Source organism: Thermovibrio guaymasensis (assembly GCF_003633715.1).
In the GTDB taxonomy this organism is placed as follows: Bacteria; Aquificota; Aquificia; order Desulfurobacteriales; family Desulfurobacteriaceae; genus Thermovibrio; species Thermovibrio guaymasensis.
In genome coordinates this window covers 1-54494 of the sequence record NZ_RBIE01000002.1, presented here as the reverse complement: position 1 = coordinate 54494, position 54494 = coordinate 1, and the positions used below count along the sequence as shown (strand labels likewise).

Below are 54494 nucleotides of genomic sequence, written 5' to 3'. Positions count from 1 at the left end.
TCTCTCTCTATCAGTTCCTGTGCCTTCAACTCTCTCCTCCGGATTGATGTCACAAGCGTGGGAGTTCCAAACTGCCAGTGGAGGTTCACAGTAAGGTTCTCTCTCCAGCTGTTTAATGAAACTCGTTAGTTCCTCAGTAGGTATCAGTTTCATACCTATATTGTAAGCCGAAAGGGCGTAAATTACCCCCTTACCTAAGGGTAAGTTGTTAACTGCTACACAGTCTACACCCTCTTTAGCTAATAACTCCGTTAGTTCTATACATTTTCCAAACTTCAGGTTAGCTACAGGATTCTTTATTCTCTTAATCTCTTTTAATTTCCCGTTTTCGTTCTTTAAAAAGAGTATTTCTGGACACTCTGCAAACTTACCGCAGACTCTATCCCCTTCAACGGGAACTGCAAAGAGCTTTTCCTTCTTCTCAACAGGTTCAAAGTGAATTAGTATCTTCTCTATGAAGGGGTGATCTCTCTTTACTTTTGCCTCTACTTCGTGAACTATGTTGTGGGCCTTTTCAAGGTCGTTTGTAAGGACGGAGACTTCTGCCTCTATGAACTTATAACTTCCTGAGCTCCTACCTGTGATACTTTTTACTTCGTAGACCAACGGGTGGGAAAGTATGGTTTCCTTGATTTTATCAAGGGTCTTTTTGTCTATTGAGGCATCAAGGAGGACTTTTAAGGCCTCAATCATAATTTCATAGCCTGCGTGGAATATGAAGAGGAGGATTATTACTACTGCTATCTTTTCTATAATTGGGAAGCCTAAGTAGTTTCCAACAATTCCAGCCAGAACGACTAGAGAGGAAAACATATCCGTCTTTATGTGTTCTGAATCGGCGATGAGGCTTGGGGAGTTAAGTTCTTCTCCCTTTTTTCTCTCATACCTTGAGAAGAAGTAAGTTATGACGATCGTTAAAACTACGGCTCCTACTGCTAGGGGAAGGTTCTTTACTCTGATTACCTCGTCTGAGAAGAGGGAGTCTTTTGCTATTTCATAGCCTGCAAAGAATATGGCAAAGGCACTAACTAGGGAGATTATGTTCTCAACTTTGTAGAGTCCGTAGGGAAAACCCTTTACTTTCATGTTTGCTATTACTATTCCTGCATAGACAGAAAAGGCTGCAGCAAGGTCTGCAAGGGAGTGGATGCCGTCTGCCAAGAGAACCTTTGAGCCAGACAGAATGCCTGCAGAGATTTTTAAGATAGATAGGAACAGGTTTACTAGAATTGAGTAGAGGGCTACTCTTTTTTTCTCTTTAAGTAATTCCATACTTTAAAACCCCAAGAAGTCGTCAAGCTCCTTTTTTGTTGAACTCCTATCTTCCTTCAATTTCTTCCACTCCTCAACTGCACTTATGTCTGTTCCCCCTCTCTTTGATTTTGCAAGTTTAACCTTTACCAGGGCAGGTACTGGTATCATTGTTCCCATAACTAAGGCTTCACCTACGTTAAGTGAAGGAAGCTGTTCAACGAGGTCGGAACTTAAGGATTCTGAAGCCTGTTGAACGTGTTTCTGGTCTCCAGGTTCAACTAACTTGAGAATTACCATATTGTTGGCCTGGGAGAGGGCGTTTGAGTCAAGGGCTTTAGGCCTTTGAGTTACGAGGCATAGCCCAAGTCCAAACTTTCTTCCTTCCCTTGCGATTCTTGAGATCCAGTACCTTGACTTTGTGTTGATTGTTGAAGATGCAAGTATGTGGGCCTCTTCAAGGACCGTTAAGAGGGGAAACTCAAGGCCTCCTTCCTTCTCCCTTACGTATTTCTTCCTTGCGTCAAGGATATTCCTCAGGACGTGGCTTACTACTATGTCTGCTATTTTCTCGTCAACGTGGGATAGGTCTATAACGTTAAGCCTTCCAAATTCAATCTGTTCAACTATCGTTGACTGCTGAAGGTCAAAGAGCTCTGCGTAGAGCTCCTGCATATCCTCAACTTTGTTTATTACCCCAGTTATTGACTTCCTGTCCTCCTTGTACTCTGGGTGTACTTCTGGATCTGTCCACTCCCTGAGTTTTCCAAGGAGAACTCCCCAGAACTCGTCTGCCTCGTAAATTCCGTTTCTGTAGTCCTCAACTGCTTCCTTAAAAGCCCTTCTTAAGTACCTGTCCTGGATGTATGAGCTGTCATCAACGTTTGCAAACTGTCTAAACTCGTAGTAGTTTAGCTTTAAAGGGTTTAGTGTTAACCTTATACTGTTAACAACGGAAGCACCGTCAACTTTAAGGTCAAAGTTGACGTACTCTCCGTGCATGTCAAAGACGAGAACGGTTCCACTCTTTTTTAGGAGCTCCTCAAGAATTACCGAAACCGTGTTTGACTTACCACCTCCAGTAACTGCAAGGACTGCAAGGTGTCTTGAAACAATGCTGTCTATATCTATGAATACGTCAACGTCAGGCCTCGTTAAGAGGTGTCCTAAGTGTATCTTTCTCCCGTCATCCTCTCCAAAGACTTTCCTTAGAGTCTCTGTTGAGGCTGGATATATGTAAGTCCCCGGTTCAGGAGGGACCCTTGGAATCTCCATTCTTCTATCGGGGTTTCCGAGGATTGAGAGTTTTCCCCTAAAGAAGGATGGGTTTCCGGTTAACTTCCTTAACTTCTCGGCCTCTTCCGGCTCAAGGTCTTCTGCGAAAGTCCTGTTAACCCTTTTAACCTCTTTAACGAAGGCTAGGACCCTTCCGTTTTCGTGCTCTATCTCAACGTAGTCTCCAAGCTGGACCCTCTTTGAGCTTACGAACTCTATTTCCCTAGTTGTTGGCTCCCCTATGCATATCCCAAGAGGTTCCATCTTTCCTCCTAAGTTGGAATACTTAAAATTATAAGAAGTTATACTTTGAGGAGGGTAAAGATGTCTGTTTTAGTTGAATTTGCCATGTTCCCTACGGATAAGGGAGAAAGCGTCAGTCCTTACGTTGCAAGAATTATAAAGATGATTGATGAGAGCGGAGTTCCTTACAAGTTAACTCCTATGGGAACGGTCTTTGAAACCGAAACCATGGCCGAAGCCTTAAAAATTATTGAGAAAGCTTACTCTCTTCTTGAGCCAGACTGTAACAGAGTTTACTGCGTAGCTAAGTTTGACATCAGGAAGGGTAAGAGTGGAAGGCTGGTTCAGAAGATAAAGTCTGTGGAGGAGAAGATAGGAAAGGAGGTTAGCAAGTAGGTATTGTTTGGCCTATATTATTTGGTGCGGAGCAGGACGAGGGGTCGCTGGCCTTGAGGCCAGAGGAAAGTCCGGGCTCCACAGGGCAGGGAGCCGGCGTTGAGCCGGGCAGGGGCGACCCTGCGGAAGGGCCACAGAAACGAAACCGCCACCTATAAGGTGGTAAGGGTGAAAGGGTGGTGTAAGAGACCACCGCTTCAACCCGCAAGGGTTGAAGGCACGGCAACCCCCTTCCGGAGCAAGGCTAAATAGGCTGGCGCTTGAGGGTGGCCCGCCCGATGCCAGCGGGTAAGCCGCACAGATAAATGACCCCAGAAAACAGAACCCGGCTTACGGCCTGCTCCGCAGAAATTATCCCTCAATTACTTTAACGAAGACTCTTCTCGTCCTTGGTCCATCAAACTCACAGAAGTATATGCCCTGCCAGGTTCCAAGAAGGAGCTTTCCATTTTGGACTATTACCGTCTGGTTACACCCTATTAGACTTGACTTTATGTGGGCTGCAGAGTTCCCTTCTGCGTGTTCGTAGAAGGGCTCTCTCCATGGAACTAACTTTTCAAGAGAGTTAATTATGTCTTTCCTTACCGTTGGATCTGCGTTTTCGTTAATTGTTACTCCTGCAGTTGTGTGGGGAACGTAGATAACGCATATACCGCTCTTTACCCCAGACTGTATAACTATTGATTCAACCTGTCTTGTAATGTCAATAAACTGGTTTCTACCTGTAGTTTTTAGGGTAATTTCGTAGACCAAGGCATCCTCCTCGTTTGTCCTTTTCTTAAATTTTATCAGTCTAAATCTTGCCCAAACTGGTAGTTGTCTATTAGCCTTGTATTCCCTACAAAGACCGCTAGAGCAATGGTATCCCCTTCCTTAACTTCTTTAACTGGCTTTAAAGTTTCCGAATCAACTATTTCTACGTAATCTATCTTCTTTACTAGAGGGTATGAAAAGATTAGTTTTTCAACTTCTCTCTTTATCTCTTCCGCTCTCCTTTCTCCTCTTTCAAAGAGTTCCTTTGCCAGCTTAATTCCTCTGTATAGTGCAACGGCACTTTCCCTTTCCTTAGGGGAGAGGTAGGTGTTCCTTGAGGATAGGGCCAGTCCGTCCTCTTCCCTCACTATCGGACAGCCTACTATCTCTACAGGTATGTTTAAGTCCCTGACTAATCTCTTAATGACCTGGAGTTGCTGAAAGTCCTTCTTTCCAAAGTAGGCCCTGTGAGGCCTGACTATGTTAAGTAGTTTTGTTACTACCGTTGCCACTCCCCTAAAGTGGCCCGGCCTCTTTGCTCCGCACAGTCCCTCTGTTAACCCTGTAACTTCAACGAAGGTTGAGTAGCCTGTAGGGTACATCTCCTCGGAGGAAGGGTGGAAGAGGTAGTCAACTCCTTCCCTCTCAAGGAGCCGAGAGTCCTTTTCTAGATCCCTTGGATACTTTTCAAAGTCCTCGTTCGGTCCAAACTGGGTAGGGTTAACGAATATACTCACAACGACGATGTCGTTTTCCTTCCTAGCCCTTCTAACAAGGGATAAGTGTCCTTCGTGAAGGTATCCCATTGTTGGGACAAAGCCTATTTCTCTCCCTATTTTCCTGTAACTTTCACCTATTGCCTGCATCTCTTTAACTGAGCTGATTATTCTCATTTCCTATTTCTCCCTCAGCGATTAGTTTTCCCTTTACTATTCCGGCTCCAAGCAGGACTACTGTTGCCGAGTAGTAGATCCACATTAGGAAAATTATAAGGGCGGCAAAGGAACCGTAAAGGATACTTACTTTTGAAACGTTAAGGACGAACCAGATGAAGGCCTTTTCAACCAGGATTAGTATAAAAAATATTACTCCTGAAATCTTTAATATAAAAGGAAACTCTATGCTAACCGGTAGGAGGAAATAGTAGACGAAAACTAAGGTTATGAAGAGCAGAAGGAGAACTAACAGTGAAGAAAGGAAGGAGAGCTCCGGGAACTGAGGAAGGAGTAAGGCAAGGACGTACTTGGCGATGTAAAGTAGGAACATTAAGATCCACAGGAGGAAGATAGAGAGGATTATTACTGTGTGTCTGTAAATAAAACCTGCCGGGTTTTCAACTTTGAGGATTTCAGAAAATGAACGCTCAAGGGAGAGGAAGATTCCCCTTGAAAACCACAACATGACGAGTGCTGCAGTTCCGCTTATTACTCCTGACTTATCTAGAACCTTTTCTATCTGAAGGAAAATCGGCTTTAGCGGTGATTCAAAGAGCTCCTTTGGAATTAGGTTTTTAAAGTCAACGTGAAATACCACCATTCCAAGGAAGAATAGGAAGATGAAGAGGGGGATAATTGACATTAGGGTGTAGTAGGCTATTGAGGCAGCAAAGAACTGATAGTCGCTTTCAAAGGTATCGCAGACGGCAAAGAAGAAGTAGTTTATGAAACTCTTTCTCTTTAAAAACCTTCTACAGATCATATATCTTCCCTTAATAGGACAAAGTCATCCCTGTGGATGCAGAGTTTAGAAGTAGAGAGCTCCTCTTTAGAACATCTAACTATTCCTTTACCTACAAGCTTTCCGTTTAAGCTGAAGACTTCAACTGCGTCTCCCTTTTTAAACTCACCTTCACACCTTTTTACTCCTCTTGACAGAAGGCTTTTTTCGCCCTTTACTAGGGCCTCTTCGGCTCCCTGGTCAATAAAGAGCTTCCCCTTTGGCTTCATGAGGTAGAGTATCCTGTATCCTTTTGCCTTCAACTTCTTACACGGCATTACCAGAGTTCCTAATCTCTCCCCGTTTAAGATTCTCTCAAGGACTCTTTCTTCTCTTCCTCCAGCTATTATTACTGGAATCCCTTTCTTCGCCGCCTTTGCAGCTGCTTCTATCTTAGTCGCCATTCCTCCGGTTCCAAACCTCGTCTGGGTTGAAAAGTCGCAACTTTCAAGGATTTCCCTTACGTCCTCTATTACAGGTATTAGCTTAGCGTCAGGGTTGTTTTCCGGGTTTTTATCAAATACTCCCGGACTCGTTGTTAGGATTACTAAAAGGTCTGCATCAACAAGGACAGAAACGTGGGCTGAAAGGTTGTCGTTATCACCTATCCTAATCTCTTCGGTGCTCAGGGTGTCGTTTTCGTTAACGACGGGAATTACTCCCAGCTTAAAGAGCGCGTTGAACGTATTTTTTGCATTGTGAAACCTCTCCTTTGACCGTAAGTCCTCTGCAGTGAGCAAGACCTGTCCTACCTTAAGGTTAAACCTTTTGAAGGACTCCCTGTACTCTGCCATGAGGTAGGGCTGACCTACTGCCGAGAGGGCCTGCTTTTCAGAGAGGGAGAAGGGCTTTCTCCTTAACTTGAGAGCCTTTATTCCGGCTAAGACTGCCCCGGAGCTCACCAGGACTACCTCTACTCCCTTTCCCCTCAAAGAGGCTATCTGCCGGGTTAAAGAGTCTATAAACTCCCTGTTTAATCCATCTTCCCCTGCAAGGAGCTGAGAGCCTACTTTAACTACTACCCTCTTAGCCTTCCTCAGCATTTTCCTTTTCTAACTCCTTAAGTTTGCTTGCAACGAAGTTTAAGAGCTCCTGCATACCCTCACCTGTTACGGCGGAAACTGCAAAGAAAGGATAACCTTTTTCCTCAAAGTACTTCTTCAACCTCTCCAGTTTGCTCCTATCGGTTAAAGCGTCAATCTTAGTTCCTACAACAATCTGGGGCTTCTCCTTTAGCTTAGGAGAGTAGAGTTCAAGCTCCCTATTGATTTTCTCAAAGGCCTCTTCAGGTTCCATCTCAGGGTTCGTTAAGTCAATTAAGTGGAGGAGTAGCTTAGTCCTTTCAACGTGTTTTAAGAACTCGTGTCCGAGCCCCTTACCTTTATGGGCTCCCTCTATCAGCCCAGGAATGTCTGCGACTACGAAGGAGAAGTCTCCAACCTTCGTTACACCTAAAATGGGCCTTAAGGTTGTAAAGGGGTAGTCTGCAATCTCTGGTTTTGCCTTTGAGATTCTGCTTAGGAAAGTTGACTTTCCGGCGTTGGGGAAGCCTACGAGTCCAACGTCTGCTAGAAGTTTCAGCTCAAGTTCAATCCACCTTTCCTCTCCGGGCTCTCCAGGTTCGGCAAAGTCGGGAGCTCTCCTAGTGGGAGTTGCAAAGGCTGCATTTCCCCTACCTCCTCTACCTCCCCTTGCAACAATTAACTTCTGACCGTGTTGCGTTAGGTCTCCCAGGATTTCTCCCGTTTCTGCATCCTTAACAACTGTCCCTACGGGAACCTTAATTTCAAGGTCTTTCCCGCTCCTTCCGCTTCTTTTGTTTCCCTCTCCGTGCCTTCCCCTCTCAGCCCTGTAGTGGCGTTTGTACTTAAAATCAAGGAGGGTATGGACGTTCCTATCGGCAACAAGAATAACGTCTCCTCCTTTACCTCCGTCGCCTCCGGAGGGTCCACCTTTTGGAACGAACTTCTCCCTCCTGAAGGCTACGCAACCGTTACCTCCGTGGCCTCCTTGTACGTAAATTTTTGCTCTATCTATAAACTTTGCCATAATTTCCTCCCAATACTGTTTGCAGACTTAAAATAGTTTTTTAACCTTATCCTTTCAACGGAGGAGGATGTGAAGAAAATTTTAGTTTTCTTACTTCTCATTCCTTTCCTTCTCATAGGAGGGTGTTTTGAGGAAAGTAAAACTGGTGAAAGTTCGGAAGTTAAGGTATTAACTGAACTTGGATACAAGGGGCTTGAATTTTACGAGAGGGTAGGGGGCCACACGATACGCCGCCACGTTGGAAAGGACTACAGTTGGCTGGTAAACAGGCTGAGGGAAGAGCCTAGGTTAAGGGCGGCAAGTTCCTTTTACGATTTGGCCACTGCTGAAAGGTGTGTTAGAAGGGCTATTTACTTTAACAGGGATAAGATTGTGTCCTGGTTGAAAAGTCCACACTCTCCTGACAAGCTGGTTTTGACTTACAGTTGCTCTGAACCTGTAGGAATTAAGGTAGAGAGAGTGACTAGGAATAAATTCAGAAAGATTACTTCCCATAGAGTTAGGGTTATATTAAAGAAGGATGATTCTTACGGCTTTATAGTTCTAACTGCATATCCTTCGTAGGGAGGATGAGGTGGACTACGAGAAGGAGAGGGTTTTTGAGGAGAAGTACCCTTACCTCTATTCGCTCCTAGCAGCCTTTGCTTACGGTGTAGAGGAGGGGAAATCTGACTGGGATATAGTAAGAGAAGAGGTTACAGAGTGCGAAAAGGCTGAAGAACTTATAAGGGAAATAGAAGATTTCTTAAAGAACAATCCTGCAAACTTTGAGCACGTTGTGGGTGACGTTGCAAACTATTACTTTGACGACACCAACGATTTTCTCAGGTGGATGGGGCAGGTTAAGAGGTACATCCTGTCTATAAAAGGGAAGCTCTGTGGATAGGAATAAGCTTGACCTATCTACTTTTTTAAAGGAAAAGTGCAAGTTCTATCAGTTTAAGGACGGCTTTAGGTTTGGAACTGATACCTTTCTCCTTGCAGATTTTGTTAGGGTTAAGGGGGAAGAGAGGTTAGTTGACCTTGGAACAGGGTGTGGGGTTATACCTATCCTCCTTCTCCTTAAATACCCCAACCTTACTGCTGTAGGTATTGACGTCCTTGAGGAAAACGTTTACCTCTCAAAGAGGAACGCTGAAGTTAACGGAGTTTCAGATAGGTTTGAGGCCGTTCACCTTAACGTTAGAGACGTTAAGAAGCTCTTCCGTTCAGGTGAGTTTGACGTTGCAGTCTCAAATCCGCCCTTTGTAGAGGTTGGAAGGGGAAGTCTATCAAAAGGAGGCCATAGGGCAGTTGCAAGGCAGGAGCTCTTTGCAACTCTTGAGGACTTCATTAAGGCTGCCTCTTACCTACTTAAAAATAAGGGAAGGTTTTACCTTCTTTTGCCTACAGTTCGGTTTGTTGATGGACTTTGTCTCTGCAGGAAGTACTCCCTTGAACCTAAGAGGCTTCGCTTCATCTATCCTGAAGAAGGTAGGGAGGCCAACCTCTTTCTTCTAGAGTGTTTAAAGGGAGGAGGTAAAGGGATTACCGTTGGACCTCCCTTGATCGTTTATAAAGACGCAGTTAAGAGGGTTTACACTGAAGAGGTTGAAAGGAAGTATTCCTCTTTCCTTTAGGTTTCCTAAATTTAAAGTAAGAGCTTTAATTTTTAACATCTTTGGAGAGGGGGAAGTATGAGTAGTTATCAGAGCAAAGAGGTTGGAAAGACAAAGGCTATTTTAATATCCCTTGCCAACGGAGATAAGATTGTAGGGGTGAATGCTGGGGATATAAAAACTTACGGAGAGCTAGGAAGCGTGAAGGTTTTAGACTATGCATTTTTGATATCTCTTGATCCTTTGAGATTCCTTGCATTCCTTGATACTATTGAGATTTACTATTCAAATTTAGTTTTTATATCAATGCTTGATGAGGAAAATCCTATATATAGAAAGTATATAGAGGAAGTGAAGAGCTTGAGGTATAAGAGCCTATCGGAGAAAACGATTAGCTCTTTCAGTTCTTTTAAGAGCTAGAAAAGCTCTTTGGGTTAAAGATTGAATAGAGTTCCCAATCCCTTCCCTTCTTCCTTACTTCTGCGACTGCTCCCTTTTTAAACGCAAGCTTTGCAGGTGATATACAGGTAATTGAGTTTAAAAAGAGCGAAATGTCCGGCTCGTGGCCTATTAAGGCTAAATTTCCCCTGTTTTCCTTTATTACAGATAGGTAATCATCAGGTTCGGCATCAGGCTTTAGCCTTTCGTCAACCTTAACTTTTACATTCAAGAGCTCTGATATGATTTCGGCGGTTTTTAGGGCCCTTTCACATGGAGAGGAGATGACTTTAACTTTCTTTGGGAAGATCGGTTTAAGCCATTTAATAAAGGCCTTAAACTCTTCAATACCCTCTCTGGTTAAGGGCCTTTTGCAGTCATCACCCTTCCACTCTTCCCTCTTTAAAGCCTTAGCGTGTCTTACAATGAATACTCTCTTACCCATCTTTCAAAGTACTCCTGTGAGTTAAAGTCCCTCTTCTTTGGCCTTGTGTACGTACCGTCTGGCTGAAGGATTCTGGCCTTTGCAGTATCCTTTAACTGGATTTCCAGAATTTCCTTAAGCTTCTCTTTCAACTTTGGTTCCTCAATAGGAGTAAGGGTTTCAACCCTCCTGTGGAAGTTCCTGGGCATCCAGTCTGCACTGCTTATGTAGACTTCATCTTGGCCCTGGAAGAAGAATATCCTTGCATGTTCAAGGTATTTCCCGACGATACTTATAACCTTTATGTTTTCACTTATTCCTTCAATTCCGGGCCTTAAACAGCATATTCCCCTGACTAAGAGTTCTACCTTTACTCCCCTCTGAGAGGCCCTGTAGAGGGCCTGAATTACTTCAGGGTCAACTAGGGAGTTCATCTTTGCAACTATCCTCTCCCTCTCATTTTCAATCAAGGATAGGACTTTCTCCTTCAGGTTAACGGGGGATATGTAGAGCTTTTTAAGCTCTGGAGGGTGGAAGTAGCCTGTTATAACGTTGAATATCCTTGAAACGTCCCTTCCGATTGTCTCATCGCTCGTTAGGTAGCTGACGTCCGAGTAAACCTTCGCCGTTTCAACGTTGTAGTTGCCGGTTCCTATGTGAACGTAGCGCTTTATCTTTCCCTCTTCCTTCCTCACTATCATTAGGAGTTTTCCGTGGGTTTTAAGGCCGGGAACTCCGTAAACTACGTGTACACCGTCCTCTTCAAGTTTCCTTGCCCAAACTATGTTGCTCTCCTCGTCAAAGCGGGCCTTTAGCTCAACTACTGCAGTTACCTCTTTGCCCTTTTGGGCTGCCTTACTTAAGGCTTCAACGATCGGGGAGTTCCTTCCAACCCTGTATAGGGTCTGTTTTATTGCAAGGACGTTAGGGTCTTCTGCAGCTTCTTCTATGAGCTCAACTATTGGGTCAAAGGACTCGTAAGGGTGGAAGAGAATTGAACTGCTGTTCTTCAGTGCCGTGAATACTTCAACTTCAAACTGAGGAGGGTAGTACGGGACGTAAGGGGTAAACTTAAGGTCTGGCCTATCTACCTGTTTATAAAGGCTCCAGAGGTCCGATAGCTTGAGGGGAATTCTCATCCTGTAAATGTCATCTTCGCCCAACTCAAGTTCATCTTTTAAGAGGGAGATAGTTAGCTCTGAACCACCGTTTATTTCAAGTCTAACCGGCTCTCCAAATTTCCTGTTCCTAAGCCCCTTCTCTATTGCCTCTAGTAGGTCGTCAGCCTCGTCTTCCTGGATTACTATGTCTGCATCTCTTGTTACTTTAAAGGTGGCGTAACTCCTTATCTCCTGTTGGGGGAAGAGCTCTTTAAGGTGGTTAACGATTACCTCCTCAAGGTAGACGAACTTTCCCTCTTCAAGCTCAACGAAGCGAGGGAGAACTTTTGGTATTGGAACGAGGCCAAAGCGGAGCTCCTCCCCTATCATTTCAACTATTATGTTGAAGGAGAGGGATGGAAGGTGAGGAAAGGGATGGGTTAAGTCAACTGCAAGAGGAGTTAAAACGGGGAAGATAAACTCTTTAAAGTACTTATCTGCCTTCTTCTTTAACCTGGATGGGAGCTCCCTATAAGTGTAGATGTGAATACCTTCTTTCTTTAAGAGGGTTAAGAGTTCCTTGTAGGTTTTTTCAGTTTCCTTTAGGAGCTCCCTCGTCTTCCTTGAAATTTTCTTCAGCTGCTCTTTTGGAGTTAAACCGTCAAAGGAAGGTTTGTTTATTCCTGCGGAGACCATTTTCTTAAGGCCTGCAACTCTTATCATGAAGAACTCGTCAAGGTTTGTAAAGAAAATTGCTATGAACTTTAACCTCTCTAGTAGAGGGTTCGTTTTGTCCTGAGCTTCCTCTAAGACCCTCCTGTTAAACTCAAGCCAGGAGAGCTCCCTATTTATGTAAAGTTTCGGGGACTTTAAATCTACCTTTGGCTTTCCTTCTCCCATTCCTTTAGCACTCCCCCTTTAGAACTACCGTCTCGTAGACGAGTCCTTCCCTTAAACCGTACTTTGAAATTATCAGTTCCTTACACTTAAAGATATCCATTAGCTCAAGAGCAACAATTGAGGCAACCGCAACGGTTTGGGCCCTCTTTATTGAAACTCCGAAGGCTTTGGATATCTCTTCAGGGCTCATCTTAGTTAACCTTCCTGTAATTTCTTTGAGCTGTTTCTTTTTTATCCTCTTTTTCCCCGAAATTTTCTTAAGGGCCCTTATACTTCCCCCTACACCTACCAACTTGTCGCTCTCGTAAATTGAAAAGTCGTAAGGGTTAACGTAGTGGCGTACTTTCCACCTTATCCTGATAGGATCTTCAACTCTCCCTTCCCTTACAGCCTCTTTAAACTCAAGGGTTCCTAAGGGGTAGCTCTTACAGAAGTTAGGCTTACCCCCTTTAATTTCGCAGATCTCTAAACTTCCACCTCCGATGTCAAACAAAAGCCCTTCCTTCAGCTTTACGTCAAGGAGAGCTCCTAGAGCAGAGTAGTAGGCCTCTTCCTCCCCAGATAGAACTTTCACTTTAAAAAGGTCTTCAATTGCCTCAAGAACTTCCTTCCTGTTCTCTATGACCCTAAGGGTGTAAGTACCAACGGCTATGGTGCAGTCGGGTTTTACCTCCTTAAGGCTCTCCCTGAAACTCTCAAGGACGAGCCTTAACTTCTCTACTCCTTCCTTCTTTAGTCTCTTCCCTTCTACGAAGTTTAGAAGCCTTAAGTATATTGACTCTGAGTAGATTTTCTTAATTTTCTCACCCTTAACCTGGTAGACAAACAGTTTTACAGTGTTTGAGCCTATATCAACTACTGCAACCTTTTTCAAAGTTCAACTCCTAAGTGCTTTTAAGGCTACCTCCTGAAGAGGCTGGAGTAGAGGCGGTGGAGTTGTTGGTGGAAAGGCTGAGTTAAGGAGACTTGCAATCTCAACTGCCCTCTTCCTCTCCTCAATTAACCTGTTTACGACCTCAACGAGTGCCCAAACGCTCCTGCTCTTTCCTTTAAACTCCCCTCCTACCAGCTCGCCCTTGTCGTTAAAGAAGAGCTTAACGGTTAAGGGATTACACCCAGGGAATGACCCCGGATAAGCATCTGTAGAAATTACTTTGTTCCCTTTAAACTCTCCTTTAGTGTAACCTGAGAAACCAAAGAACTCTCCGCCAACTTCGGTTATTCCCGATGGAACTATTCCCCTATCCTTAACTTGGGGGCCTAAAAGGTTTATAGCAGCAATTCTTCCGTCTCTTGCCGAGACTGAGGCGAGCATTCCTGGGATTTTCTTCCCGTCAATGGAGCACAGGTGGGATATGCAGTTTCCAGCAGCTAAAACGTTATCTGCAGATGTCCTTAGGAAATGGTCAACCTCTATAAAGCCACGGTTGTCTACCTTTATTCCTCCATCAACTGCAAGTTTTGTATTTGGAATAAACCCTATGAAGGTTAAAACCAGGTCTGTTTTAATGCTTCCCTCTTTAGTGATGACCTCCTCTACTCTCTCCTTTCCTTTAAACCCTTCCACCTTTTGGTTCTTTAGAACCTTTACTCCCTGTTTCCTGAGTTTTTCCTCTATCTCCCTCTCAGTTTCCTCTGAAAAGACTCCAGAAGCAATGTGATTTGATGCCTCAATTACAAAAATATCCTTTCCTTTAAAGTTTTGGCTTATTTGGTCTGCAAAACCCAGTGAGATAAAACCAGCCCCAATAAGTGTAATTTTCTCTGCCCGTTCAACCTCTTCCTTTATCCTTCTAACTCCCTGCGTCGTTGTGTCTATGTAGTAGATACCTTTTAGGTCGCAGCCGGGTACGTTTAACCTCCTTGGTAGCCAGCCGGTTGATAGGATGAGCTTTTCGTACCTTATCCTCTTTTTTGGAGTAAAGATGGTGCCGGAGCTAGGCTCAACAGCTGTTACCCTATCAATTAGAAGCTTGCCGAACTCCCTAACCTTTTCAAGGGGATATACGTTCTTCTCTAAAGGGACCTTTCCACCGATTACGTAGGGAATTGAACAGGGAATTTGCAGGTCTTCCCTGTCGTTTATCAGTAAAAGTTCCTTTTCGGGGTAGAGCCCCCTTACTGTTTTTGCAGCGTTAAACCCTGCAGGTCCTCCTCCAACGATTACTACATCGTAAAACTCCATCTCCTCCTCCTCAGATAGGTTATTCCTGCCCTATAAACTCAAGGCACTTTTCTACTTCCCACTTACTTCCCAAAATCACCGGGACTCTCTGGTGGAGCTCCTTAGGAACGACTTCTAAAATCGGTTTCTCTCCGGTTGAGGCCATTCCACCGGCTTGTTCAATTAAGAAGGCCATTGGGTTTGCCTCGTAAAGGAGCCTAAGTTTACCGCTGGTGTTCTTCTTATCTGCAGGGTAAATGAAGATTCCACCTTTAAATAGGGTTCTGTGGACGTCAGCAACCATTGAACCGACGTACCTTAGCGTGTACTTCTCCTCTTTTAGTGAATCTACGAACCTCCTCAAACCTTCATTTGTCCACTTGTTCCTGTTGGCCTCGTTTATTGAGTAGATCTTTCCTTTCTCAGGCATCTTTACTTCTGGGTGGGAGAGTAGGTAATTGCCGCTTTCTGGATCGAGTGTAAAGGCAACGACTCCCCTTCCTAGGCTCATTACGAGCATAGTTGACGGTCCGTAAATTACGTAGCCTGCAGCAACCTGCTCTCTACCAGGTTTCATAATACTGTCCTTCTGTATTGAGAAGATTGTTCCGATGCTTACGTTAACGTCAATGTTTGAGGAACCGTCAAGGGGGTCAAAGGCTACTGCGTAACCCTTCTCAGAAACTATGAGGCAGTCCTCTACCTCTTCCGATGTTATCTGGCATGCTTTGCCGCAGTTCTTTAAGCTCTCAATCAGGATTTCGTTTGCAAGTTCATCAAGCTTTTGGACTTCCTCTCCCTGAACGTTAACCTTTCCGGCACTTCCAAGTACTCCGAGGAGTCCTGCTTTCCTTACTTTTCCTGCAATTTCCTTTGTAGCGGTGGCTATCTCGTTTAATAGGAGTATGAGTTCATCGTCCAGCCACTCCATCTCTTCCTTCTTCTGAAACAGGTAAACTGAAAGTGGAACGGCCATCTTTTCCTCCCCGCTCTAGTTTTCTGTTATTTTACAGCCTCTCTCCTTCGTCCTTAGCATTCCGCATGCTGCCGATATGTCTTGGCCCCTTGATTCCCTAATGAAGGCTGCTATGTTCCTGTCCCACAGAACTTTCTGAAACTCTTCAATTTTTTCCCTCGGTGTTGGCTCAAAGGGAGCTCCAGGGTAAGGGTTGAAGGGTATCAGGTTTACCTTAACTGGTAGGCCTTTGACCATCTTTGCAAGCCTTTTTGCGTCTTCCAGAGAATCGTTAACGTCTTTCAGCATAACGTACTCAATCATTATTCTCCTGTTGTTATCTGCAGGGTATTTCCTTAGAACTTCCATTATCCTGCTAATCGGGTATTTTCTGTTGACGGGAACCAGGTAGTTCCTTACCTCATCGGTCGTTGCGTGTAGGGAGATTGCAAGTTTTACTCTGTTCATCTCCTTTGCCATTCTTTCAATCCCCGGAACTATTCCAACGGTTGAAATAGTTAACTTCCTGGTTGATAAGTCCAGCATATCTCTGTTGGTCATGATTTCAACGGCTTTCTTAACGTTATCAAAGCTTAAAAGGGGCTCTCCCATTCCCATAAAAACGACGTTTGAAATCCTCCTCTCCTCTCCTACGTCCCTCTGGACTGCTATGTACTGTTCAACGATTTCCGATGGAGTAAGGTTCCTGGTGAACCCGTCCTTTGCAGTTAAGCAGAACTTACATCCGATGGGGCACCCGACCTGTGTGGAAACGCAAATGGTGTTCCATCCCCTTTCCGGAATGAATACGCTCTCTATTCTGTTTCCATCTCTTAGCTCAAATAGGTACTTTCTCGTTCCGTCTGAGGATTCCTCTACTTTGACTAGTTTAAGGGGGTGGAGTTCAGCTTTTTCCGAAAGGAGCTTCCTTACCTCCTTTGATAGGTTGGTCATCTGTTCAAATGAGGAAACTCTCTTTTTGTAGAGCCACTGGGCTATCTGCTTTGCCCTGTAGCTTTCAAGCCCCAGTTCCTTTACAAAGTCCTTTAGTTCTTCCATAGTCAAACTCTTTATATCAACTTTCTCCATCTCTTCTCCTCTTAATAGTTCTGTAGATTCCGTAAAGGGTTGAACCGATAAAGACAACCGTTATGAGGACAGAAAGGCCAAGGCTTAACTTACTCATCAATTTCCTCAGCCTCGTCTATGAGCATTACTGGAATGTCGTCAACTATCGGGTATGCCAGCTTACACTTATGGCATATGAGCTTTTGCTCCTTCTCTCTGTACTCCAGGTCTCCCTTACACTTTGGGCATGCAAGGACTTTTAGGAGCTCTTCAGGAATCATAATTACCTCCAAAGATGGCTTGACACACTAAAACATAGGGCATATCTTTCTTAATCGCAACGCGGAGGGGTGGCCGAGTCTGGCTGAAGGCGGGTGACTTGAAATCACCTGAGGGCCTAACCAGCCCTCCGGGGGTTCAAATCCCTCCCCCTCCGCCACTAATGGGCCCGTAGCTCAGCTGGTAGAGCAACGGACTTTTAATCCGTAGGTCGGAGGTTCGAATCCTCCCGGGCTCACCACTTTATTTTTTTGGAGAGGTGGCCGAGCTGGCTGAAGGCGCCCGCCTGCTAAGCGGGTGTACGGGTTAAAGCCCGTACCGCGGGTTCGAATCCCGCCCTCTCCGCCATCAAGCCTTAATCGTCCATTGCGGGCGCCAATTCCCTTAAAAATGAAAAGCCCCGCTTAAGCGGGGCTTTTTTATTTGCGTTTCTTACCTTAAGTTCCCATCTCCCAAGAGTTCAGATACTCTACCTGTTCGGGGGTCAACTGGTCTATCTCTATTCCCATAGATTTGAGCTTAAGTTCTGCAACGCTTCTATCTATGTGTTCCGGAACGGTGTAGACGTTTGGTTCTAGGTTCTTCCCTTCTTTGACCAAATACTCTGCACTTAGGGCCTGGTTGGCAAAGCTCATATCCATAACTGAAGCCGGATGTCCCTCAGCTGCTGCCAAGTTGACGAGCCTACCTTCGGCAAGCAGGTAAATTCTCCTTCCGTCATCTAAAGTGTACTCGTCAACGAATGGCCTTATTCTCTCCTTCTTAATGGCCAACTTCTCAAGTGCCGGTATGTCAATCTCAACATTGAAGTGCCCTGAATTGCAGACTATTGCTCCGTCCTTCATTACTTTAAAGTGTTCTTCCCTTATTACGTGGATATTACCGGTAACTGTACAGAAGAAGTCTCCAATCTTTGCAGCCTCAAGCATGGTCATTACCCTAAATCCGTCCATCTTTGCTTCAATGGCCTTAATCGGGTCAACCTCAGTGACGATTACGTCAGCTCCCATTCCTTTAACCCTCATTGCAACGCCCTTACCACACCAACCGTAACCTGCCACAACGAAGGTAGAACCTGCAATGAGCCTGTTTGTCGCCCTTAAAATTCCATCTATCGTTGACTGTCCGGTTCCATACCTGTTGTCAAAGAGGTGTTTCGTTAAGGCCTCATTTACGGCTATTACTGGGTAGGTGAGAGCTCCGTCCTTTGCCATCGCCCTCAACCTGATTACGCCGGTTGTTGTCTCCTCGGTTCCTCCAATTACTTCAGGTATAAGCTCTCTGTGTTTCATGTGGAGTGTAGATATTAAATCTGCACCGTCGTCCATCGTTATGTTAGGTCTCCTCTTTAAGACCTCCTCAATGTGTATGTAGTAAGTTTCCTCATCCTCTCCCTTTATGGCAAAAACTGGAATGTTGTAGTGCTTAACTAGGGCCGCTGCTACGTCATCCTGAGTTGATAGGGGGTTTGAGGCGCAGAGGTAAACTTCAGCTCCCCCTTCCTTTAAGGTTCTCATTAGGTTGGCGGTTTCCGTTGTAACGTGGAGGCAAGCTCCGATTCTTATTCCTTTGAGGGGCTTCTCCTCCATAAACCTCTTCCTTATCTCCTTCCTGAGAACCGGCATGTCCATTTCGGCCCATTCTATCCTCTTCTTACCCTCATCTGCAAGGTTTAAGTCCTTAACGTGGAACTCCATCTTTCCTCCTTAGCTCTTTAAGAGTCTTTTTACCTTTTCGTAAATTTCCGGAAGCCTATCAATTAAGGCTTGAATTTTCCTCCATTCCCTGTAGGGCCTTGCTGGAAATCCTGCGTAAGTTCCCGGCTCTTTTAGGCTCTTTGTAATCCCTGACTTGGCGCCTACGGTTATGTTATCCCCAACTTCAATGTGGCCGGCAACTCCGACTTTCCCTGCAAGGGTAACGAAGTTCCCTATCTTCGTACTTCCGGAAATTCCAACTTGGGAGACTATGAAACAGTATTTTCCTATCTTTACGTTGTGGCCTATTTGAACTAGATTATCTATTTTCGTTCCTTCACCTATTAAGGTCTCCCCTATCGTTCCCCTGTCTATCGTCGTGTTGGCGCCTATTTCAACGAAGTCCTCAATAACTACCCTTCCCCTTTGAGGAACTTTGTATATTTTCATCTCCTTTTTGCTGAAGGCGTATCCGAAACCGTCTGAGCCGATTACGGTTCCAGAGTGAACCCTCACTCCCCTTCCTATTACCGTTCCGTCGTAGATTGAAACGTTGGGAAAGATAACCGTTCCCTTACCTATTTGACAGTTGTTACCTACGTAAACGCCGGGAAATATGAAGCAGTTGTCCCCTATGGTCGTGTTTTCCCCTATAAAGGCAAAATCCCCTACGTAGCAGTTATTACCTATATTAGCTGTTTTGGAAATTGAAGCTTTAGGTGAGATCTGAGGTTCAGGCAGCTTTTCCGGGTAAAAGAGGGCTAGGAGCTTTGCAAAGACGACGTAGGGCTCTTCGCAGATAAGCTGAGGTATCTTTATCTCCTTAATTTCGCTACCGGTTAGAACTGCAGAGGCCTTTGTTCCTTTGAGGAACTTTTTATACCTGGGGTTTGTTAAGAAGGTAATCTGGCCGGGACCAGCCCTGTGAATTTCTGCAACTCCCGTTATCTCAGTTTCTCCGTTTCCAACTAATCTGCACCCGAACTTCTCGGCAAGCTCTCTTAACTTCATTTTCCTGCCTGCTGGTCGTAGAGTTTAATTATCTTCTCTGTAAGATCGTACTTAGGGTCAGCAGCAATTATTCCTGCCTCTCTGGCCTCTATTATCATCGGTATCCTGTGATCCTTCTGGTAGTTCTTTATTACCTTAACCGCCTCGTTAATAATTTCGTAGGTGTACTTCTTCTCAAGGTTTGCTATCTCTATCTGGGCATCCTGTTGAAACCTTCGGAGCTCCCTTATCTTCTGCTGAAGCTCTGTCTCTTTCTGCTCTTTTGCCTCTTTGCTGAGGACAGGAGAGGAGAGGTCTTTCTTTATCTTCTCAATTTCTTTCTGGAGGGACTCTATCTTCCTCCTTGCCTTTGCTATTTTAGCCTCAAGGAGACTCTTTGCCTGTTTGCCCTTTGCAGACTCGTTAACTATCCTCTGCATATCAACGTAGTAAACTACAAACTGCTGGTTTTGAGCCTTTGAAGTTTTAGCCACTGCTGGGTTAAGAGTTCCAAATGCTAAAGTCGCTATAAGGCCTACAGTAAATAGTTTCTTCATATTAGAACCTCCTTAGAAGTAACTTCCCATTCCAAAGTGCCACTGGGAAGAGCTCTCTCCACTTTTCCTATCTAACTTCCAGCCTATATCAAGCCTGATCGGTCCCATTGGAGTTAAGACCCTTATACCAAGTCCTGCAGATTTCCTCATGTCTCCAAGTTTGTACTTATCCCACCAACCTCCTCCTACGTCAACGAATGAGATTAGCCTTAGCATCCTCGTTACGTCGTATCCGAGTTCAAAGTTAAAGATGAGTTCCCTGTTGGCACCTTCGGGGTCGCCGTCTTTGTCCTTTGGACCGGCTTCACCCCACTTAAATCCCCTCACGCTCGTGTCCCCTCCAACGTAGAACCTGTAGTCAATTGGGAGCCTTGAGGTATCTCCAAAGGCCTCTGCATAACCTACTTTAGCGTGGACCGATGCTATGAAGGGCAGCTCCAAATCTATTGGTAAATCGTTAAAGTTGAAGTAGTAGGCGTACTCACCGATTACCTTGTAGAAGTTCTTATCTCCGAAGAGGTAATCCCCTGCAACTTGAGTTGTTAACTTTATGTAGTCCCCTTTATGGGGAAGGAACCTGTTATCCCTTAAGTCCCTTGAAACGAAGGCGGTTGCAAGGCCTATCGTTTCGCTTCCCTCTTCCTCTTTAATTATGTTTGGAGCGTCTTCATCAATGTCTGTAATCTTGTCCTTCTCTATCGTGTAGCCTACTCCGGCCTTCCAGTCTTCCCAGAATCTTCTGCTAACCAGTGCTGAAAAGCCCGTTTTCTTACTTGTGTACGTAAAGTACTCGTACCTTGTGTTGTAAAGCCCTATGGAAAGGGTTTGAGGTTTGTCAAGCCACCACTTGTGGTTGTAAGAAAAGGAGAAGTCAAATACCTTTGAGCCCGCCTGAAGGTTTATTGAGCCTGAATCTCCTGTTCCGAAAAGGTTGCCCTTTGATAGTCCTACCATTGCCACAAGTCTTGAAACGGAGCTGTAGCCTGCTCCTACTGAGAACATTCCTGTAAGCCTTTCCTTAACGTTAACGTTTACGTCTACCTTATTCGTTCCCTCAACTACCTTTGGCTTTACGTCAACGTTCTCAAAGTAACCTGTGTTAAACAGCCTCCTTATTGAACGCTCAAGCCTTATCGTGTTGAATATTCCAGTTTCGTAAAGGTCTAGTTCTCTCCTTATTGTCCTGTCCCTTGTTGAGACGTTCCCTTTAATGTTTATCCACCTTACGTAAGCCCTTTCTCCCTCGTAGATGTGGAAGGTAACGTCTGCCGTGTAGGTTTCAGGGTGGACTTTAACTTCAGGAACTACGTTTGCAAAGATAAAGCCGAGCTCCCCGTACTTCCTAATTATTTTTCTTACTAGTTTGTCCACGGCTTCCCTGTTAAACCTCTTTCCGGGCCTTACCTTCTTACTGAGCTTAAGGAGGTCCTTCCTTGAAAAGAGCCTATTCCCTTCAAACTCTACCTTTCCAAACTTGTAGGGCTTTCCTTCCTTAACTATCTGGTAGATAACCTTGTAACATCCCTTTCCAACCTTAACTACCTGAGGTTCTCCAACCTCTACGTCAAGGTAACCTTCCTTGTAGTAGAGCTCCCTTATTCTCTTTACGTCTTCTTCCAGATTGGACTGGGAAAGTGGAGCGTTGAACCTGAGTCTTAGTATTGATTTAGGCTTTGTTACTAGAACGTTTTCAATTTCACCTGAACTTATCTCCCTATTTCCCTTTACCTCAATTGAGCAGACGTTTGCCTTCTGACCTTCAGATATTACAAAGGTTGCAACTGCTTTTGTCGGTGAAACCCTCTCTATTGTGTAGTAAACCTCTGTTCCCGGATATCCCTTTTTGAGGTAGATTTCCTCTATTTTCTGCTTTAACTGGTCTAGGTATTTGTAGTCTAAGGGTTTTTGAAGTTTTGTCTCTTCTCCCTCTTCGCTGATAAGTCCAAGTTCCTCTTTGAGCTTCTTTGAGCTTATTGCCTTGTTTCCTTTAAAGACAATGTCTGTAATTACCGGTTTTTCCTTTACGAAGTACCTGAGGATTACCCCTCTTTTGCCCTCTTTAACGTCAACGGAGATATTTTCAAAGTATCCCAGCTTAAATAGGTTTTTAATATCTTTTGCCACCTGTTTGGGTGAGAACTTCTTTCCCGGCTTTTCAGATATGTAGTAGAGGATAGTTTCCTTTGGGACGGCTTCGTTTCCTATTACTATTACTTTTTCAACGACTTTCCCTTTAAACTCTTCCTGTGCAGGAGCTCCCTGTGATAGTATCCCCAGAACTAAGACTATTAAAAGAGCAATTCTTCTCATACTGCCCCCAGGCTACTTACTTGGCGGTAATAATATCACAGCTCCCTTTTTGGTAGGTAAACTCTAAAACAGGTTCCCTCGTTTTCCTTACTCTCAACTTCAACGCTTCCTTCCATCCTGTCCACTGCTAGCTTAACTATTGATAGGCCGAGTCCCGTCCCTCCAGACTTCCTTGAGCGGGAGCGTTCAACCCTGTAAAACCTCTCAAATATGAAGGGTATGTGCGATTTTGGAATTCCGTATCCGGTGTCGCAGACGTAGACTTCATTTTCGTTTTTGTGTTCCCTAAAGCCAATTACTACCTTCCCTCCCTTCCTGTTGTACTTTATGGCATTGTCTATTAAGTTCTTTAAAACGGCGTAGAGCATCTTCCTATCGGCAAAAAGCTTTGCCCCTTCTGGTATTTTAAATTCAACTTTTATCTCTTTCTTCAAGATAAAATCGGACAGCCCTTTAAGGATTTCCCTTACCAGCGGGAGGAGTTCTACTTCCTCAAACTTTACCTTTACGTTTATACTTTCAAGCTGAGAAAGGGTTATGAGGTCCTCTATTAACTGTTCCATGTAGTTAATCCTCTCAAGGGCCCTATTTATGAAGTTCATAGCCCTTTGGTTTTCACTGCACTCGTTCTCTATGGTTTCTAAGGAGAGTTTTAACGCTGCTAGAGGAGTCTTTAGCTCATGGGAAACGTTAGCTATGAAGTCCTTTTTTAGGTTTTCATATTTCTTCATAGGGGTAAGGTCAATGAGGAGTAAGACTTTTTCATCCATGTCTGAACCGAAAATTACCTGAACGTACTTATCCTTTATCTTCCTTTCCTGCCATACCCTGTATTTTTCGTTGAAGGCTTCGTTTATTAGTGATACAACGTCAAAGTTCTTTATTGCCTGGTAGAAGAACTTTCCGTTAGCGTTTTTATCAATATCAAGGAGCTCCCTTGCAAACCTATTTGTAAAGAGGATCCTTCCATAAGGGTCCATTACTACAATACCCTCCCTTATTAATGAAAGGGCCCTTGAGAGGAGCTTTAGTCGGTCTTCCTTCTTCCCCTTTTCCTTCTTCCTTTCCTTCCTGAGCTCTCTTAAGAGCCTAGCAGACCTTTCCTTCTCTTTTAGGGCAATGTATCCAAAAATCAATAGTAAAGTAAGGAGGAATAGGATTAACCCGGCGTATATACCTTCCAAAGGCTCTCCTTTGAAAATGTTTTTTAGAAAGTTTATCATTAAGCCAAAAATCGCAGGGAGGAACTATGGCCGTCAGGGTTGCAATTAACGGTTTTGGAAGGATTGGAAGGAGCTTCTTTAGAATTGCCCACAGCCGTTCCGATGTGGAAGTAGTTGCAATTAATGACCTTACCGATGCTAAAACCCTTGCCCACCTTTTAAAGTACGATTCAGTTCACGGTAAGTTTGATGCTGAGGTTTACGCTGAAGAGGACAGCATTGTCATTAACGGTAAGTCAATAAAGGTTTTCTCAGATCCTAACCCTGAGGAGCTCCCCTGGAAAGACCTTGAGGTTGACGTTGTCCTTGAAGCTACCGGAAGGTTTAGGGACAGGGAAGGAGCCGGCAAGCACTTAAAGGCTGGTGCTAAGAAGGTAGTTATCTCTGCTCCTGCAAAGGAACCTGACATTACAATTGTTATGGGAGTAAACCATAAGGACTACAACCCTGAGAAGCACAACATAATTTCAAACGCCTCCTGTACTACAAACTGCCTTGCCCCTGTTGCAAAGGTTCTCCTTGAGAACTTTGGGATAGAGTCCGGTTTCCTAACGACTGTTCACTCCTACACTATGGATCAGAGGCTCCTTGATGCTCCCCATAAGGACTTAAGGCGTGCAAGGGCTGCTGCTGTAAACATGGTTCCAACTACAACCGGAGCTGCTAAGGCTGTCGGTCTTGTTATACCTGAGCTTGCAGGTAAGTTTAACGGAATCTCAATAAGGGTTCCAACTCCCGACGTTTCACTCATTGACTTTGTCTGTGTTGTTAAGAAAGAGGTAACTCCCGAGGAGGTAAACGGAGCCCTTAAAGCGGCTGCTGAGGGAGAGTTAAAGGGGATTCTTGAGTACTGTGAAGAGCCTTTAGTCTCAATTGACTTTATGGGTAACCCCCACTCAAGTATCGTAGATGCTCTTTCTACCGACGTTATTAACGGTAATTTGGTTAAAGTTATTGCTTGGTACGACAATGAGTGGGGTTACTCCTGCAGGCTCGTTGACTTAATTGAGTACATAGCTAAATGTGGTCTTTAACCTTCTTTACCTCCTCCCCGGCTGCGGGGAGGATTTCCTTCTTAAACTCCTGGAAATTCTTTATCAGGTAGGCCTTTGCAATCTGCCAGTTTTTCCTCCAGTGTTTCTCAACCTTCCCGTCAAGAACTTTCAAGGTTTTGTCAATAATTGGAACTGATAGCCCTCCCAATGAACTCTTTTTAATTAAGTAGCTATCTGGAGAAACTATTGCAACTGCGAATACGACAATTGAGGCTAAAAGAATTCCCCTAAAGATTCCGAAGAAAAAACCTAGCAGGCTGTTGAGTCTTCCAAATGGACTGTCCTTCGTTCTTCTCTCAATGAGGAAAGCTACGTACTTGGCTACTGCGAAGAATATTAGGTAGATGAAGAAGCCTGTTAGAACCATAGTTTTGGAGTCTGGTTTGTTTACTAGGAAATTTGCCACTATCGGTGCAAGCTTGTAGGAGAGTACAAGGCTGGCTGCGATACCTATTAGTGAGACTACCTCTTCAACGAAACCTTTGTTGAATCCCCTTATTAAGTTCCATCCCAGGATTACTATTATCAAGGCATCAAGGACGTTCATCGTTGTCAACTCTTTCCACCTCCAGGCTTATATCTACCCACTTAGCACCTGTTATTACCTTGCTGGTTGAGACAAAATCTATCGGTAAGTCCTTAACTAGTTTTAGCTTCTCCTCGTTAATGCCGCCTGAGAGCTCTACTTTAAGTGAAGGTTTCCTCTCCTTTAACTTCCTCGCTGCTTCTTCAACCTTACCTATTTCCCAGTTGTCAAGCATTACGATATCAATAAGATCAATAACTGCTAGGGCCTGATTTAACTGTTCCTCACTTTCAACCTCTACTTCAACTTTCATCGTTACGGGAATTGACTTCCTTATTTCAACGACCGCCCTTTCAAGGCTTCCGTAGGCCTTTATGTGATTATCCTTCACCATCACTGCATCAAAAAGGCCGAACCTGTGGTTCAAGACTCCTCCTACCTTCGTTGCGTACTTTTCAAGTACCCTCAGTCCGGGAGTTGTTTTCCTCGTATCAAGTAGTTTTACCCTACTGCCTTTGAGGATTTCTACCATTTCTCTAGTCTTTGTTGAAATTCCGCTTAGCCTTTGAAGAAGGTTTAGGGCGGTCCTTTCAGCAGATAAGAGGGCGCACCCATCAGCCTCTACTTCTCCGATTACCCCTTTTTTAACCCTTTCCCCATCCTTAAACTTCCACCTGAAGGCTGCCTCAGTATCAAGTGTTCTAATTACTTCTTCAAATAGGAAGGTTCCGCAGAGTATAAACTCTTCTTTTGCAACTATTGTTCCCCTTAATTTCTTTCCCTTTAGGTTTAGAGAGCTCCAGTCACCGGTTATTCCCAGATCCTCCTTCAGAAAGTTTAAAATTGTCTCCCTGAGTACTAAAGTATTCATAAAACCTCCGGAGGAAGAGTATTGCTCAGCGTTCCTAACCTTATAACTCTTGTAAGGGTTTTCTTGATACCGGTTTTCATTATGGCCTCTTTCTACCACAATTTCAAGTTGGCCTTTGCCGTTTTCGTTATGGCAGCTTTAAGCGATGCCCTTGATGGTTTCCTAGCAAGGCGTTTAAACCAAATAACAAAACTGGGGGTAATCCTTGACCCTGTTGCGGATAAGGCCCTTATAGACTCAGGGTTTTTCTTACTTTCCTACTTTGATAGGGCAATTCCCGTGTGGTTGAGCATTACTGTTATCAGTAGGGACGTTCTATTACTTTTTGGAGGGTGGTTACTCTCAGCTTTTGGAAGGCTTGACAGAATAAGGCCTAACTTCTTAGGTAAGCTAACTGCATTTTTTCAATTCTTTACCCTCTTTCTGGTTCTCTTTAACTTGAACTTTAAGTTCATTCCAAGGTACATTTTTGAAGTCCTGTTTGTTTTGACCGGGTTCTTTACCGTTGTATCGGCTGTTATCTACACTTTTAGGGGGATTAGGGAGCTTAGCAGTGAGTAAGTACTTTGCAGAAATTTACCTGTTCCTTACTATCGCTATTTTGATATTGACCCTCTTTATACTTAAGCCTGCTCTACTTCCCTTCTTTATTGCAATGGCCCTCTCTTACGTCTCCTGGCCGGTTTACCTCTTCTTTAAGAGGAATACAAAGGGTAGGAAAACTATTTCTGCAATTTTAACTATTTTAACCCTTTTCTTAATCCTCTTTATTGCTATCTTTGTGATTTTGCCTACAGTGATTACTCAGGTTCAAAGCTTTATAGACTACCTTCCTACTCTCGGGAAAAAGCTTGATTACTTCTTCTACAAGTATTTTGGTCAACATTTTTCCAAGAAACTGCACTTTAACTCGGAAACCCTTCAGTTAGTAATAAAGGAGGTTTATCAGAGGCTGGGAAACCTTCCCATAGGTAACTTAGTTTCAAGGTTCTTTTCAGGTGTTTTTTCGGTAATTTCCATCGTAATTAACGTAGTTTTAATTCCGTTTTTAACCTATTACTTCTTAACTAATGCCGATAAGCTCGTGAGACTCTACATTGTTCTTGCCCCTAAGAAAATACAGTGTGAGCTTAAGGAGCTCCTTCAAAAGGTTCACGATTCCCTATCTAGCTACCTTATTGGTCAACTTGCCGTAGCTGTTTTTGTAGGTTTTTACATAGCCTTTGGCCTCTACCTGGTTGGGATAAAGTATGCCTTTTTAATCGGTTTTATCGCAGGAGCCCTCAACATGATACCCTACGTTGGCTTCTTCTCTGGCCTCATTCCCTCCCTTCTCTTAGCTATCTTTGACAACGGAACCTTGGGAGCAGTTATAGGAGTTGTGATAGTTTTCCTAACAGAGGCAGGCCTTGAGAACTTAATCTACCCAGTTATAATGAGTAGAACTACAGGAGTTAACCCCCTCTTAATCCTCTTTTCACTTTTCGTCGGCGGTTACTTGGGAGGCTTTCTCGGAATTGTTATTTCCGTTCCCCTTGCCGTTACTTTGGTTCCAATCTTTGAGAGTTTCCTTACGAAGAAGGAGAGCGGCGTTGCTTGTGGGGATAACGGGTAATATAGGTTCCGGAAAGTCAACTCTATCTAAGTTTATATCTCTGAGAGGCTATCCCGTTTACAGTGCAGACGATTTTGGGAAAGAGGTTTTGAAGAAGGGGGGAAAGGCATACCCTTTAGTCGTTAAAGCCTTTGGGAGTGAAATCTTAAAGAACAACGGGGAAATTGATACGAGGAAGCTTGGAAGTATCGTTTTTTCAGACCAAAAAAAGCTAAAGCTCCTAACTTCAATTACCCACCCACTTATAAAAGAGAGAATTCTAAGAGTTAAGGAAGAGTTTTCCGGCAAGTTGGCCTTTGTAGAAGCAGCAGTAATGGTTGAGTATGGCTGGACTTACCTTTTTGATAAGGTTGTTTTAGTTTTTGCCTATAAAGGCCAGAGGCTCTTAAGGGCTGCAAGGAGGTTTGGACTAAAAGAGGCTTTGAGGAGAGATTCTCTTCAACTTCCTTACTCAGAAAAGTTAAAATACTCCAACTTCTTTATATGTAACACTAGAGATCTCCTTCACCTGAAGGAGCAGGTAGATTACCTTTTGGCTGAACTGGAGGAAAGTTGCTTAGGATAGCATTTATAGGTGACATCGTCGGAAGGCCGGGCAGGAGGGCCCTTCAAATTTGGCTTGAGGAGAGAAAAGGGGAGTTTGACCTGGTTATAGCCAACGGTGAGAACGCTGCCGGGGGATTCGGCCTTACTGAGAAGACAGTTAGGGCTCTTTTAAGTTTCGGCGTAAACGTGATAACCGGCGGAAATCACACGTTTGATAAAAAAGATGTCTTTCAATTTATAGACGACTTTCCAATTCTAAGGCCTGCAAATTACCCTCCTGGAACTCCCGGTAAGGGCTATATGACTCTTGAGGTTAAGGGAGTAAAGGTTTTAGTTGTCAATTTAATGGGAAGGGTCTTTATGGAGTGTCTTGATAACCCCTTTAGGGTTTTTGACTCTATCCTTGAGGAGGAAAAGGCTGATTTAGTTATAGTTGACTTTCACGGGGAGGCCTCTTCTGAGAAACAGGCTTTCGGTTTCTACGTTGATGGAAGAGCTACTGCAGTTTTCGGAACCCATACCCACGTTCAGACTGCAGACCTAAGGCTACTGCCAAAAGGAACCCTCTACATGACAGATGCAGGTATGACTGGAGCGGTTAACACAGTTATCGGTATGGAGTCTCAGGAAGGGATAGAGAGGTTTATAAAGCAGCTTCCGGTTAGGTTTAAAGTTCCCGAGAAGGCCCCCCTAATTCAGGTCTGCGGAGTCACGTTTGAAGTTGATGAGGAGCTTGAGGTTAGGAACTACGAAAGAGTTTACCAAGTTTACGAGAGGAGAGGAGATGGCAGTTATACTAGACGGGAGAGTTCTCTCTGAGAAGATTAGAGGGGAGTTAAAGGAAGAGGTAGAGTACTTAAAGGAGAAGTTTGGAAGGGCGCCTACCCTTGCGGTGGTTTTAGTTGGAAACGACCCTGCAAGTGAGATTTACGTGAGGAATAAGATAAAGGCCTGCCAGAAGGTAGGGATAAACTCTCTTGACAAGAAACTACCAGAAACGATTACTCAAGAGGAGTTAAACAGGGTTGTAAAGGAGCTTAACGATAACAAAGATGTAGATGGAATAATAGTTCAGCTTCCCCTTCCTAAACACCTATCCTGTAGAGAGGTTATAAACTACATCTCTCCCGAGAAGGACGTTGACGGTTTTCATCCCCTTAACGCAGGTAAGTGTATGCTTGGTCTCTACGATGAGGGTTTAATGCCCTGCACTCCTGCAGGGGTTATGAAGTTCTTTGAGGAGTACGGTATAGAGCTCCAAGGAAAGAACGCTGTGATGGTGGGTCACAGTAATATTGTCGGAAAGCCCCTTGCAAATATGCTCCTAAACGCAAACGCTACAGTCTCCGTCTGCCACGTATACACCCAGGACTTAGCATTCTACACTAAAAAGGCAGATATCCTCTGTGTTGCTACCGGAGTTCCACACTTAATTAAAGCAGAGATGGTCAAAGATGGAGCAGTCGTTATTGATATTGGAATCAGCAGGTTAAATGGTAAGATAGTGGGAGATGTAGATTTTGAAGCTGTGAAGGAGAAGGCTTCGGCAATTACTCCCGTTCCTGGTGGAGTTGGGCCGATGACTATAACAATGCTCCTTTACAACACTGTAAAAGCATTTAAGATGAGGCACGGTATTTGAAGGTTATCCCTTACATTGAGAGTGAAGGCTGTATAGGTTGCGGAATTTGTGTTGAGGTTTGTCCGAACGGCGTTTTTGTTATGAGCTCAGATAAGGCCGTCGTTATGTACCCTGAGCTCTGTAACGGGTGTGGAATCTGCGTTGAGAACTGTCCCGTTGACGTAATAACGTTAAAGTGGACAGACCTCTGATTGAAGTCCTTTGTTATTATTTCTCTAACGAAAAACTATTAATGAGGTGAGGTTTGTACTTTCTGCTAAAGTCCCTCTACATTTACTCGGTTTCTCTTTGGGTTGGAGGCCTCTTTTTCTTTACAGTTATTGGAGCTCCAATGGCCTTTAAAGTCCTTCCGAAGGAGGAAGCCGGTAAGTACACAGGGGCAGTTTTCCCAAAGTACTTCGGTGTTGGCTACATTTTTGGCCTGACTGCTTTACTCTCTTTCTACGTCCTTACTAAAGGTTCACTAAATGCCATAAGTTGGCTCAACCTTTCTCTGCTTCTCTTAATGAACCTCTTAAACTTCTTAAATGGTCTTTTAATAGTTCCAAAGGCTTCCCTTTTAAAGGTTGAGTACTACAGGACTAAAGACAAGAGTTACTACGATAATTTCCTTAAACTCCACGGACTATCAATGGCCCTTAACGGCCTTACGCTGGTTTTGGGGCTTATGGTAGTTGGCATAACCGGACTTTACTTGACCTTTTAGAGGTTTATCATGACTTTTAAGCAGAACCTGTACTCTATTATCGTTGCTGTAATAGTTGTGGGAGTTTCCCTCTTTGCCCTTCAGAACTTTCAGGACGTTGACGTATCAGTTCCCTTCGTAGGAGTCTTTCATACTAAGCTCTTCGTCGTTATAGTTTTCTCCTTCGTTTCAGGCTTTCTAACGGCAGGGTTTTTGTCCCTAATACTCAAAATCTTCTCAATCCCTTCAAACCTTAAAAGGAGAGGACAGAGTGAGGATAGACCAGTTTCTCAAGTTAAGCAGGGTGGTAAAGAGGAGGAGCTTAGCAAAGGAGATGTGCGACAAGGGAATGGTAAAGGTTAATGGAAAGAGCGTTAAGGCCTCAAGGGAGATTTCAGTCGGCGATGAAGTTGAAATAGATACGTTGACCAGATACTTTAAGTTTAAAGTCGTTGAAATCCCTCAGGGGAAGAACGTTTCAAAGAAAAAAGCAAAAGAGCTCATACAGGTTCTAGAGGATAGGAAGAAGGATATCAGAGAGATAATAGACCTCATTTAGGAGCTCTGGGATGAAAACTTTCTACGAGAAGGTCTATGAAAATATCAAAGAGAATCCCGAAAAGGAAATCTTAATTGGAAAGAGGGGCGGTAAGTATTACCCCATAACTTACAGTGATTTTAAGAAACAGGTAATTTCCCTTCAGGAGGCTTTAAAGGACCTTTCAAAGGAGGATAGGGCTGTTATCTTCATGGAGAACAGGCCAGAGTGGATTTCCTCCTTCTACGCCGTTATTTTCAAGGGGGGAATTGCCGTTCCGGTTGACTACCTCCTTTCAAGTGAGGAGCTCTTTAACATCTTTAAGGATTCACAACCCCGTTACGTTATAACGAGTAGTCAGAACGAAGGAAAGGTAAGGGAAGCGGTTAAAGATATAGGTTACCACGTAAAGGTTATAAACGTAGATAAAGATTTGAGACCTCCCACAAACTCTCTTGAGTTTGTAGACAGGAATGAGGAAGACGTGCTGGTTATTCTCTACACTTCCGGTACTACCGGAAACCCTAAGGGAGTTATGTTGACCTTAGGTAACCTTGACCATAACGTTAAGGCCGTTGAAAAATTGGGTTTCCTTAACGACAAGGATAGATTCATAGCGATTTTGCCCTTCCATCACACCTATCCTCTAATGACTACAGTTTTACTTCCCCTTTCACTTAAGCTTCCGGTAGTTTTCATTGAAAAGCTTACTCCAGCGGAAATTCTCTCTACGATGAACGAGCAGAGAATTACAATAATGATAGGTGTTCCAAAGCTATACCAGGTAATTCACCACAACATAATGGCGGAAATAAAAAGACTTCCTTCCCTAAAGAGGAAAGCTGTAGAGGGAGCTCTAAAGCTCTTTAGGAAAGTAGGAGCGCAGCCTCTTAAAAGGAAGTTCTTTAAGCAAGTTCACGATAGGATAGGAAAACACCTTAGGTTTATGATTAGTGGAGGAGCAAAACTGAGTGAAGAGGTCTGGAGGGATTTTGAGGCTATGGGATTTAACGTACTTGAAGGTTACGGTTTAACGGAGACTTCTCCACTTATCTCTGTTAACAGGCCTGATAAGAAGAAGATAGGTTCTGCTGGAGTACCGGTTGATGGGGTTGAAGTGAAGGTTACCGAAAGTGGCGAGATTGCCGTTAAAGGTCCAAACGTTATGAAAGGTTACTACAACAAGCCGGAGGAGACTAGGAGAGTCATAAGGGATGGGTGGTTTTATACCGGTGACCTTGGCTATGTAGATGAAGATGGATTTATCCACATTACCGGAAGGGCTAAGGATGTGATAGTCCTGGAGAGCGGAAAGAACGTTTACCCTGAAGACATTGAGCTTGAGATTTTAAAGAGTCCCTACATACTTGAAGTTGGAGTTTTCTGTGAGGAAGGGAAGATTAGAGCTCTGGTTCGCCCCGACTTTGAACTCCTAGTTCAAGAGGGTATTGATAACGTTAGGGAGTTTATAAGGGAGGAGATACTGAGAGCTACTAAGCACCTTCAGCCCTACAAGAGGGTTAAGGAGTTTAAGGTCGTTGATAGGGAGCTACCCAGGACCAGAATAGGGAAGCTTAAGAGGTTCTTGTTGCCTCAAGTTTGGAGAGAGTTCTAGGAGTGAGGAATGGGTTTAAAGTTTGCAAAGATTCAGGGAACGGGAAACGACTTCATAATTATTAATAACCTATCAGGAGCTTTTAACGAATTCCTTAACGGAGTTAAGGAGGAAGCAGTAGTTAGGGTCCTCTGTTCAAGGAGAACCGGTGTAGGGGCTGACGGGCTGATACTGATTGAAGGTTCAGAAGTTGCCGACTTTAAGTGGCGCTTCTTCAACTCTGACGGTAGCCGTGCTGAGATGTGTGGAAATGGAATGAGGTGTGTTGCCCGTTATGCCTTTGAGGAGGGGCTTGCCCCTTCAAGGATGGCTGTTGAGACCGATGTAGGAATAGTTGAGGCTGAAGTTAAGGGAAGGAACGTAAAGGTTAGGCTTACTTCCCCCACAGATTTTAAATTGGGGCTAGAAGTTAACGGTTTAACTGTTCACTTTGTAAACACGGGAGTTCCCCACGCTGTTGTCTTTGTTGATAGGGTAGGTCAGGTAGACGTTAACAGAGTCGGAAGGGAACTTCGGTTTAGTCCTCTCTTTGCTCCTTCAGGGGCTAACGTTAACTTCGTTGAAGTTAGAATGGATAGGATTATCGTTAGGACGTACGAGAGGGGAGTTGAGTCTGAGACTTTGGCCTGTGGAACTGGAGCTGTTGCGTCTGCATTAATCTCTGCTAAAGTTTTCTCACTTCCCTCCCCTGTTGAGGTTGAGGTTAGGAGCGGTGAGAGGTTGAAGGTTTACTTTGACTCTCAGATGAGGGAAGTTTACCTTGAAGGCCCTACTCTCTGGGTTTACGATGGGGAACTCCGGAAGGAGATACTAAATGATGCAGTTAAGGAAAGCGATAGAGTTTCTTAACCTTTTAGGTTACGATGAAGTTAGGATAGGGGAGGTTAGCTTGGCTCAAAAAGGAAAGGATGCTTTAAGTTTACTGAAGGAGCTTGAGGAAGAGGCTAAAGAGTGTTGCAGGTGTAGACTGTGTAAGACAAGAACTAACGTTGTATTTGGGGAAGGTGATCCTCAGACGAATTTAATGTTCGTAGGTGAAGCTCCAGGTGAACAGGAAGACCTTCAGGGTAGACCTTTTGTAGGTAGGGCCGGCCAGCTCCTAACAAAGTTCCTAAACCTCTACGGCGTTAGTAGGGATAAGGTATACATAACTAACGTTGTTAAGTGCAGGCCCCCGAACAACAGGAATCCTGCCCCTGATGAGATAGAGGCCTGTTACCCTTTCCTTGAAAAGCAGATAGAACTGATAGCCCCTGAAGTAATTCTCTGCCTCGGGGCCTTTGCTGCAAGGACGATCTTAAACTTACCTGAAAAGACCCCAATTTCAAGGATAAGGGGAAAGAAGCATAGAGTTAAGTTTGGGGAAAGGGAAATCGTAGTTATTCCTACGTTTCACCCGGCCTACCTATTGAGGAATAGGAGAGGAGAGCCTGAGTTCCAGAAAGACCTTGAAAATGCTCTGAGGATTGCAGGTTTTATTAAATGAGGAAACTGAAGGAGAGAATAGAGGAAGTTTATAGAAGGCTCCTTAAGCTCTACCCCAATCCGCACAAACCAAACAGAACTCCTTTGGAGCAGGCAGTATTTACCGTTTTAAGTCAAAATACTACCGATAAGAACGCAAACAGGTGCGTTGAGAGGTTAAGGGAGTTAACGGGTGGGGATTTCCTTAAAATTCCTTCTCTTCCGAAGGAGGAAGTAGTTAACGCAATTCGCCCCTGCGGAATGTTTAATCAGAAGTATAAGGCCCTAGTAGAGTTCCTCAAGGACTGGCCGGAAGTTGAAAGGAAGTTAAAGGAGCTCTCTCCCGAGGAAGGAGTTAAGTTGTTAACCTCTTTTCCGTACATAGGCCCTAAAACGGCAAGGGTAATTCTAACCTTCGGTTTTGGGAAAAACGCCTTTCCGATAGATACCCACTGTAAGCGAGTCCTTAAAAGGCTCGGTCTGTTTCCAGCCGATTGGAGCCTAGAGGATATTTCCCGTTTCATGGAGGAAAACTTTACTGCAGAGTTTAACAGGGTTTTCCACTACAACTTAATCAGGTTGGGAAGGGAGATATGCAGGGCCAGAAAGCCCCGCTGTGATATCTGCCCTTTAGGGGATTTATGCTCTTACTACTCTAACCTTTCTCAACCTTAACTAAGTGGTGGCCGAGGCCACTTTCCCTTTTGTCTAACCCGAAAGCGTACGCCATCAGTTCTGGTAGGAATGAGGATGGAACCATTGGAGGTTTTTCCAGGTTTAACTGGTATATATCAAAGGATTTAAAACATAAAGGACATGGGGTAACGACTATATCTGCACCTGTCTCCTTTACGCTTCCTAGAATCTTACTGAGCTTCTTTAAGGTCATGCTTTTATCTGTGAAGAAGGAGTGATAACCGCAACAGGCGTCTTTATGCTCATACTCATCAATGACTTCTGCTCCCAGAGCTCTTAAGATTTCCTGTAGAGAGGAAGGGTTGTCGCTGTTATCTATTGCAATTTCCTTAGGGTAGAGAACGTGGCATCCGTAGTAGGCAGCAACTTTCCAGTCCTTTAAAGGCCTCTTAACTGCTTTCTTTATCCTTTCATACCCTACTACGTCCCTAAAGAAGTCAAGGAGGTGATAAATCTTGTTAGTTCCTCTATACTCCAGACCTTCTTCCTTTAAAAGTTCATTTATCTCCTTCCTAAGTTCCCTATCCTCGTCAAGGGCCCTCTTTGCCTTTGCAATTACCATGTAACAGGTGTTGCAGGAGATTAACATATCAAGGCCTTTCGCCTCTGCAAGGGCAATGTTCCTCGCATTTATTGCGTAAGAGAGCTTCCTGTTTTCTTCATCTATTGTATTCCCGCCGCAGCAGGTAGTTTCTTCAAGGAGCTCCAGCTCAACGTCTAGCTTTTTAAAGGTCTCTTTCATAGTGTCAAACATGTGGGCGTCCTGCCCCTGAAAGCAGCACCCCTGATAAAAACCAATTTTAACCATTATTTACCTCCAATTAGACCTTTCAGTTTCCCGATGAGCCCCTTTGCTTTATCCTCCCTTTCATGAACTCTGTCAACGATTGTGCATATGTCTGCCTTAAAGATGTCGCTAACCATTTTGTCAATCTTCCTTACGTGGGAAAAGTCAAGGTCAAGGGCTTTATCCTCTTTAGAGAGGATTTCAAGGTAAATATCCCTGAACTTCATAAGTCCCTTTGTTGGCTTAGGAACTTCCCAGACCTCAACTCCCATCTCCTGAAAGGCTTTAGTTAACTTATCTTTTGCTTCTTTATTCCCGTAAACTTCCTCTGGAAGGTAGAGTCTATTGATTTGTCCTGTGGCGTAGATCCAGTCTACGTAGTGCTTGAGCTTCTTAGCACCAGGCTTGTCTGTGAAACCTTTCTTAATAGCCTGACCTCTTAAGTTCTGTATGTCCTCAGCAGGCTTAACCCCTTTAGGGCATACGTAGAGGCACTTCTGGCACTGAACACAGCTCCATAGACCTCCTGAGATTGAGTACCTGATCCTCCTTTCCTTAGCAGTTTCTATATCCCTTCTATCAACCTGGAACCTGTAAGCTCTTGAAAAAGCAAATGGACCTCTGTACCTTGAGTTATCCTCAACTGCTTCACAGGCCGAATAGCAGGAGAAGCAGAGCATACAGTTTATCTGATCTTTGTAGGCCTTCATCTCCTCGGGGTAGATGATGCTTTCGTGCATAGGGTCTGTTGGAACTACCCTTGGGTCTGGAACCAGCCAAGGAATTAGAGTTTTCATCTTCTCAACGGGCTTGTCTATGTCAACAACTAGGTCCTTTATTACGTTCATGTGTTTTAAAGGATCAATCCTTAAGGGCTTTCCTTTCCAGGTTTCAACTAACTCCTTCATGGACGTTTTGCAGGCAAGCTTTACTTTACCGTTAACTCTCATTGAACAGGAACCGCAGACTTCACTCCTACAGAAGGCCCTGAATGAAAGGGTCGGGTCAATGTTGTCTTTTATGTACAACAGGGCATTAAGGAGAGTGCCTTCTACTGGGACTTCGTACTCCTTGTAGTAGGGAGAGCTGTCTTTCTCTGGGTCATATCTGAACACTTGTAACTTAACAGTTTCCATCTCTTACTGTCCTCCTTAGTACTTCCTCTCCTCTGGAGGAAACTTTGTAATTACTACAGGCTTCCAGGAGAGCTTATAACTTCCGTCCTCTTCAAGATTAACTACAGAATGCTTTAAAAAGTTCTTATCGTCCCTCTTGGGATAGTCTTTCCTTGCGTGGGAGCCTCTACTTTCCCTCCTTTCAATTGCAGGAATGGCAATTGCAGGGGCAAGGTCAACGAGGTTTAAGAACTCTAATGTTGAAATTAAATCTGTGTTGAACTTTTTGCTCGTATCGTAAACTTTCACCTCTTTTGCTCTCTCTTTTATTTCGTACAGTTTTTCAAGGCCTTCTTTCATGGAGCTCTCTTCCCTAAAGACCCCAAAGTGCTTCATCATTGTTTCTCCAAGCTCTCTTCTGAGCTGGGGTACTTTTTCCTTTCCGCTTGCCTCCATAAGTTCTAGGATTCTCTTCTCGTCTTCCTTTAGCTTTGCTACCGATGGGTTAGTTTCTGGAGCATCGTCGGCATACTTAACCGCTTCAAGGGCGGTTAACCTTCCGTAAACTAGTATGTCAAGTAAGGAGTTACCTCCGAGCCTGTTTGCACCGTGAACAGAGATACACGCACACTCACCAGCTGCATAAAGTCCCTTTATTGGAGTCCTTCCCAGTTTATCAGTATCAATTCCACCCATTGAGTAGTGGGCCGTTGGAGCAATTGGAATTGGCTCTTTAACCGGATCAACACCTTCGTAGAGGATTGCGTGTTCCCTAGTTTGAGGAAGTCTCTCTTTAATTCTCTCCTCTCCAAGGTGTGTAAGGTCTAAGCAGATGTAGTCACCATTTGGCCCACAACCTCTGCCTTCATCAATTTCAGTCTGAATTGCCCTTGCAACAATATCCCTGGGGGCGAGCTCCATCTTCTCAGGAGCGTACCTCTTCATAAACCTTTCACCATCCTTGTTCCTTAAGTATCCACCTTCTCCCCTTGCGCCTTCAGTAACGAGTATTCCCGTTTTTGCAAGACCTGTTGGGTGGAACTGAATGAACTCCATATCCTTTAAGGGAAGGCCTGCCCTTAAAGCGGCTGCCGTTCCATCTCCTGTGTTTCCAAGGGCGTTTGAGGTCCTGTTCCAGTAAACTCTTGCGTGACCTCCGGTAGCTAGGATTACAGCTTTTGTCTTAATTAGGTGAACTCCTCCATTCCTAATGTCCCAGGCGGTTATACCTTCTACCCTTTCTCCGTTATGAATAATGGAGAGGAGGAACCATTCGTTTAAGAAAGTTACGTTGTTCTTTAAACACTGTTCGTATAGAGTTTGAAGGATATAAAATCCCGTTTTATCTGCAGCGTAACAGGTTCTTGGAAAGGATGCCCCTCCAAAGGGCCTCTGAGCGATCCTTCCGTCTGGCCTTCTTGAGAAAGGAACTCCCCTGTGGGCTATATCGTAGATTACAGCAGCTCCCATTTTACACATTATGTCAACTGCATCCTGATCTGCTAAGAAATCACTTCCCTTTACCGTATCGTAGGCGTGGGCCTCGGGACTGTCTCCTACAGAGTGGGTTAAAACAGCGTTTATTCCTCCCTCTGCAGCGCCTGTGTGGGAGCGAGTCGGATATACCTTAGTCATAACTGCAACTTTTAAAATCGTATTTTCTGCCGCCCAGAGGGCAGCGTAGAGGCCGGCTCCTCCACCTCCAACGATTACTATATCGTAATCAAGCATAAAAAACCTCCAGAAGATAGTTTTATTCGCATTTTATTAATGACCTGGGATATCAAAAATTTTACAAAAATTTTACATCTAATTGAAGGAATTTTTTTAACCTTTTGAATTCAAGGATTTGCGAATTTAATACAATTTTCATAGTTGACTAAATCTAAACAATAAAAGTAGGTTTGGAGGAGGAATGCTGACTTACGACATAGTAATTGTAGGAGCAGGAGGTGGTGGGCTCTATGCTGCCCTTGAAACTAGCCGTTGCAAAGGGTTAAGGGTTGCCGTTTTAACGAAAGTTTATCCAACCCGTTCCCATACAGGAGCAGCCCAAGGAGGAATAAATGCAGCTTTAGGGAACGTAGCTCCAGATAGTCCTGAAAAGCACGCCTACGATACGGTAAAGGGAAGTGATTTCTTAGCAGATCAGGATGCTGTTGAACTCATGTGTGAGATGGCTCCGAAAGTAATCAGAGAGATGGAACACATGGGACTTCCCTTTTCAAGGTTGTCTGACGGGAGGATTGCCCAAAGGCCTTTTGGCGGAGCTTCCTTTCCCAGAACCTGTTATGCTGCAGATAAGACCGGTCACGTTATGCTACAAACACTTTACGAACAGTGTATTAGGTTTGGAGTTGAATTTTTAAACGAGTGGTTTGCCCTCTCTCTCGTTCATAACGGTGAGAGGATAGCTGGTTTAACTGCAGTAAACCTTAGAACTGGAAGTATTGTTGGAATAAGGGCTAGAGCAGTAATACTTGCCACCGGCGGCCATGCAAGGATTTACTGGAAGAGAACTTCAAACGCCCTTGGAAATACGGGGGACGGTCCGGCTATGGCTTTGAGGGCCGGAGTTCCTCTTAAGGACATGGAGTTTGTTCAGTTCCACCCTACTGGACTTAGGAGGACCGGGATACTCGTCACTGAAGGTGCAAGGGGAGAGGGTGGATACCTGATAAACGCAAAAGGTGAAAGGTTTATGGAAAGGTACGCTCCTGAAAAGATGGAGCTTGCCCCGAGAGATTTAGTTTCAAGGGCAATTGAGACTGAGATAATGGAGGGAAGGGGATTTGAAGATGAAGAGGGTAATAAGTTCGTTTACCTTGATTTGAGGCACCTTGGAAGGAAGAAGATTTTAGAGAGGCTCCCTCAAATTAGAGAGCTTGCTATTGATTTTGAAGGGGTTGACCCAATTGAGGAGCCTATACCAGTAAGGCCTACTGCCCACTACTCAATGGGTGGAATTGATACTGACAAATTTGGAAGGACCTCTATTAAAGGGCTTTATGCAGTTGGTGAGTGTGGATGCGTTTCTGTTCACGGCGCAAACAGGCTCGGAGGTAACTCCCTACTTGATATAGTTGTCTTTGGAAAGATAGCTGGAAAAGATGCGGTTGAATCAATTGAAGGCCTTGATTTTGTAAGTTTCCCCGAAAGTAAAGTGAAGGATGAAGGAGAGAGAATAAAGGCCCTCTTTAACTCTGATGGTTCTGAGAAGCTCTCTCAGCTTAGAAATGAGCTAAGCGATGTAATGAGTGAAGGGGTTGGAATCTTTAGGAGTGAAGAGGGTATAAGGAGAGCTCTAAACAAGGTAAGGGAGATTAAAGAGAGGGCTAAGAAACTGAAGGTTTACGATACGGAGCTTACGTTTAATACTAACCTTCAGCAGACTTTGGAGTTCTTGAACATGATTGAGGTTGCTGAGACTATAGCCCTTGGTGCCCTTGAGAGGAAGGAGAGTAGAGGGGCTCACTCAAGAACCGATTACCCTAAAAGGGATGATGAGAAGTTCCTTAAACACTCAATAATAAGGAAGGGTGACGATGGAGAGCTCCGAGTTTCCTGGAAGCCTGTAGTGATTACAAAGTTCCCACCAGAGGAGAGGAAGTACTAAGGAGGAGAAATGGAAAGGAGGGAAGTTACTTTTAGGATAAAGAGGTTTAACCCTAAAAAGGACGTAAGGCCGTACTACCAGGAGTATAAGTTAACGGTTCCCAGGGGAATGACTATCCTTGAGGCCCTTCAGTTTATAAAAGATGAAATTGACCCTACTTTAGCCTTTAGGGCTTTCTGTAGGAGCGCAATTTGTGGTTCTTGCGCCATTAAGGTGAACGGTTTCCCAAAGCTTGCCTGTAAAACTCAAGTGTTTACTGAGCTTGATAAGTTTAAAACCAGCCTTTTGACCCTTGAACCCCTTGATAACATGGAAGTAATCAGGGATTTAATCGTTGACTGGGACGGTGCCTTTGAGAGGATGAAAGAGTTAAAGCCTTACCTGATTCCAGACCCTAAGGTTGTTCCCGATACACTTGATGAGGAGACGAGAGTCTACCCAGAAGAGCTTAAGAAGTACGACAAGTTTACTGACTGTATTCTTTGTACCAGCTGTTACTCAATTTGCACTGCCACACAGATAGACGAGGGCTATGGAGGACCTTTCCAGCTAGCAAGGCTTTACAGGTTTGCAGTTGATAAGAGGGACGGTCTAAAGGAGGAGAGAGCAAAGATCGGCTATGCTTACGATATGTGGAACTGTGTAAGATGTGAAAAGTGTGCCGACGTCTGTCCGAAGCACGTTGGTCCCGTTGACGCTATTATGCGTTTAAGGGGAATTTCAATAGACATCGGCTTGAAAGATAACCCAGGAGCTCGCCACGTCCTTGCCTTCTACAAATCTCTCATGGAAAGTGGCCTTTTAAACGAAGTTCTCCTTCCTTTAAGGGCTAAAGGGATTAAAGGAGTTCTTGAGAACTTACCTGTTGGAATAAAGATGATCTTAAAGGGTAAGGCTCACAGCCCGATTATGAAGCCGATTAGCGAGCACGAGAGCCTAATTAAGTTGATGAAAGCGGCTATGGAGGTTGAATAATGGAGATGGTTGCCTTTTATCCCGGATGTGCGGCAAAGGGGGCTTCAAAGGAGCTCTACGAGTCAACGGTTGCAGTTTCTGAGGAACTTGGAATTCCTCTTGTAGAGCTCCCCCAGTTCAGCTGTTGTGGTGCTGGAGTCCTTGAGGAGGTGAAGGATATCCTTGATATAGTGGTGAACGCAAGGAACCTCGCTCTTGCAGAGAGAGAGGGATTTAAAACGATAGTTACGGTCTGTAGTACTTGTCTTTTAGTCTTAAAGAGGACAAAGTACCACCTTGATAACGATGATGATTTAAAGGAGAAGGTAAATAACCTACTTGAGAAGGAAGGTCTTGAGTATAAAGGGGAAGTTGACGTTAAGCACTTCCACTGGTTCCTTCTTGACGAGTTTGGAGAGGACGAGCTGAGGAGGAGGGTTAAAAAACCTCTTCAGAGCCTTAAAGTTTATCCCTACTACGGATGTCACACAGTTAGACCTTACGAGATCCTAGGCTATGAGCCTTCTGAGAATCCCCAGTCGCTGGAGAGGTTAATAAGGGCTGTTGGGGCTCAGCCGGTTTCGGGAGAGAGGAGGTTAGAGTGCTGCGGTTTCCACGCCTTCTGGCCAAACCCAAACGGTTCTATGATTTTAACAGGGCTTAACCTTAAAGATGCAAAGCTTTGCGGTGCAGACTGTATAGTTACTCCCTGTCCCTTGTGTCACATGAACCTTGATGCAAATCAGGGAAGGGCCCTTAAAGAGGTTGGAGAGAGCTTTTCAATTCCCGTTCTTCACGTTCCTCAGCTTTTGGGCCTTGCACTTGGAATAGAACCAAAGAGGCTAGGGCTTCACAGGAACATCGTTCCTGTTAACTGTTAAGTGGAAGTTTCCTCTCAACCTGTTTAATGAGGGAGAGGTCAACCTCTCCCTCTATAACTGCAGTTCCGTCCTTACACTCTGAAATTACCCTTCCCCATGGGTCTACAATCTTGGAACTTCCTGCCATCTGGCCACTACCGTTTGCCCCTATGAAGAAGCGTTGGAACTCTATAGCCCTTGCCTTTATTAAAGTCTCCCAGTGGTCTCTCCTTGCCCTTCCCCACTGGGCTGGAACTGTAAAGACTTCTCCTCCCTGTTCTTTTAACCTCTTTATTATCTCGTAGAACCTTAATTCAAAACAGATTACAGGAGCTAAAACCCCAACTGAAGTTTCTACAACCTTTACACTTTCAAAGCTTCCGGCAGAAAAGTGTTTTCCCTCTCCTCCCGGAAGGAAGAGCTTAACTTTTGGCCTTGAAAGGACTTCCCTTCCTCTATCAAAGACCTTAACTGTGTTGAAAATCTTGCCGTTAATCTTCTCAAATCCTGTTATTACAATAGTTAGTGAAAGGCCTTCTGAGAAGGATAGGAGCTCCAAGAATACTTTCTCAGAGAACTTAACTGCTTCTTCCTTCTCCTGATAACAGAAGCCGGTTACTGCAACTTCCGGAACTACCACCAAGGAGTTTGGTGAACAGAGGTTTAGAAGAGTTAAGAGAGTAGAGTAATTCTTACTGAATGAGCAGGGCTGACTTTCAAACTGAAGGACGTAAGCCTTGAACCTCAAAGTTTCTCCTCCAGTAACTTCCTTCCACCCTTCTTTTCCCACACGATTTCGCAGTAGGTTTTCCTTCCGGAGTTTACCTTGTAGTGGTAGTACCTCATAGGTTCCTTCTGGTAGTAGCGGTGGTGGTACTCCTCTGCCGGATAGAAGTTCTTAAAGGGTTCGACTTTAACAGATACCGGTTCTTCAAATAGAGAACTTTCGCTAAGTACTCTTAGAGCCTTTTCCGATAATCTCCTTTGTTCTTCATCATGGTAAAAGATTACGGGCCTATACTGGCTCCCTCTGTCTGCAAACTGACCTTTTGAATCTGTTGGGTCAATGTTGGTTAAGTAGGTAATTAGGAGTTCCCTAAAGGAGACTCTTTCAGGGTCGTAAAATAGCTGGACTGCTTCAACGTGACCGGTTTTTCCACTGCAGACTTCCTCATAAGTTGGGTTTTCAACATCTCCCCCAGCGTAGCCGGGAGTTACTTTAATAACCCCTTCAACCTTACTGAAGGCCTCTTCAAGGCACCAGAAACATCCTCCTCCGAAAGTTGCAACTTTAACTTCCATTTTCAATAACCCTCATTTTCATAGCAGCTTCTCTAGCCTTTCTCCTTGCCTCTTCAACTGTCTCAGCCCTTGCTACGGCTACTCCCATTCTCCTCTTTGGCCTTGTTGTTGGCTTTCCAAAGATCCTTACCCAAACGTTTGGTTCCTTAAGGGCCTCTTCCAGTCCCTCGTAAAGGGGGGCTACTCCGTTCTCTTTGGCGTGGAAGCAGTAGGACGCTCCAGGTGAGAGGAGTTCTATATGGATCGGAAGTCCCAGAATTGCCCTCAGGTGAATTTCAAACTCGCTCATATTCTGGCTTGCCATTGTGACCATTCCCGTATCGTGAGGTCTCGGTGAAACTTCGCTGAACCAAACTGTATCTCCCTTAACGAAGAACTCACATCCAAAGATTCCATAACCTCCAAGGGCATCTGTTACTGCCTTTGCCATTTCCTTAGCCTTTTCCAAGGCTACCTCACTCATAGGTTGAGGTTGCCAGCTCTCGTGGTAGTCCCCTTCAACCTGGAAGTGGCCTATCGGCGGGCAGAAAAGAGTTCCTTGGTTCTTAGTCCTGACGGTTAGTAGCGTTATCTCAAAGTCAAAGTTTATAAACTCCTCAACTATTAGGGCATTCCCTTTCCCTCTGGCGTTTTCCTTTGCGTACTTAAAGGCATGTTCTAGCTGGCTTTCATCCTTCACTACGCTCTGTCCTTTACCTGAGGAGCTCATGACCGGCTTAACAACCACCGGGTATCCTAACTCCTTAACTGCCTGCTTAAACTCATCAAAGCTCTCGGCAAACCTGTAGGCTGAGGTCTTAAGGCCTAGCTCTTCGGCAGCGAGCCTCCTTATTCCTATCCTGTCCATTGTGTACTTTACTGCCTTTCCACTTGGAACGACCGTAAAGCCCTCCTTCTCAAGTTCAAGGAGTGTATCGGTATCAATGGCCTCAATTTCGGGAACTATAAAGTCCGGCTTTTCCCTATAAACTATGTTCTTTATCTGCCTTCCATCTCTCATGTCTACTACGTAGTACCTATGGGCAACCTGCTGTGCAGGTGCAAACTGGTATGAGTCAACTGCCACCACTTCAATTCCCAGCCTCATGGCCTCTATAACGAACTCTTTTCCGAGTTCTCCGCTACCGAGAAGGAGTACCTTTGTGGCGTTTTGGGAAAGGGGAGTTCCTATTCTCATCTTTCCTCCTCTTTAGTTTTTTCTACTTAGTGTTACATTCAAGTTTATATGAAGCCTTTAGTTCAATTCTCTCAGGGCTTCTCTTTGGCTGAGGAGCAGGTGTAGTAGGCGTCCTTACCAACTTATACGTAGAGAAGGAAGGGCTATACTTTGGAGAGAATGAAACTTCCTTTAAAGTACACTTCTCTTTTAGTATTTTCCCAAATCTGTTACTTTGGAAGAGGATTTCCTTTAGGGCTTTACTCTTAAGCTTTTGAAGGGTCCTTTCCCTCTTTTCCCACGAAACTTCCCACTTTGTGCTGTTAACTGTGTACTTGAAGCTTGAAATCCCTTGGGCTTCTTCAAGGGCCTTAAATATCTTTCCCTGCTCTTTGGGACTCTTAAGGTGGAACGTATAGACGCAGCTACCTCTAAAACCTAAGTCAACGTACCTCTTTTCCTGTGGATCCCACTCCCTAACCGGCCAGAGGGAGAAGTTTCCTCCTGTGTACTCAAGTTCAGTCCTCCTTAAGTAGTCATCTGCCGTTTGAAGGGCTTTTAGAACTTCCTCCTCCCGGTTGCCCCGGGCCTTTACAGTTATTGAGATTTTGTAGCTGTCCGGTTGAGTCCACTCCCAGACCGTAATAGAGTCTGAGATTGTTGTTCCGTAGGAGGTTCCTACGAGTATGAAGGTTAATAAGGTTGCTAGCCACATCATAACCTAATCTCCTGTAAGCTTTTCCTAATTATAGAAAAGAGATAACGTAGGCTAAAAGCGGGAAGTAGAGGAGGAAGAGGAGAGTAGATATAAAGATTATTGATGCAGCAAGCTTTGAATTTGTTTTAAACTCCTCACAGAGAACGTAGTTGAGGACTGCTGAGGGAAGGGAGGACTGGACTACTAAGACCTTCTTTAAAAGGGGAGGGCTCTTAAAGAGTAAGACTGCAATTAGTGCCCCTAAGGTTCCTCCTATGAACCTAACGGCTGAGGCCAAGAAGGCCTCTTTAACCTGGTCTACCGAAACTCTTGAGAGGGAAATCCCTATTGATACGAGCATCAGGGGCATAGTTGAATCACCTGTTAGCTTAAGAACCTTCTCTATTCCTGGCGGGAGCTCCACTTCCTTTAGTAGAAAGGCAAGGAGAACTGCGTAGATGAGGGGTATTTTAAAGATTGCAACTAGCCCCTCTTTAATTTCGTTTCCCTTTAAGATTAAAATCCCGAAGGTAAAGTGGTAGACTGCCATAACTACCATGAACGAAATTGCGTAGGGAAGAGCTCCCTCACCGAACATCAGGTAAATCAGAGGAATTCCTAAGTATCCAGCGTTCATTACAGTTGCTGAGATCTCAAATGCCGGCTCTTTCGCCTTCAAAACTGCCTTTTCGGTTAAAACTGAAAGTAGGTAGGAGAAGGCAAAGACAAAGAGTGCCGTTAGTGATATATGAATGAAGTTCTCCGGTGTTATCTCAACTTTCCTAAATGACGAAAATATTAGGGAAGGGGCAAACAGGTATAGAACGATGAATGAGATTGTATTTGTCTCAAGTTCAGTTTTTAACTTACCAAAGAGATAACCTGTTCCGATTAGCAGGTATAGGGGAAGTACTACGTTTATTAGGAGCTGTTCCACTACAGCCTTTCCCCTTTTACCCTTTCACTTTCCCTTCTCTGAGTTAGACCAAGGGAGTCAAGGTATTCTAAGAGGGGAATGGCAAACTTCCTGCTAACTCCCAAGTAATCTTTAAACTCTCCAACAGAGAGGGTCTCTTTCTTTGAAAAGTGTCTCTTCAGAATCTCCCTTATCCTGTTAAAGCTCTCAGGGGAGATTAGCAGTTCTCCTATTCTATGGTAGCCTTTCCTTCTAACGAGGTAAGAGGCTATTGTGTTAACTTTTTCCTCGCCTGTTCCAACCAATTTCCCTATCTCTTTAACCGATGGTGGAGTAAATTCGCCTTTACAGATTAGAGCTTCAACTTTTGGAACGAGTTCCTTGTAAACTCCTTCCTCCCGTGGCTCAAATCCCCTTATCCTTAGGAATCCTTGGTTTTCCTCTATTTTAGATTCTTTCAGGAGCTCCCTCACTGCCATTTCTATGAGCTCTTTGCTCTCCTTCAGTTTACTCTTTATCTCCTGAAGAGTTAATCCTTCAGCTATTGGAGTCTCACTGTGGGTTCTGTCTAGGAGCTCCAAAACCCTTTTCTTTATCTCTTCTAACTTTTCCCTAGTGTAGATTTCCTGACCCGCTTTAACTACAAGACCTTCACTTAGTAGAGTCTCAACGGTCTTATCAGCTTCTTCTGGTTTTAAGTTTAGTAGCTGTATTAGTTCTTTTGTCGTAATTGGTTCCTTTAACCTTAAATGGGCAAGGACTCTTTCCTTCAAACTACCACCAATTATTTTCTCTAGCTTCTCTTTAAATTCCTCCCTTAACCTCCTTCTAAACTTCCTGTGGGGGAGGGGGTCTAAGATTTTCCCTCCTCCAATCACGGTTGCTGGAGAGTAGTTCCTAATTACAAACCTATCCCCGTAAACGGGAACAACTTCGTCCTTCAACCTTATTTGGGCTAGAGCCTTCTCTCCAGGTAGGAGTTCGTCCTTGTCTATTAAAAAGAGCTCTCCTTCCGATTCACTCGTAAGGTGGTGGAAGTGAAGCTTAAATCCAGAAGTTACTATGACCTCTGCGTCCTTAGAGAGTTCCACTAGAACGTCAACCATATTTGTAGGTTTAAGATATCCGGGAGTTGCTATTAAGTCTCCCCTTGTAATCTCCTCTTTCTTAACGTCCGATAAGTTGAGGGCCGTTCTCTGGCCGGCCACTGCTTCCTCTACTTTCTCCCCGTGAACCTGAATTCCCCTTACCTTTACCCTTTTCCCTGGTGGAAGGATCTCAACTTCATCTCCCACTTTAACCTTTCCAGATAGGAGGGTTCCGGTTATAACCGTTCCAAAGCCCTTTACCGTAAAGGAGCGGTCAACTGGAAGCCTTAAAATTCCTCCACTCTCTTTAGGTTCGGTTTCAATGGCAATTCTATCAAGCTCTTTAATTAGTTCATCTATTCCCTCTCCAGTCTTTGAGGAAACGGTAACTATTGGAGCTCCCTCTAAGAAAGTTCCCCTAGAAAACTCCTTAACTTCTTCCTTTACAAGTTCAAGCCAATCCTCATCAACCAGGTCCTTTTTCGTTAAAACAACTATCCCTTTTTTCGTTCCTAAGCTTTGGCACACTGTTAAGTGTTCCTTTGTCTGGGGCATAATTCCTTCGTCTGCCGCAACTATGAAGAGGACTACGTCAAGGCCGTGGGCACCTGCAAGCATGTTCTTTATGAACTTCTCGTGTCCTGGAACGTCAACTATTCCGGCTGAAACTCCAGAGGGGAGCTGAAGGTGGGCAAACCCCAAGTCAATAGTCATTCCCCTTCTCTTCTCCTCTTCCCACCTGTCCGTGTCAATTCCGGTTAGAGCTCTAATTAAGCTGGTTTTCCCGTGGTCTATGTGTCCGGCAGTTCCAACTACGAGGAATTTCTTACTTTGCATAGTCAACGGCCCTCGTTTCCCTTATGACTGTAACTTTAATCTGTCCTGGGTACTGAACCTCTTCTTCAATCTTCTTTGAAATTTGGTGGGCGAGGAATGCAGCCTCCTCGTCTGTTATCTTGTCTGGTTCAACCATTATCCTAATCTCTCTACCTGCCTGAATTGCAAAGGCCTTCATAACTCCGGGGAACGATTCAGCGATACTCTCTAGCTTCTCAATCCTCTTAATGTAGGCCTCTAAACTTTCCCTCCTTGCTCCAGGCCTTGCTGCAGATAGGGCGTCGGCAGTGGCTGCGCATATTGACTCAATGCAGGTAAACTCAACCTCTCCGTGGTGGGCAGCAGCAGCGTTTACCACAGCCTCAGGCTCTCCGTACTTCTTAAGTATGTCTGCACCGATTATTGCGTGGGATCCCTCAACTTCGTGGCTTACGGCCTTTCCTATATCGTGGAAGAGTCCTGCCCTCTTTGCAAGCTGAACGTCTGCGCCAATTTCGGCAGCTATCATTCCAGAAAGGTAGGCTACCTCCTTTACGTGCTGTAGGACGTTCTGGCCGTAGCTAGTCCTGAACTTAAGTTTACCGAGGAGTTTCTTTAGCTCTGGGTGAACGTTATCTATTCCAAGTTCAAACAGGACCTCCTCTGCTGCATTGAGGATTTCCTGTTCAATTTCCCCCTTAACCTTTTCAACTACCTCCTCTATCCTTGCAGGGTGAATCCTTCCATCAGCCACGAGCCTTTCAAGTGCTATCCTTGCAATTTCCCTCCTTACAGGATCAAAGCTTGAGATAGTTACAGCTTCGGGGGTGTCGTCAATGATGAGGTCAACTCCTGTGGCAAGCTCAAAGGCCCTTATGTTCCTTCCTTCTCTACCTATAATTCTTCCCTTCATCTCGTTGTTTGGAAGGTCAACTACTGAAACTGTTGTTTCGGCTACGATATCGGTTGATAACCTCTGGATTGCAGTTGCAAGTATCTTTTTTGCCCTTCTATCAACTGTAGACTCAAATTCCTCTTCAATTCTCTTATACCTTACTGCAAGGTCTCTCCTTATTTCGTCTTCCATCCTTCTCATGAGCTCTTCCTGGGCTTCTTCCCTTGTCATTCCGGATATCTCTTCAAGTTTCTTCAGTTCTTCCTCAATTAGCTGGTTAACTTTCATCTCCTTTTCAAGGAGCTCTGCTTCAAGCTTTTCTACCTCTGTTCTCTTCTCCTCAAGCTCTGCCTCTAATTTATCAAGGAAGTCTGCTCGCCTATCAAGGTTCTCCTCTCTCTTGTCAAGGGTCGTTTCCCTCTTATCTAAGTACTCTTCCCTCCTTAGGAGCCTTTTCTCAAGCTCACTTAACTCCTTCCTCTTTTCTCTGAGCTCTTCCTCTACCTTCTCCTTTTCCTTTAAGACTTCCTCTTTTGCCTCAAGGAGAGCTTTTTTCTTCATATCCTCGTACTTTTCCCTTGCCTCTTCTAGAAGCTTTTGAGCCTTTTCCTTTATCTCCTGAGCGTCCCTCTCGGCCCTTTTGATTAGCTCCTCTGCTTCCCTTTCAGCCTTTTCTAAGACTTTCTTTTCAATGTCCTCTTTTATTGCCTGTCCTTTTTTAGTTCCTACAACGTAGCCTCCTGCTAGGCCTGTTAGAACGGCAAATATCGCAACTAAGATTGTTTCCATTCTTTCCTCCTTACAGTTGTTTTGTCTGTAACTATAACGTCAACTGGTATGTCAAAGGGTTCTTTAGGTACTTCCTCTGTAAGTTGGAAGTCAAAGCAAACTCCAATTTTGGACTTTACCGGGAATTTTTCAAGTAACCTGTCGTAGTAGCCTCCTCCAAAGCCTATTCTGTAGCCCTTTTTATCAAAGGCGATTCCTGGAACGAAAACTACTTCAACTTCCCTCAAAATGAAATCCGGTCTGTATGGAGGTTCTTTTATTCCAAACCTTCCCGGTAGGAGTTCTGAGAGCGATTTGACTCTTAAGGGGGTAATCTCCCTTCCTATCACTTTGGGAAAGGCCACAGTTTTACCTTCCCGAATTAGCTTTTCAGCAAGGGGGGTGATGTCGGGCTCGTTTTTTATGGGGTGGTAAAAGAGGAAAGAGGAGGCTTTTAGTTCCTTGACTAACCTTTCCAGCTCCTGAACTATTTTCTGGCTTTTCCTTTTGACTTCGTCGGGTGTTAGGAGAAGCCTTTTCTCTTTTAGCTTCTGTCTTATTATCTCTTTTTTAGACACATTGATAACCCCTAAGTTTTCTAGGGGCTTCAAGGAAGATTGTTAGGGGGCAAGCTTCTTACCGGTGGTAACAAGCAGTTTTGCTCCCTCTTCAAGCCTCTTTATCTCTTCTCCGAGTTCCCTGATTTGACCTTTCAGCGATTCGTTCTCATCGAGTAAGTAGAAGCAGGCAACAATCAGGGCTTTGTCAAACGTAACCCTGCTGTTGCCTGCCTTTATTTTCTCTATCATAACCTCAAGGCGCTGGGCGAGGCTCTTTACGTAATCTGGGTCTTTATCCGTCTTTATCGTAAATTTCCTGCCGGAAATTATTACTTCAACAGTATTTGGTAAGCTCACAATCTTCCTCTTAGCCCCTTAGTTTAGCTCCTACTTTTTCAAGCTCCTCAATTATAGCATCTAGAACCCTGTTAACCTCTTCGTCTGAAAGGGTTCTGTCTGGAGCTCTGAAGGTTAAAGAAAAGGCTACGCTCTTTTTACCCTCAGGAACTCCCTTTCCTTTGTAGACGTCAAAGAGTTCCACTTTGTAAAGGTACTTAGCGGCTCTCTCTATTACACCTTCAATTTGTGCAACGGGGACGTCTTCGTCAACTATTACTGCAATGTCCCTCATGACCGGAGGGAACTTTGGAATTTGCTTAAACTCTATTCTCTCTTCTTTTGCCATTTCAAGTAGCTTTCCAAGTTCAACTTCTGCTACGTAAATATCCTGTTTTACATCAAACCTTTCAAGGACATCTGGGTGGAGTTTCCCTAAAAATCCGACGGTTTCTCCTTTTACTTTAACTCTTGCACTCTGTCCCGGGTGTAGGTAATCTTTCTCCTCTTCCCTTTCAAACTCTCCTTTTAGTCTTAAGAAGGAGAGTACTTCCTCAATAACTCCCTTAAGGTCGTAAAAGTCTACCTCTCTCTTGGAGAATAGCCCCTCGGGAACCTCTCCCGTCATTACAATTCCGAGCTTTAAGATCTCCTTTGGAAGTTCTCCCTCCGTTGGCTCAAAGACCTTTGCGGCTTCAAATAGGAATACGTCTTTCTCGTTCCTGTTTATGTTGTTTACTGCGTTTTGAACCAGGCTTGGGAAGATGAAGTTTCTCATGTAGACCCACTCTTCAGAGAGCGGGTTCTTAATCTTTACGAGGGAGCCGGTTTGTAGGTTGAACTTACTGTATAAACTTTCTCCAATGAAGGAGTAGTTGATTGCTTCAGTTAACCCCAGGTCACTTAAAAGCTCTTTAACCCTTTCTACTCTAAATGGTTCAAAGTTCTTCTTTACTTCAGAGTGCATTAGGGGGTAGGAGCTAACAACGTTTTTCATCCCAAAGATTCTTACAACCTCTTCTATGAGGTCTATTTCCCTTCCTACGTCGTACTTCCTCCAGGAGGGGACTTTAACTACTACGTATTCCCTCTCCTTTTTAACTGTAAATCCAAGGCCCGTAAGTATGTCGTATGCCTTCCTTGAAGGGATGTTTACTCCAAGGAGCTTTGTTGCCCTTTCAGGGTTAAAGACGATTACCTTTGGAGTGTAAGGCTTAGGGTAGAAAGAGACCTTCCCCTTTGCAACCTCTCCGCCTGTTAACTTCTGGATTAGGTGGAGAGCTCTCTTTCCTGCAAATTCACAGGATTCAATGTCTGCTCCCCTTTCAAACCTGTAGGAAGCGTCAGTTGAAATTCCGAGCCTCTTGGAAGTCCTCCTTACAGTCATAGGTTCAAAGTGGGCACTCTCTAAAAAGAGTTCCTCTGTTGAGAAATCAGTTCCGCTCTCCTCTCCTCCTATTATCCCAGCAATGGCTACTGGCCTTTCAGAGTCTGCTATTACGAGGTCCTCTTCTGAGAGCTCCCTTTCAACTCCGTCTAAAGTCCTTATTTTCTCTCCTTTCCTAGCTCTTCTTACTACAACTTCCCTTCCAGCTAGCTTCCTAAGGTCAAATGCGTGGAGGGGTTGTCCCAGTTCGTACATAACGTAGTTTGTTACGTCAACTACCGCATTTATCGGCCTTAAACCTACAAGGTAGAGCCTAACTTTGAGCCAAAGGGGACTTTCCCTGTTTTCTATTCCTTTAACGACAAATCCTTCATACCTTGGGCAGGCTGCTCCGTCAAGGACTTTAAGGCTTACCTCCTCCTGAGCCTCAAAGTCCCCTTCCTTGTAGGAAGTTTCAGGGAGAGTTATCTGCCTTCCTAAAACTGCTCTAAGTTCCCTTGCTATCCCTAAAACCGATAGAGCATCTGGCCTGTTTGTTGTTATCTCATACTCAATTATCCAGTCGTCAAGGTTAAGGACTTCCTTTATATCCCTTCCAATTGGTGTATCATCTGGGAGTATCATTATTCCGCTTGCAGATTCAGTAAGTCCCAGCTCCTCCTCTGAACAGAGCATACCGTTTGAAACAGCTCCCCTCAGCTTACTCTTTTTAATTCTTACTCCTATTGGAAGCTTAGCTCCGTGAAGGGCAACAGGGACAACTGCTCCTTCAAATACGTTATCAGCTCCCGTAACTATCTGTAAAACAGTTTCTCCAACGTCAACCTGGCAGATCTTTAACCTGTCAGCGTTTGGGTGTTTTGATATTTCAATGATCTTTCCAGTTACAACCTTTTCAAGGTTTTCTCCAGCGTAGCGGACAGAGTCAACCTCTATACCGACGTCGGTTAGTATATCTGCAACTTCCTGAGCGCTTAAGTCGCTAACGTCTATAAACTCGTTAAGCCACCTGTATGTAATCTTCATCTTTACTCACCCCTGAACTGTCTTAAAAATCTAACGTCGTTTTCAAAGAAGAGCCTTAAATCGTCAATACCGTACTTGAGCATGGCAATTCTCTCAACTCCCATTCCAAAGGCAAAGCCCTGGTAAACCTCAGGGTTTATACCAACTGCCTTGAAGACTGCTGGGTCTACCATTCCACAACCTAATATCTCAAGCCAACCAGTTCCTTTACAGACCTTACAGCCCTTTCCTCCACATATTACGCATCCGATGTCAACTTCTGCGCTGGGTTCGGTAAAGGGGAAGTAGGACGGTCTAAATCGGACTTTCGTATCTGAGCCAAAGACCTCCCTTAAGAAGACCTCTAAAACGCCTTTTAAGTCTGCAAATGTAACTTTTTGATCAACCATTAAGCCTTCAACCTGATGAAACATCGGCGTATGCGTTACGTCGGCGTCCTTCCTGTAAACTTTTCCGGGGGCGATTATCTGAATTGGAGGAGAGTTCTTCTCCATTACCCTTATTTGGACGGGGGAGGTGTGGGTTCTCAGAACTACATCCTCTGAAATGTAGAAGGTATCCTGCATCTCCCTTGCAGGGTGTCCTTTGGGTATGTTGAGGGCCTCAAAGTTGTAAAAGTCCGTCTCTATCTCTGGGCCTTCTGCTATTGAGAATCCCATACTCGTAAATATCCTTACTATCTCTTTTAAAGTCCTCGTTACTGGGTGGAGAGCTCCTAATCCTCTCTTCCTTCCAGGGAGTGTTATATCTATCCTCTCCTTTCTTAACTTCTCAGCCTTTCCCTTCTCTTTAAGTTCTTTTCCCTTTTCCTTTATTAAGGTTTCTATCTCCCTTTTTAGCTGGTTGCACGCTTTTCCAAACTCTTTCCTCTCCTCAGGAGGTAAGGAAGGAATCTTCTTAAGGAGCTCTGTGACCTTTCCTTTCCTTCCGATGTATTCAACCCTTAACTGTTCTAACTCTTCAAGGTTTGAAACATTTTTAAGCTTATCGGTAAACTCCTCTTTAAGCTTATCAATCATTTCAGTTTCCCTCTTTTGTTTTGTGTGGTGGGAAATTATAACTCAAAAGGGAAATGCTTTCCTCTGAGGAACTTGTTGGGAGTGGGGAAGTTTGGGTTTTTATTTTTTTTGTGAATAACTTACTTGAATAAGTCGGAAAAAAATAAAGGGCGGATTTTCCCGCCCAGTTATTAGTTATTAGCGAACCTTTTACACCTTCTGTACCAGTTTAAATAGTTCTCTGCAGCTTTAAGTAAATCCTTTCCTGCTTGACGGAGCTCCCTCTTAAAGCGTCTCCTTTCCCTCTTTGTTCCGTTGAAGGCGAGAATTTGAGGAGATTGGTTGTAATTTTCCTTTATTTGTTCAAAGATTTTCTTTAGAGAACCTTGGATTTTTTGACTTTTCTCTCCCTCTTTAACTCTTACCCAGAGTTCCATTTTCCACCTCCTACATAGGAGATGTTTGAAGAAGAGATAAGGTGGAAAAATAAAAAAAGCCTGGCACCGCCCTACTTTCCCACCCGCTCCCGCGGGCAGTATCATCGGCGCTGGCGGGCTTAACTTCCGAGTTCGGAATGG

At 44.3% G+C, this 54494-nt stretch carries 59 protein-coding genes, 3 tRNA genes, 1 rRNA gene and 1 other RNA gene (2 of these 64 only partly in view); 26 read left to right on the top strand and 38 right to left on the bottom strand.

Annotated elements, in window-relative coordinates; genetic code table 11:
- A protein-coding gene (locus C7457_RS05395) for a LabA-like NYN domain-containing protein (RefSeq protein ID WP_121170839.1) crosses the window boundary here: on the bottom strand, nt 1-29 show its beginning. Its footprint begins 520 nt before the window's first position; only the first 29 of its 549 coding nucleotides appear in the window; it begins with the start codon at nt 27-29; its stop codon lies off the left edge, out of view.
- Nucleotides 1-1272, bottom strand: the 5' portion of a protein-coding gene (locus C7457_RS05390; RefSeq protein WP_121170837.1) for a cation diffusion facilitator family transporter. It extends 3 nt beyond the left edge of the window; only the first 1272 of its 1275 coding nucleotides appear in the window; it begins with the start codon at nt 1270-1272; the stop codon falls past the left edge of the window. Before C7457_RS05390 ends, C7457_RS05395 begins: the two co-directional genes overlap by 32 nt.
- Nucleotides 1273-1275: 3 nt before the next feature.
- Complete coding sequence (locus C7457_RS05385; RefSeq protein WP_121170835.1) at nt 1276-2790, bottom strand: helicase HerA domain-containing protein; 1515 nt, start codon at nt 2788-2790, stop codon at nt 1276-1278.
- A 60-nt stretch (nt 2791-2850) separates the two neighbouring features.
- Between C7457_RS05385 and C7457_RS05380 the strand changes: the two genes are divergently transcribed.
- Nucleotides 2851-3165 (top strand): MTH1187 family thiamine-binding protein, encoded by a 315-nt coding sequence (locus C7457_RS05380; RefSeq protein WP_121170832.1) that lies wholly within the window; start codon nt 2851-2853, stop codon nt 3163-3165.
- 28 nt (nt 3166-3193) lie between these two features.
- Nucleotides 3194-3513, top strand: an RNA gene (gene rnpB, locus C7457_RS05375) — RNase P RNA component class A.
- Between the two features lie 3 nt (nt 3514-3516).
- Here rnpB and C7457_RS05370 read toward each other — a convergent pair.
- Genes C7457_RS05370 through obgE form a run of 5 tightly spaced genes read right to left on the bottom strand, consistent with a single transcriptional unit; the run spans nt 3517 to nt 7683 of the window.
- Nucleotides 3517-3918: a secondary thiamine-phosphate synthase enzyme YjbQ gene (locus tag C7457_RS05370; protein WP_121170830.1), complete on the bottom strand. Its 402-nt coding sequence runs from the start codon at nt 3916-3918 to the stop codon at nt 3517-3519.
- A gap of 35 nt (nt 3919-3953) precedes the next feature.
- Nucleotides 3954-4811: a pantoate--beta-alanine ligase gene (panC, locus tag C7457_RS05365; protein ID WP_121170828.1), complete on the bottom strand. Its 858-nt coding sequence runs from the start codon at nt 4809-4811 to the stop codon at nt 3954-3956.
- A complete protein-coding gene (locus C7457_RS05360) occupies nt 4789-5616 on the bottom strand; it encodes a YihY/virulence factor BrkB family protein (protein ID WP_121170826.1) in 828 nt (275 codons plus the stop codon). The genes panC and C7457_RS05360 overlap by 23 nt, the downstream gene beginning before the upstream one ends.
- The gene (gene proB / locus C7457_RS05355) at nt 5613-6677 is read right to left on the bottom strand and encodes a glutamate 5-kinase (RefSeq protein WP_121170824.1); all 1065 of its coding nucleotides are present in this window, start codon (nt 6675-6677) and stop codon (nt 5613-5615) included. The genes C7457_RS05360 and proB overlap by 4 nt, the downstream gene beginning before the upstream one ends.
- Nucleotides 6661-7683 (bottom strand): GTPase ObgE, encoded by a 1023-nt coding sequence (gene obgE, locus C7457_RS05350; protein WP_121170822.1) that lies wholly within the window; start codon nt 7681-7683, stop codon nt 6661-6663. Before obgE ends, proB begins: the two co-directional genes overlap by 17 nt.
- Nucleotides 7684-7752: 69 nt before the next feature.
- Here obgE and C7457_RS05345 point away from each other — a divergent pair, with 69 nt between their 5' ends.
- From C7457_RS05345 to C7457_RS05330, 4 genes are read left to right on the top strand one after another with little or no spacing between them, the layout of a single operon-like run.
- Entirely contained in the window at nt 7753-8247 is a 495-nt protein-coding gene (locus tag C7457_RS05345; protein WP_121170820.1) for an RNase A-like domain-containing protein, read from the top strand.
- 10 nt (nt 8248-8257) lie between these two features.
- Nucleotides 8258-8569, top strand: coding sequence for a hypothetical protein (locus tag C7457_RS05340; RefSeq protein WP_121170818.1), 312 nt, complete (start codon nt 8258-8260; stop codon nt 8567-8569).
- On the top strand, nt 8562-9302 hold the full coding sequence (locus C7457_RS05335; RefSeq protein ID WP_121170816.1) for a tRNA1(Val) (adenine(37)-N6)-methyltransferase: 741 nt from the start codon (nt 8562-8564) through the stop codon (nt 9300-9302). The genes C7457_RS05340 and C7457_RS05335 overlap by 8 nt, the downstream gene beginning before the upstream one ends.
- A 57-nt stretch (nt 9303-9359) precedes the next feature.
- Nucleotides 9360-9701, top strand: coding sequence for a hypothetical protein (locus C7457_RS05330; RefSeq protein WP_121170814.1), 342 nt, complete (start codon nt 9360-9362; stop codon nt 9699-9701).
- Here the strand turns inward: C7457_RS05330 and C7457_RS05325 are convergent.
- From C7457_RS05325 to C7457_RS05295, 7 genes are all read right to left on the bottom strand, one after another.
- The gene (locus C7457_RS05325; protein WP_121170812.1) at nt 9691-10164 is read right to left on the bottom strand and encodes a SixA phosphatase family protein; all 474 of its coding nucleotides are present in this window, start codon (nt 10162-10164) and stop codon (nt 9691-9693) included. The two genes, C7457_RS05330 and C7457_RS05325, sit on opposite strands and share 11 nt — an antisense overlap.
- The gene (ppk1, locus tag C7457_RS05320) at nt 10140-12143 is read right to left on the bottom strand and encodes a polyphosphate kinase 1 (RefSeq protein ID WP_121170810.1); all 2004 of its coding nucleotides are present in this window, start codon (nt 12141-12143) and stop codon (nt 10140-10142) included. The genes C7457_RS05325 and ppk1 overlap by 25 nt, the downstream gene beginning before the upstream one ends.
- 4 nt (nt 12144-12147) lie before the next feature.
- Nucleotides 12148-13017 (bottom strand): Ppx/GppA phosphatase family protein, encoded by an 870-nt coding sequence (locus C7457_RS05315; RefSeq protein ID WP_121170808.1) that lies wholly within the window; start codon nt 13015-13017, stop codon nt 12148-12150.
- 3 nt (nt 13018-13020) lie between these two features.
- The gene (locus C7457_RS05310; RefSeq protein ID WP_121170806.1) at nt 13021-14328 is read right to left on the bottom strand and encodes an NAD(P)/FAD-dependent oxidoreductase; all 1308 of its coding nucleotides are present in this window, start codon (nt 14326-14328) and stop codon (nt 13021-13023) included.
- A gap of 19 nt (nt 14329-14347) precedes the next feature.
- The gene (gene fbp, locus C7457_RS05305; RefSeq protein ID WP_121170804.1) at nt 14348-15283 is read right to left on the bottom strand and encodes a class 1 fructose-bisphosphatase; all 936 of its coding nucleotides are present in this window, start codon (nt 15281-15283) and stop codon (nt 14348-14350) included.
- A gap of 15 nt (nt 15284-15298) precedes the next feature.
- The gene (rlmN, locus tag C7457_RS05300) at nt 15299-16351 is read right to left on the bottom strand and encodes a dual-specificity RNA methyltransferase RlmN (RefSeq protein ID WP_121170802.1); all 1053 of its coding nucleotides are present in this window, start codon (nt 16349-16351) and stop codon (nt 15299-15301) included.
- An 89-nt stretch (nt 16352-16440) separates the two neighbouring features.
- On the bottom strand, nt 16441-16611 hold the full coding sequence (locus tag C7457_RS05295) for a Trm112 family protein (protein WP_121170800.1): 171 nt from the start codon (nt 16609-16611) through the stop codon (nt 16441-16443).
- A 63-nt stretch (nt 16612-16674) separates the two neighbouring features.
- Here C7457_RS05295 and C7457_RS05290 point away from each other — a divergent pair.
- From C7457_RS05290 to C7457_RS05280, 3 genes are all read left to right on the top strand, one after another.
- Nucleotides 16675-16769: transfer RNA gene (locus C7457_RS05290), tRNA-Ser, on the top strand.
- A 5-nt stretch (nt 16770-16774) separates the two neighbouring features.
- Nucleotides 16775-16850: transfer RNA gene (locus tag C7457_RS05285), tRNA-Lys, on the top strand.
- Between the two features lie 12 nt (nt 16851-16862).
- Nucleotides 16863-16957, top strand: a tRNA-Ser gene (locus C7457_RS05280).
- An 89-nt stretch (nt 16958-17046) separates the two neighbouring features.
- Here C7457_RS05280 and ahcY read toward each other — a convergent pair.
- Genes ahcY through C7457_RS05255 form a run of 5 tightly spaced genes read right to left on the bottom strand, consistent with a single transcriptional unit; the run spans nt 17047 to nt 23347 of the window.
- The gene (gene ahcY / locus C7457_RS05275; RefSeq protein ID WP_121170798.1) at nt 17047-18306 is read right to left on the bottom strand and encodes an adenosylhomocysteinase; all 1260 of its coding nucleotides are present in this window, start codon (nt 18304-18306) and stop codon (nt 17047-17049) included.
- Nucleotides 18307-18315: 9 nt separating this feature from the next.
- Nucleotides 18316-19317 carry a UDP-3-O-(3-hydroxymyristoyl)glucosamine N-acyltransferase gene (lpxD, locus tag C7457_RS05270; RefSeq protein ID WP_121170796.1) on the bottom strand — a complete coding sequence of 334 codons (1002 nt, stop codon included), beginning with the start codon at nt 19315-19317 and terminating at the stop codon, nt 18316-18318.
- Nucleotides 19314-19853 (bottom strand): OmpH/Skp family outer membrane protein, encoded by a 540-nt coding sequence (locus C7457_RS05265; protein WP_121170794.1) that lies wholly within the window; start codon nt 19851-19853, stop codon nt 19314-19316. The genes lpxD and C7457_RS05265 overlap by 4 nt, the downstream gene beginning before the upstream one ends.
- A 12-nt stretch (nt 19854-19865) precedes the next feature.
- Nucleotides 19866-22163: an outer membrane protein assembly factor BamA gene (gene bamA, locus C7457_RS05260; RefSeq protein ID WP_121170792.1), complete on the bottom strand. Its 2298-nt coding sequence runs from the start codon at nt 22161-22163 to the stop codon at nt 19866-19868.
- 35 nt (nt 22164-22198) lie between these two features.
- On the bottom strand, nt 22199-23347 hold the full coding sequence (locus tag C7457_RS05255; RefSeq protein WP_121170789.1) for a sensor histidine kinase: 1149 nt from the start codon (nt 23345-23347) through the stop codon (nt 22199-22201).
- A gap of 65 nt (nt 23348-23412) precedes the next feature.
- Between C7457_RS05255 and gap the strand changes: the two genes are divergently transcribed.
- Complete coding sequence (gene gap, locus C7457_RS05250) at nt 23413-24420, top strand: type I glyceraldehyde-3-phosphate dehydrogenase (protein WP_121170788.1); 1008 nt, start codon at nt 23413-23415, stop codon at nt 24418-24420.
- Here gap and C7457_RS05245 read toward each other — a convergent pair.
- Both C7457_RS05245 and nadC read right to left on the bottom strand, forming a co-directional pair.
- Nucleotides 24404-24988 carry a CvpA family protein gene (locus C7457_RS05245; protein ID WP_121170786.1) on the bottom strand — a complete coding sequence of 195 codons (585 nt, stop codon included), beginning with the start codon at nt 24986-24988 and terminating at the stop codon, nt 24404-24406. The genes gap and C7457_RS05245 overlap by 17 nt on opposite strands.
- Complete coding sequence (gene nadC / locus C7457_RS05240; protein WP_121170784.1) at nt 24975-25838, bottom strand: carboxylating nicotinate-nucleotide diphosphorylase; 864 nt, start codon at nt 25836-25838, stop codon at nt 24975-24977. Before nadC ends, C7457_RS05245 begins: the two co-directional genes overlap by 14 nt.
- A gap of 21 nt (nt 25839-25859) precedes the next feature.
- On the opposite strand from nadC, the gene pgsA reads away from it, so the two are divergent.
- Genes pgsA through C7457_RS05175 form a run of 13 tightly spaced genes read left to right on the top strand, consistent with a single transcriptional unit; the run spans nt 25860 to nt 34618 of the window.
- Nucleotides 25860-26399 carry a CDP-diacylglycerol--glycerol-3-phosphate 3-phosphatidyltransferase gene (gene pgsA, locus C7457_RS05235; protein WP_121170782.1) on the top strand — a complete coding sequence of 180 codons (540 nt, stop codon included), beginning with the start codon at nt 25860-25862 and terminating at the stop codon, nt 26397-26399.
- On the top strand, nt 26392-27453 hold the full coding sequence (locus C7457_RS05230) for an AI-2E family transporter (protein ID WP_121170780.1): 1062 nt from the start codon (nt 26392-26394) through the stop codon (nt 27451-27453). The genes pgsA and C7457_RS05230 overlap by 8 nt, the downstream gene beginning before the upstream one ends.
- Entirely contained in the window at nt 27437-28018 is a 582-nt protein-coding gene (gene coaE, locus C7457_RS05225) for a dephospho-CoA kinase (protein WP_245939600.1), read from the top strand. The genes C7457_RS05230 and coaE overlap by 17 nt, the downstream gene beginning before the upstream one ends.
- Nucleotides 28006-28818: a TIGR00282 family metallophosphoesterase gene (locus C7457_RS05220; RefSeq protein ID WP_121170776.1), complete on the top strand. Its 813-nt coding sequence runs from the start codon at nt 28006-28008 to the stop codon at nt 28816-28818. The genes coaE and C7457_RS05220 overlap by 13 nt, the downstream gene beginning before the upstream one ends.
- Nucleotides 28784-29641 carry a bifunctional methylenetetrahydrofolate dehydrogenase/methenyltetrahydrofolate cyclohydrolase FolD gene (folD, locus tag C7457_RS05215; RefSeq protein ID WP_121170774.1) on the top strand — a complete coding sequence of 286 codons (858 nt, stop codon included), beginning with the start codon at nt 28784-28786 and terminating at the stop codon, nt 29639-29641. Before C7457_RS05220 ends, folD begins: the two co-directional genes overlap by 35 nt.
- The gene (locus C7457_RS05210; protein ID WP_121170772.1) at nt 29638-29832 is read left to right on the top strand and encodes an ATP-binding protein; all 195 of its coding nucleotides are present in this window, start codon (nt 29638-29640) and stop codon (nt 29830-29832) included. The genes folD and C7457_RS05210 overlap by 4 nt, the downstream gene beginning before the upstream one ends.
- 53 nt (nt 29833-29885) lie before the next feature.
- Nucleotides 29886-30347 (top strand): DUF4149 domain-containing protein, encoded by a 462-nt coding sequence (locus tag C7457_RS05205; RefSeq protein WP_121170771.1) that lies wholly within the window; start codon nt 29886-29888, stop codon nt 30345-30347.
- A gap of 9 nt (nt 30348-30356) precedes the next feature.
- Nucleotides 30357-30689, top strand: a complete 333-nt coding sequence (locus tag C7457_RS05200) for a LapA family protein (RefSeq protein WP_121170769.1) — start codon at nt 30357-30359, stop codon at nt 30687-30689.
- A complete protein-coding gene (locus C7457_RS05195; protein WP_121170767.1) occupies nt 30598-30885 on the top strand; it encodes an RNA-binding S4 domain-containing protein in 288 nt (95 codons plus the stop codon). The genes C7457_RS05200 and C7457_RS05195 overlap by 92 nt, the downstream gene beginning before the upstream one ends.
- Nucleotides 30886-30895: 10 nt before the next feature.
- On the top strand, nt 30896-32479 hold the full coding sequence (locus C7457_RS05190) for an AMP-dependent synthetase/ligase (RefSeq protein WP_121170765.1): 1584 nt from the start codon (nt 30896-30898) through the stop codon (nt 32477-32479).
- 9 nt (nt 32480-32488) lie between these two features.
- Complete coding sequence (gene dapF, locus C7457_RS05185; protein ID WP_121170762.1) at nt 32489-33328, top strand: diaminopimelate epimerase; 840 nt, start codon at nt 32489-32491, stop codon at nt 33326-33328.
- The gene (locus tag C7457_RS05180) at nt 33294-33965 is read left to right on the top strand and encodes a uracil-DNA glycosylase (RefSeq protein ID WP_121170760.1); all 672 of its coding nucleotides are present in this window, start codon (nt 33294-33296) and stop codon (nt 33963-33965) included. Before dapF ends, C7457_RS05180 begins: the two co-directional genes overlap by 35 nt.
- Nucleotides 33962-34618, top strand: a complete 657-nt coding sequence (locus C7457_RS05175; protein ID WP_121171379.1) for an endonuclease III domain-containing protein — start codon at nt 33962-33964, stop codon at nt 34616-34618. Before C7457_RS05180 ends, C7457_RS05175 begins: the two co-directional genes overlap by 4 nt.
- Here the strand turns inward: C7457_RS05175 and C7457_RS05170 are convergent.
- The 3 genes from C7457_RS05170 to C7457_RS05160 are packed head-to-tail and all read right to left on the bottom strand — an operon-like array spanning nt 34599 to nt 38272.
- Nucleotides 34599-35447 carry a CoB--CoM heterodisulfide reductase iron-sulfur subunit B family protein gene (locus C7457_RS05170; RefSeq protein ID WP_121170758.1) on the bottom strand — a complete coding sequence of 283 codons (849 nt, stop codon included), beginning with the start codon at nt 35445-35447 and terminating at the stop codon, nt 34599-34601. The two genes, C7457_RS05175 and C7457_RS05170, sit on opposite strands and share 20 nt — an antisense overlap.
- On the bottom strand, nt 35447-36562 hold the full coding sequence (locus C7457_RS05165) for a succinate dehydrogenase/fumarate reductase iron-sulfur subunit (RefSeq protein WP_121170756.1): 1116 nt from the start codon (nt 36560-36562) through the stop codon (nt 35447-35449). The genes C7457_RS05170 and C7457_RS05165 overlap by 1 nt, the downstream gene beginning before the upstream one ends.
- A 15-nt stretch (nt 36563-36577) precedes the next feature.
- Nucleotides 36578-38272: an FAD-binding protein gene (locus C7457_RS05160; protein ID WP_121170754.1), complete on the bottom strand. Its 1695-nt coding sequence runs from the start codon at nt 38270-38272 to the stop codon at nt 36578-36580.
- 184 nt (nt 38273-38456) lie between these two features.
- Here C7457_RS05160 and sdhA point away from each other — a divergent pair, with 184 nt between their 5' ends.
- From sdhA to C7457_RS05145, 3 genes are read left to right on the top strand one after another with little or no spacing between them, the layout of a single operon-like run.
- Nucleotides 38457-40157 carry a succinate dehydrogenase flavoprotein subunit gene (gene sdhA / locus C7457_RS05155; protein ID WP_121170752.1) on the top strand — a complete coding sequence of 567 codons (1701 nt, stop codon included), beginning with the start codon at nt 38457-38459 and terminating at the stop codon, nt 40155-40157.
- A gap of 9 nt (nt 40158-40166) precedes the next feature.
- On the top strand, nt 40167-41132 hold the full coding sequence (locus C7457_RS05150; protein WP_121170750.1) for a succinate dehydrogenase/fumarate reductase iron-sulfur subunit: 966 nt from the start codon (nt 40167-40169) through the stop codon (nt 41130-41132).
- On the top strand, nt 41132-41992 hold the full coding sequence (locus C7457_RS05145; RefSeq protein ID WP_121170748.1) for a CoB--CoM heterodisulfide reductase iron-sulfur subunit B family protein: 861 nt from the start codon (nt 41132-41134) through the stop codon (nt 41990-41992). The genes C7457_RS05150 and C7457_RS05145 overlap by 1 nt, the downstream gene beginning before the upstream one ends.
- On the opposite strand, the gene C7457_RS05140 is transcribed toward C7457_RS05145, so the two are convergent.
- The 13 genes from C7457_RS05140 to rrf all read right to left on the bottom strand — a co-directional run.
- On the bottom strand, nt 41982-42719 hold the full coding sequence (locus C7457_RS05140; RefSeq protein ID WP_121170746.1) for a nitrilase-related carbon-nitrogen hydrolase: 738 nt from the start codon (nt 42717-42719) through the stop codon (nt 41982-41984). The two genes, C7457_RS05145 and C7457_RS05140, sit on opposite strands and share 11 nt — an antisense overlap.
- The gene (msrA, locus tag C7457_RS05135) at nt 42716-43273 is read right to left on the bottom strand and encodes a peptide-methionine (S)-S-oxide reductase MsrA (protein ID WP_121171377.1); all 558 of its coding nucleotides are present in this window, start codon (nt 43271-43273) and stop codon (nt 42716-42718) included. Before msrA ends, C7457_RS05140 begins: the two co-directional genes overlap by 4 nt.
- Nucleotides 43263-44450: a formate-dependent phosphoribosylglycinamide formyltransferase gene (purT, locus tag C7457_RS05130; protein ID WP_121170744.1), complete on the bottom strand. Its 1188-nt coding sequence runs from the start codon at nt 44448-44450 to the stop codon at nt 43263-43265. Before purT ends, msrA begins: the two co-directional genes overlap by 11 nt.
- Nucleotides 44451-44472: 22 nt before the next feature.
- The gene (locus tag C7457_RS05125; RefSeq protein ID WP_121170742.1) at nt 44473-45147 is read right to left on the bottom strand and encodes an SIMPL domain-containing protein; all 675 of its coding nucleotides are present in this window, start codon (nt 45145-45147) and stop codon (nt 44473-44475) included.
- A 28-nt stretch (nt 45148-45175) separates the two neighbouring features.
- Nucleotides 45176-46063, bottom strand: coding sequence for an AEC family transporter (locus tag C7457_RS05120; RefSeq protein ID WP_121170740.1), 888 nt, complete (start codon nt 46061-46063; stop codon nt 45176-45178).
- The gene (selB, locus tag C7457_RS05115) at nt 46063-47967 is read right to left on the bottom strand and encodes a selenocysteine-specific translation elongation factor (RefSeq protein ID WP_121170738.1); all 1905 of its coding nucleotides are present in this window, start codon (nt 47965-47967) and stop codon (nt 46063-46065) included. The genes C7457_RS05120 and selB overlap by 1 nt, the downstream gene beginning before the upstream one ends.
- Nucleotides 47957-49630: a ribonuclease Y gene (rny, locus tag C7457_RS05110; protein WP_121170736.1), complete on the bottom strand. Its 1674-nt coding sequence runs from the start codon at nt 49628-49630 to the stop codon at nt 47957-47959. Before rny ends, selB begins: the two co-directional genes overlap by 11 nt.
- Nucleotides 49615-50187: a 5-formyltetrahydrofolate cyclo-ligase gene (locus C7457_RS05105; protein ID WP_170137367.1), complete on the bottom strand. Its 573-nt coding sequence runs from the start codon at nt 50185-50187 to the stop codon at nt 49615-49617. The genes rny and C7457_RS05105 overlap by 16 nt, the downstream gene beginning before the upstream one ends.
- A 42-nt stretch (nt 50188-50229) precedes the next feature.
- Nucleotides 50230-50526 (bottom strand): cell division protein ZapA, encoded by a 297-nt coding sequence (locus C7457_RS05100; protein ID WP_121170731.1) that lies wholly within the window; start codon nt 50524-50526, stop codon nt 50230-50232.
- A gap of 10 nt (nt 50527-50536) precedes the next feature.
- On the bottom strand, nt 50537-52918 hold the full coding sequence (pheT, locus tag C7457_RS05095) for a phenylalanine--tRNA ligase subunit beta (protein ID WP_121170729.1): 2382 nt from the start codon (nt 52916-52918) through the stop codon (nt 50537-50539).
- Nucleotides 52919-52920: 2 nt separating this feature from the next.
- The gene (gene pheS / locus C7457_RS05090; protein WP_121170727.1) at nt 52921-53937 is read right to left on the bottom strand and encodes a phenylalanine--tRNA ligase subunit alpha; all 1017 of its coding nucleotides are present in this window, start codon (nt 53935-53937) and stop codon (nt 52921-52923) included.
- A 170-nt stretch (nt 53938-54107) separates the two neighbouring features.
- Nucleotides 54108-54353, bottom strand: a complete 246-nt coding sequence (locus C7457_RS05085) for a hypothetical protein (protein WP_121170725.1) — start codon at nt 54351-54353, stop codon at nt 54108-54110.
- A 58-nt stretch (nt 54354-54411) separates the two neighbouring features.
- Nucleotides 54412-54494 (bottom strand): 5S ribosomal RNA (rrf, locus tag C7457_RS05080); the annotation flags it as partial.

What these genes read in the sequence shown, in the direction of transcription:
- panC (WP_121170828.1), bottom strand. Translation starts at nt 4,811, where the DNA reads ATGAGAATAATCAGCTCAGTTAAAGAGATGCAGGCAATAGGTGAAAGT.
- ahcY (WP_121170798.1), bottom strand. Translation starts at nt 18,306, where the DNA reads ATGGAGTTCCACGTTAAGGACTTAAACCTTGCAGATGAGGGTAAGAAG.
- folD (WP_121170774.1), top strand. Translation starts at nt 28,784, where the DNA reads ATGGCAGTTATACTAGACGGGAGAGTTCTCTCTGAGAAGATTAGAGGG.
- C7457_RS05170 (WP_121170758.1), bottom strand. Translation starts at nt 35,447, where the DNA reads ATGGTTAAAATTGGTTTTTATCAGGGGTGCTGCTTTCAGGGGCAGGAC.
- dapF (WP_121170762.1), top strand. Translation starts at nt 32,489, where the DNA reads ATGGGTTTAAAGTTTGCAAAGATTCAGGGAACGGGAAACGACTTCATA.
- sdhA (WP_121170752.1), top strand. Translation starts at nt 38,457, where the DNA reads ATGCTGACTTACGACATAGTAATTGTAGGAGCAGGAGGTGGTGGGCTC.
- C7457_RS05380 (WP_121170832.1), top strand. Translation starts at nt 2,851, where the DNA reads ATGTCTGTTTTAGTTGAATTTGCCATGTTCCCTACGGATAAGGGAGAA.
- C7457_RS05385 (WP_121170835.1), bottom strand. Translation starts at nt 2,790, where the DNA reads ATGGAACCTCTTGGGATATGCATAGGGGAGCCAACAACTAGGGAAATA.
- msrA (WP_121171377.1), bottom strand. Translation starts at nt 43,273, where the DNA reads ATGGAAGTTAAAGTTGCAACTTTCGGAGGAGGATGTTTCTGGTGCCTT.
- C7457_RS05165 (WP_121170756.1), bottom strand. Translation starts at nt 36,562, where the DNA reads ATGGAAACTGTTAAGTTACAAGTGTTCAGATATGACCCAGAGAAAGAC.
- C7457_RS05295 (WP_121170800.1), bottom strand. Translation starts at nt 16,611, where the DNA reads ATGATTCCTGAAGAGCTCCTAAAAGTCCTTGCATGCCCAAAGTGTAAG.
- C7457_RS05175 (WP_121171379.1), top strand. Translation starts at nt 33,962, where the DNA reads ATGAGGAAACTGAAGGAGAGAATAGAGGAAGTTTATAGAAGGCTCCTT.
- C7457_RS05125 (WP_121170742.1), bottom strand. Translation starts at nt 45,147, where the DNA reads ATGATGTGGCTAGCAACCTTATTAACCTTCATACTCGTAGGAACCTCC.
- C7457_RS05150 (WP_121170750.1), top strand. Translation starts at nt 40,167, where the DNA reads ATGGAAAGGAGGGAAGTTACTTTTAGGATAAAGAGGTTTAACCCTAAA.
- C7457_RS05145 (WP_121170748.1), top strand. Translation starts at nt 41,132, where the DNA reads ATGGAGATGGTTGCCTTTTATCCCGGATGTGCGGCAAAGGGGGCTTCA.
- C7457_RS05330 (WP_121170814.1), top strand. Translation starts at nt 9,360, where the DNA reads ATGAGTAGTTATCAGAGCAAAGAGGTTGGAAAGACAAAGGCTATTTTA.
- C7457_RS05180 (WP_121170760.1), top strand. Translation starts at nt 33,294, where the DNA reads ATGATGCAGTTAAGGAAAGCGATAGAGTTTCTTAACCTTTTAGGTTAC.
- C7457_RS05360 (WP_121170826.1), bottom strand. Translation starts at nt 5,616, where the DNA reads ATGATCTGTAGAAGGTTTTTAAAGAGAAAGAGTTTCATAAACTACTTC.
- purT (WP_121170744.1), bottom strand. Translation starts at nt 44,450, where the DNA reads ATGAGAATAGGAACTCCCCTTTCCCAAAACGCCACAAAGGTACTCCTT.
- C7457_RS05265 (WP_121170794.1), bottom strand. Translation starts at nt 19,853, where the DNA reads ATGAAGAAACTATTTACTGTAGGCCTTATAGCGACTTTAGCATTTGGA.
- pheS (WP_121170727.1), bottom strand. Translation starts at nt 53,937, where the DNA reads ATGATTGATAAGCTTAAAGAGGAGTTTACCGATAAGCTTAAAAATGTT.
- C7457_RS05190 (WP_121170765.1), top strand. Translation starts at nt 30,896, where the DNA reads ATGAAAACTTTCTACGAGAAGGTCTATGAAAATATCAAAGAGAATCCC.
- bamA (WP_121170792.1), bottom strand. Translation starts at nt 22,163, where the DNA reads ATGAGAAGAATTGCTCTTTTAATAGTCTTAGTTCTGGGGATACTATCA.
- C7457_RS05200 (WP_121170769.1), top strand. Translation starts at nt 30,357, where the DNA reads ATGACTTTTAAGCAGAACCTGTACTCTATTATCGTTGCTGTAATAGTT.
- C7457_RS05245 (WP_121170786.1), bottom strand. Translation starts at nt 24,988, where the DNA reads ATGAACGTCCTTGATGCCTTGATAATAGTAATCCTGGGATGGAACTTA.
- C7457_RS05325 (WP_121170812.1), bottom strand. Translation starts at nt 10,164, where the DNA reads ATGGGTAAGAGAGTATTCATTGTAAGACACGCTAAGGCTTTAAAGAGG.
- ppk1 (WP_121170810.1), bottom strand. Translation starts at nt 12,143, where the DNA reads ATGGGAGAAGGAAAGCCAAAGGTAGATTTAAAGTCCCCGAAACTTTAC.
- selB (WP_121170738.1), bottom strand. Translation starts at nt 47,967, where the DNA reads ATGCAAAGTAAGAAATTCCTCGTAGTTGGAACTGCCGGACACATAGAC.
- rny (WP_121170736.1), bottom strand. Translation starts at nt 49,630, where the DNA reads ATGGAAACAATCTTAGTTGCGATATTTGCCGTTCTAACAGGCCTAGCA.
- C7457_RS05160 (WP_121170754.1), bottom strand. Translation starts at nt 38,272, where the DNA reads ATGCTTGATTACGATATAGTAATCGTTGGAGGTGGAGGAGCCGGCCTC.
- gap (WP_121170788.1), top strand. Translation starts at nt 23,413, where the DNA reads ATGGCCGTCAGGGTTGCAATTAACGGTTTTGGAAGGATTGGAAGGAGC.
- pheT (WP_121170729.1), bottom strand. Translation starts at nt 52,918, where the DNA reads ATGAAGATTACATACAGGTGGCTTAACGAGTTTATAGACGTTAGCGAC.
- C7457_RS05310 (WP_121170806.1), bottom strand. Translation starts at nt 14,328, where the DNA reads ATGGAGTTTTACGATGTAGTAATCGTTGGAGGAGGACCTGCAGGGTTT.
- lpxD (WP_121170796.1), bottom strand. Translation starts at nt 19,317, where the DNA reads ATGAAGTTAAGAGAGCTTGCCGAGAAGTTCGGGTGCAGATTAGTTGGA.
- rlmN (WP_121170802.1), bottom strand. Translation starts at nt 16,351, where the DNA reads ATGGAGAAAGTTGATATAAAGAGTTTGACTATGGAAGAACTAAAGGAC.
- proB (WP_121170824.1), bottom strand. Translation starts at nt 6,677, where the DNA reads ATGCTGAGGAAGGCTAAGAGGGTAGTAGTTAAAGTAGGCTCTCAGCTC.
- nadC (WP_121170784.1), bottom strand. Translation starts at nt 25,838, where the DNA reads ATGAATACTTTAGTACTCAGGGAGACAATTTTAAACTTTCTGAAGGAG.
- C7457_RS05085 (WP_121170725.1), bottom strand. Translation starts at nt 54,353, where the DNA reads ATGGAACTCTGGGTAAGAGTTAAAGAGGGAGAGAAAAGTCAAAAAATC.
- obgE (WP_121170822.1), bottom strand. Translation starts at nt 7,683, where the DNA reads ATGGCAAAGTTTATAGATAGAGCAAAAATTTACGTACAAGGAGGCCAC.
- fbp (WP_121170804.1), bottom strand. Translation starts at nt 15,283, where the DNA reads ATGGCCGTTCCACTTTCAGTTTACCTGTTTCAGAAGAAGGAAGAGATG.